Annotated in this window: 39 protein-coding genes and 3 pseudogenes (1 of these 42 running past the window's edge); 22 read left to right on the top strand and 20 right to left on the bottom strand. The window is 69.8% G+C overall.

Features of this window, described 5'->3' with window-relative positions; translation table 11 throughout:
* Nucleotides 1-560 carry the 5' portion of a TnsA-like heteromeric transposase endonuclease subunit gene (locus ACWEEU_RS27835; RefSeq protein WP_451735896.1) on the bottom strand. Its footprint begins 199 nt before the window's first position, so only the first 560 of its 759 coding nucleotides appear in the window; its start codon is at nucleotides 558-560; its stop codon lies beyond the left edge, outside the window.
* Between the two features lie 584 nt (nucleotides 561-1,144).
* Between ACWEEU_RS27835 and ACWEEU_RS27830 the strand changes: the two genes are divergently transcribed.
* Complete coding sequence (locus tag ACWEEU_RS27830) at nucleotides 1,145-3,364, top strand: DUF262 domain-containing protein (protein WP_451735893.1); 2,220 nt, start codon at nucleotides 1,145-1,147, stop codon at nucleotides 3,362-3,364.
* A 42-nt stretch (nucleotides 3,365-3,406) separates the two neighbouring features.
* Here the strand turns inward: ACWEEU_RS27830 and ACWEEU_RS27825 are convergent, their stop codons facing one another.
* Complete coding sequence (locus ACWEEU_RS27825) at nucleotides 3,407-3,700, bottom strand: hypothetical protein (protein ID WP_451735891.1); 294 nt, start codon at nucleotides 3,698-3,700, stop codon at nucleotides 3,407-3,409.
* A 432-nt stretch (nucleotides 3,701-4,132) separates the two neighbouring features.
* Here ACWEEU_RS27825 and ACWEEU_RS27820 point away from each other — a divergent pair, with 432 nt between their 5' ends.
* On the top strand, nucleotides 4,133-8,314 hold the full coding sequence (locus tag ACWEEU_RS27820) for an NACHT domain-containing protein (RefSeq protein ID WP_451735888.1): 4,182 nt from the start codon (nucleotides 4,133-4,135) through the stop codon (nucleotides 8,312-8,314).
* A gap of 98 nt (nucleotides 8,315-8,412) precedes the next feature.
* On the top strand, nucleotides 8,413-9,642 hold the full coding sequence (locus tag ACWEEU_RS27815) for a hypothetical protein (protein ID WP_451735886.1): 1,230 nt from the start codon (nucleotides 8,413-8,415) through the stop codon (nucleotides 9,640-9,642).
* 337 nt (nucleotides 9,643-9,979) lie between these two features.
* On the opposite strand, the gene ACWEEU_RS27810 is transcribed toward ACWEEU_RS27815, so the two are convergent.
* From ACWEEU_RS27810 to ACWEEU_RS27800, 3 genes are read right to left on the bottom strand one after another with little or no spacing between them, the layout of a single operon-like run.
* Nucleotides 9,980-11,842 carry a hypothetical protein gene (locus ACWEEU_RS27810; protein ID WP_451735883.1) on the bottom strand — a complete coding sequence of 621 codons (1,863 nt, stop codon included), beginning with the start codon at nucleotides 11,840-11,842 and terminating at the stop codon, nucleotides 9,980-9,982.
* Complete coding sequence (locus ACWEEU_RS27805; protein WP_451735880.1) at nucleotides 11,835-12,311, bottom strand: ABC-three component system middle component 2; 477 nt, start codon at nucleotides 12,309-12,311, stop codon at nucleotides 11,835-11,837. Before ACWEEU_RS27805 ends, ACWEEU_RS27810 begins: the two co-directional genes overlap by 8 nt.
* Nucleotides 12,308-13,339, bottom strand: a complete 1,032-nt coding sequence (locus ACWEEU_RS27800) for an ABC-three component system protein (protein WP_451735877.1) — start codon at nucleotides 13,337-13,339, stop codon at nucleotides 12,308-12,310. The genes ACWEEU_RS27805 and ACWEEU_RS27800 overlap by 4 nt, the downstream gene beginning before the upstream one ends.
* Nucleotides 13,340-13,836: 497 nt before the next feature.
* Here ACWEEU_RS27800 and ACWEEU_RS27795 point away from each other — a divergent pair, with 497 nt between their 5' ends.
* Nucleotides 13,837-16,242 carry a Helicase associated domain protein gene (locus tag ACWEEU_RS27795; protein WP_451735874.1) on the top strand — a complete coding sequence of 802 codons (2,406 nt, stop codon included), beginning with the start codon at nucleotides 13,837-13,839 and terminating at the stop codon, nucleotides 16,240-16,242.
* A gap of 33 nt (nucleotides 16,243-16,275) precedes the next feature.
* On the opposite strand, the pseudogene ACWEEU_RS27790 reads toward ACWEEU_RS27795, so the two are convergent.
* From ACWEEU_RS27790 to ACWEEU_RS27780, 3 genes and pseudogenes are all read right to left on the bottom strand, one after another.
* Nucleotides 16,276-17,108: pseudogene (locus ACWEEU_RS27790) on the bottom strand (IS5 family transposase).
* Complete coding sequence (locus tag ACWEEU_RS27785) at nucleotides 17,105-17,686, bottom strand: hypothetical protein (protein ID WP_451735871.1); 582 nt, start codon at nucleotides 17,684-17,686, stop codon at nucleotides 17,105-17,107. Before ACWEEU_RS27785 ends, ACWEEU_RS27790 begins: the two are co-directional and overlap by 4 nt.
* A 333-nt stretch (nucleotides 17,687-18,019) precedes the next feature.
* Entirely contained in the window at nucleotides 18,020-19,024 is a 1,005-nt protein-coding gene (locus ACWEEU_RS27780) for a hypothetical protein (RefSeq protein WP_451735868.1), read from the bottom strand.
* A 173-nt stretch (nucleotides 19,025-19,197) separates the two neighbouring features.
* On the opposite strand from ACWEEU_RS27780, the gene ACWEEU_RS27775 reads away from it, so the two are divergent.
* From ACWEEU_RS27775 to ACWEEU_RS27760, 4 genes and pseudogenes are all read left to right on the top strand, one after another.
* The gene (locus ACWEEU_RS27775) at nucleotides 19,198-19,461 is read left to right on the top strand and encodes a helix-turn-helix transcriptional regulator (RefSeq protein WP_451735865.1); all 264 of its coding nucleotides are present in this window, start codon (nucleotides 19,198-19,200) and stop codon (nucleotides 19,459-19,461) included.
* A 173-nt stretch (nucleotides 19,462-19,634) separates the two neighbouring features.
* The gene (locus ACWEEU_RS27770) at nucleotides 19,635-20,045 is read left to right on the top strand and encodes a DUF6083 domain-containing protein (RefSeq protein WP_451735863.1); all 411 of its coding nucleotides are present in this window, start codon (nucleotides 19,635-19,637) and stop codon (nucleotides 20,043-20,045) included.
* 113 nt (nucleotides 20,046-20,158) lie between these two features.
* Nucleotides 20,159-21,653: pseudogene (locus ACWEEU_RS27765) on the top strand (UvrD-helicase domain-containing protein).
* A gap of 365 nt (nucleotides 21,654-22,018) precedes the next feature.
* Entirely contained in the window at nucleotides 22,019-23,671 is a 1,653-nt protein-coding gene (locus ACWEEU_RS27760; protein ID WP_451735860.1) for a hypothetical protein, read from the top strand.
* Nucleotides 23,672-24,023: 352 nt separating this feature from the next.
* Here ACWEEU_RS27760 and ACWEEU_RS27755 read toward each other — a convergent pair whose 3' ends face one another.
* The gene (locus ACWEEU_RS27755) at nucleotides 24,024-24,614 is read right to left on the bottom strand and encodes a hypothetical protein (protein WP_451735857.1); all 591 of its coding nucleotides are present in this window, start codon (nucleotides 24,612-24,614) and stop codon (nucleotides 24,024-24,026) included.
* Between the two features lie 187 nt (nucleotides 24,615-24,801).
* Between ACWEEU_RS27755 and ACWEEU_RS27750 the strand changes: the two genes are divergently transcribed.
* On the top strand, nucleotides 24,802-25,281 hold the full coding sequence (locus tag ACWEEU_RS27750) for a hypothetical protein (RefSeq protein WP_451735854.1): 480 nt from the start codon (nucleotides 24,802-24,804) through the stop codon (nucleotides 25,279-25,281).
* Here the strand turns inward: ACWEEU_RS27750 and ACWEEU_RS27745 are convergent.
* Together ACWEEU_RS27745 and ACWEEU_RS27740 are read right to left on the bottom strand one after the other, a co-directional pair.
* Complete coding sequence (locus ACWEEU_RS27745; protein WP_451735851.1) at nucleotides 25,253-26,092, bottom strand: 8-oxoguanine DNA glycosylase OGG fold protein; 840 nt, start codon at nucleotides 26,090-26,092, stop codon at nucleotides 25,253-25,255. The genes ACWEEU_RS27750 and ACWEEU_RS27745 overlap by 29 nt on opposite strands.
* Nucleotides 26,089-27,057 carry a PIN domain-containing protein gene (locus ACWEEU_RS27740; protein WP_451735848.1) on the bottom strand — a complete coding sequence of 323 codons (969 nt, stop codon included), beginning with the start codon at nucleotides 27,055-27,057 and terminating at the stop codon, nucleotides 26,089-26,091. The genes ACWEEU_RS27745 and ACWEEU_RS27740 overlap by 4 nt, the downstream gene beginning before the upstream one ends.
* A gap of 821 nt (nucleotides 27,058-27,878) precedes the next feature.
* On the opposite strand from ACWEEU_RS27740, the gene ACWEEU_RS27735 reads away from it, so the two are divergent.
* A complete protein-coding gene (locus tag ACWEEU_RS27735; RefSeq protein WP_451735845.1) occupies nucleotides 27,879-28,238 on the top strand; it encodes a hypothetical protein in 360 nt (119 codons plus the stop codon).
* A gap of 170 nt (nucleotides 28,239-28,408) precedes the next feature.
* On the opposite strand, the gene ACWEEU_RS27730 is transcribed toward ACWEEU_RS27735, so the two are convergent.
* The gene (locus ACWEEU_RS27730; RefSeq protein WP_451735842.1) at nucleotides 28,409-28,564 is read right to left on the bottom strand and encodes a DUF6207 family protein; all 156 of its coding nucleotides are present in this window, start codon (nucleotides 28,562-28,564) and stop codon (nucleotides 28,409-28,411) included.
* A 360-nt stretch (nucleotides 28,565-28,924) separates the two neighbouring features.
* Nucleotides 28,925-29,497, bottom strand: coding sequence for a hypothetical protein (locus ACWEEU_RS27725; protein ID WP_451735840.1), 573 nt, complete (start codon nucleotides 29,495-29,497; stop codon nucleotides 28,925-28,927).
* A 335-nt stretch (nucleotides 29,498-29,832) separates the two neighbouring features.
* On the opposite strand from ACWEEU_RS27725, the gene ACWEEU_RS27720 reads away from it, so the two are divergent.
* The 5 genes from ACWEEU_RS27720 (at nucleotide 29,833) to ACWEEU_RS27700 (ending at nucleotide 37,149) form a co-directional block, all read left to right on the top strand.
* A complete protein-coding gene (locus ACWEEU_RS27720) occupies nucleotides 29,833-30,456 on the top strand; it encodes a hypothetical protein (protein ID WP_451735837.1) in 624 nt (207 codons plus the stop codon).
* Nucleotides 30,453-32,483 (top strand): hypothetical protein, encoded by a 2,031-nt coding sequence (locus ACWEEU_RS27715; RefSeq protein ID WP_451735835.1) that lies wholly within the window; start codon nucleotides 30,453-30,455, stop codon nucleotides 32,481-32,483. The genes ACWEEU_RS27720 and ACWEEU_RS27715 overlap by 4 nt, the downstream gene beginning before the upstream one ends.
* 92 nt (nucleotides 32,484-32,575) lie before the next feature.
* Nucleotides 32,576-34,600 carry a hypothetical protein gene (locus ACWEEU_RS27710; RefSeq protein WP_451735832.1) on the top strand — a complete coding sequence of 675 codons (2,025 nt, stop codon included), beginning with the start codon at nucleotides 32,576-32,578 and terminating at the stop codon, nucleotides 34,598-34,600.
* A gap of 54 nt (nucleotides 34,601-34,654) precedes the next feature.
* Nucleotides 34,655-36,160, top strand: a complete 1,506-nt coding sequence (locus ACWEEU_RS27705) for a competence protein CoiA (RefSeq protein WP_451735830.1) — start codon at nucleotides 34,655-34,657, stop codon at nucleotides 36,158-36,160.
* Nucleotides 36,161-36,399: 239 nt separating this feature from the next.
* Nucleotides 36,400-37,149 carry a 3'-5' exonuclease gene (locus ACWEEU_RS27700; RefSeq protein ID WP_451735828.1) on the top strand — a complete coding sequence of 250 codons (750 nt, stop codon included), beginning with the start codon at nucleotides 36,400-36,402 and terminating at the stop codon, nucleotides 37,147-37,149.
* Nucleotides 37,150-37,410: 261 nt separating this feature from the next.
* On the opposite strand, the gene ACWEEU_RS27695 is transcribed toward ACWEEU_RS27700, so the two are convergent.
* From ACWEEU_RS27695 to ACWEEU_RS27680, 4 genes are all read right to left on the bottom strand, one after another.
* The gene (locus ACWEEU_RS27695; protein WP_451735825.1) at nucleotides 37,411-38,673 is read right to left on the bottom strand and encodes a DUF2399 domain-containing protein; all 1,263 of its coding nucleotides are present in this window, start codon (nucleotides 38,671-38,673) and stop codon (nucleotides 37,411-37,413) included.
* A 98-nt stretch (nucleotides 38,674-38,771) separates the two neighbouring features.
* Nucleotides 38,772-42,953, bottom strand: coding sequence for an SbcC/MukB-like Walker B domain-containing protein (locus ACWEEU_RS27690; RefSeq protein WP_451735822.1), 4,182 nt, complete (start codon nucleotides 42,951-42,953; stop codon nucleotides 38,772-38,774).
* Nucleotides 42,950-44,188, bottom strand: coding sequence for a DUF2398 family protein (locus ACWEEU_RS27685; protein ID WP_451735819.1), 1,239 nt, complete (start codon nucleotides 44,186-44,188; stop codon nucleotides 42,950-42,952). The genes ACWEEU_RS27690 and ACWEEU_RS27685 overlap by 4 nt, the downstream gene beginning before the upstream one ends.
* Nucleotides 44,185-45,747 carry a DUF2397 family protein gene (locus ACWEEU_RS27680; protein WP_451735816.1) on the bottom strand — a complete coding sequence of 521 codons (1,563 nt, stop codon included), beginning with the start codon at nucleotides 45,745-45,747 and terminating at the stop codon, nucleotides 44,185-44,187. Before ACWEEU_RS27680 ends, ACWEEU_RS27685 begins: the two co-directional genes overlap by 4 nt.
* Nucleotides 45,748-45,986: 239 nt before the next feature.
* Here ACWEEU_RS27680 and ACWEEU_RS27675 point away from each other — a divergent pair, with 239 nt between their 5' ends.
* On the top strand, nucleotides 45,987-47,384 hold the full coding sequence (locus ACWEEU_RS27675; RefSeq protein ID WP_451735813.1) for a hypothetical protein: 1,398 nt from the start codon (nucleotides 45,987-45,989) through the stop codon (nucleotides 47,382-47,384).
* Nucleotides 47,385-47,456: 72 nt separating this feature from the next.
* Here the strand turns inward: ACWEEU_RS27675 and ACWEEU_RS27670 are convergent, their stop codons facing one another.
* A complete protein-coding gene (locus ACWEEU_RS27670) occupies nucleotides 47,457-48,050 on the bottom strand; it encodes a hypothetical protein (protein ID WP_451735810.1) in 594 nt (197 codons plus the stop codon).
* Nucleotides 48,051-48,097: 47 nt separating this feature from the next.
* Entirely contained in the window at nucleotides 48,098-49,303 is a 1,206-nt protein-coding gene (locus ACWEEU_RS27665; protein ID WP_451735807.1) for a hypothetical protein, read from the bottom strand.
* 138 nt (nucleotides 49,304-49,441) lie between these two features.
* Between ACWEEU_RS27665 and ACWEEU_RS27660 the strand changes: the two genes are divergently transcribed.
* Nucleotides 49,442-49,726, top strand: coding sequence for a hypothetical protein (locus ACWEEU_RS27660; RefSeq protein ID WP_451735804.1), 285 nt, complete (start codon nucleotides 49,442-49,444; stop codon nucleotides 49,724-49,726).
* Between the two features lie 354 nt (nucleotides 49,727-50,080).
* The gene (locus tag ACWEEU_RS27655; RefSeq protein ID WP_451735801.1) at nucleotides 50,081-50,572 is read left to right on the top strand and encodes a hypothetical protein; all 492 of its coding nucleotides are present in this window, start codon (nucleotides 50,081-50,083) and stop codon (nucleotides 50,570-50,572) included.
* 349 nt (nucleotides 50,573-50,921) lie between these two features.
* On the opposite strand, the gene ACWEEU_RS27650 is transcribed toward ACWEEU_RS27655, so the two are convergent.
* The gene (locus tag ACWEEU_RS27650; protein ID WP_451735799.1) at nucleotides 50,922-51,497 is read right to left on the bottom strand and encodes a TetR/AcrR family transcriptional regulator; all 576 of its coding nucleotides are present in this window, start codon (nucleotides 51,495-51,497) and stop codon (nucleotides 50,922-50,924) included.
* 92 nt (nucleotides 51,498-51,589) lie between these two features.
* Here ACWEEU_RS27650 and ACWEEU_RS27645 point away from each other — a divergent pair, with 92 nt between their 5' ends.
* The 4 genes and pseudogenes from ACWEEU_RS27645 to ACWEEU_RS27630 all read left to right on the top strand — a co-directional run.
* The gene (locus tag ACWEEU_RS27645) at nucleotides 51,590-52,420 is read left to right on the top strand and encodes an oxidoreductase (RefSeq protein ID WP_451735796.1); all 831 of its coding nucleotides are present in this window, start codon (nucleotides 51,590-51,592) and stop codon (nucleotides 52,418-52,420) included.
* A gap of 364 nt (nucleotides 52,421-52,784) precedes the next feature.
* Nucleotides 52,785-53,537 (top strand): hypothetical protein, encoded by a 753-nt coding sequence (locus ACWEEU_RS27640; protein ID WP_451735794.1) that lies wholly within the window; start codon nucleotides 52,785-52,787, stop codon nucleotides 53,535-53,537.
* 255 nt (nucleotides 53,538-53,792) lie between these two features.
* A complete protein-coding gene (locus ACWEEU_RS27635; protein ID WP_451735792.1) occupies nucleotides 53,793-57,314 on the top strand; it encodes a hypothetical protein in 3,522 nt (1,173 codons plus the stop codon).
* A gap of 254 nt (nucleotides 57,315-57,568) precedes the next feature.
* Nucleotides 57,569-57,671, top strand: a pseudogene (locus ACWEEU_RS27630) (TerD family protein); the annotation flags it as partial.

The raw sequence follows: 57,671 nt of genomic DNA, 5'->3' as shown, positions 1-57,671 counted from the left end.
TCGGCGAACGCAGCAGCCAGCGCGGGCTCCACCTCCGCGTCGCCGAAACGCGGATGCCGCCGCCGCGACACCCACCGCAGATTCACCAGCGCCGTCCTGTCCGGCAGCCGCGGCGACGCCAGCTGCCAGCGCGCTTGCCCGCACGCCTCCCGCCACACGGACATCTCCCGATCGAACCGCTCGCCCGGTCCCTTCGAGGGCCGGGCGACCACGACCACCGTCGCCCCCGAAGAGGTACGCACGAAGAAGTCCGGCACCAATCGCCGCTCGCGGCCCCGCTCCCGCCAGACCAGCTGCGCAGACCAGGCGCTGAAATCGACCACCCCGGGATGGAAGTCCAGCAGCATCGCCGTCGACAGCCGCTCCAGCGAGCGGCAGCCCACCAGCCGCCTGTTGGTCGCCGCCCACCACCAGGTGACGATGCTGCGCTGGGAGGGATGCCGCGACGGCTTCCACACCTCGCCCCGCCCCTCCAGTGCCACTCCGGCCAGCCTGTCCGCAGGCAGGGTCCGACGCACCTCCTCGGCGTCGAGATGAAGTACCTGCAACTTCCGTGCCATAGAGCCTTCCCTGGCATTACGTCGTACTGCCGCGGCGCGCCGCCGACACGGACTGCCAGACCACTAGCACAACGCTCGCCGCCCCCGGAGCGGCGAACGGCACGATCCGGACAGTCTTGTGGGCGCTCCCACGCCGTCATCCCGATGCGAGGCCGCAACGTGACGAGGGCGTGCGACGCTCAGCACGGCACCATCCCATCTGTATCCCGATTTGACACGGATCCGCTTCACCGGCGCCGGTACGCATGGTGACCTCGAGCATGATCCGTACGTGCTGAAGGCCCTGTTGTGGCTCCACAACCAGGAGTCGAGCAGCGCGGGCACTTCCAGGACATGGCGGTGTTCACCGAACATGACAACCTCTTACTGGCAAGAAGCCGAGAGGTCATGCCCACATGCCCCCCGCAGTCCGGCGACGGCTTGGAGGCACCCGCAGGGGAGCCTGCCTCGGCGCGCGGGCCGAGAGCGACCGCTTTCAGCCCGTGCCGTTATCAGCCTCAATCAACTGCACTCCCGCTATCTGTACGGCACGGCCCCGTGTTGAGATCATGAGGGGATATGCCCGGCAGGGAAGGGGCGGTTGCGTGGGGGCGGCGGACGAGATCAGGTCTCAGGGGTTCAGCCTGAACGAGCTGTTCCGGGACGTGACCTACGAGATCGACTACTACCAGCGTGACTACACCTGGGGCGAGGAAGAAGTCCGCACCCTGCTCAGGGACTTGTGCGACTCGTTCCGGAACTGGTCCGGGGACTCGGCCTACCGGCGCCGCCCGCACACAGCGCCGGAGTACTTCCTCGGCCCCTTCGTCTACCACGAGCCGTCGAGGAACCACCGCTTTCTCGTCGACGGCCAGCAGAGGTTCGTCACCCTGCACCTGCTCTTCCTGCAGCTCCGGCTCTGGGCCCAGGAATCGGGGGACCTGCAGACCGTCGATCAGCTGAACCGGGTCATCACCACCGACGGGAAGCACTTCTGCGTCGGCATCGCCGACCACGACCCCGTCCTGCGCGCCATCGCCGAAGGACGAAAGTACGAGACCGGGGCGGGGGACTCCCTCTCCCGCCGCAACCTGTGGGCGCGCAGCCAGCAGGTCGAGTCCCAACTCGTAGAGGAACTCGACGCCGAGGCACTGCACCACTTCACCGAGTGGCTGCTGAAGAGAGTGGTCCTGGTCGGCATCCGTGCGGGCGGCCCCGACCACGGCTACCGCATGTTCGAGACGATGAACGACCGCGGCGCCCGCCTCACCGCCGTCGACCTGCTCAAGAGCCACCTGCTCTCCAACGTCGGCGCAGGGGAAGAGCAGCTCAACACGCAGTGGCAGGAGATGCTGCGGGAACTGTCCACTGACCGGGACGACCTCCAGGCGGCGTCCCGCTTCATCAAGGCCTACCTCCTCGCCCGCTGTGCACGCGAGGGCCGTGACGAGGACCGCCGCCAGATCGCCACCAACCTCAACGTGTGGGTGCGCCACAACGCCACCCACCTCGGCCTGACCGCGGGACGCCCCGACCGCTTCCTCAAGTTCGTGCAAGACCTGCTGAAGTCGGCCCGCCTGTACCGGCCCGTCCTCGCCGCCACCCGCACCCTGAAGAAGGACGGTGACCGCCTGGAGACGGTCTTCTTCAACGAACGAAACGGCCTCGCAATCCAGTCCGTAGCCGTCCTCGCCGCCATCGACCCTGAGGACCAGGCCACCGACGCCAAGGACAAGGGCCGCCTCGTCGCCTCCTACATCGACCGCTGGTACGCCCTGCGGATCCTGCAGGACCTGCCCGTCCAGGCCGCCGACGCCGACGTCCTGGTCCACACCGAGCTCGTCCCCCTCCTGCGCGGATGCCGCACCGTCGCCGACGTCGCCTCCGCACTGGGAGACCTTGCCCGCCGCGATGGCAACCCCGTGCCTGAAGCAGTCACCCTGGGGCTGCGCGGCAACAACGCGCACCAGATCCGCTACCTGCTCGCCCGCGCCACCGCCTACGCCGACGAGGCATGCAAGAAGCCCTCCGACATCCTCGCCTACCTCGACCGCGAGCAGTTCCACATCGAGCACCTGTGGGCCAACCACCACCACCGGGTGGCCGACGACATCCCGGACCCAGTCGTCTTCCGCAGCCGCCGTAACCAGCTCGGCGGCCTCGGCCTGCTCAGGGGCCGCGAGAACTCCAGCATCAACGACCTCCCCTTCCACGACAAGACCCGCCTCTACGCCCGCGGCAACGTCCTGTTGGGCGTCCTTGCCCCCGAATACGACCACCGCAACCCCGAGCTGCGCGACTTCATCAAGACGCACCAGCTCGACAAGCACCTGCGGGCCTTCGGAGCGAGAGAGACGATGACCACGATCGTCGCGACCCGGCAGGAGCTCTATCTACGCCTCTTCGAACACATCTGGAAGCCCGAGCTGCTGGGCCTGGCTAGTGCCGCCGTCGCCGCACCCAACGCAGGCGGCCCCGTACCGCCGGCCGGACGTCCCCGGCGGGCCGCACCGCGGCGCAAGAACGCCTCGGGCCGGCGGACGGACGTGGCGAGGATGATCGACGCTCAGGTCCTGAAGGCTGGGACTCGGATCGTGCTCACCTACCGCTCCACCGACCACTGGGCCACCATCGACGCGAACGGCGGCATCGTCCTCGCAGCGACGGGGGGCACCCCCTACGGCAGAGTCGATGAGGCCGGAGCCGTCGCCCGCGGCACCAGGACCTGCCAAGGAATGAGTGAATGGCACATCGAGGACGAGAACGGGGCACGCGTCAGCCTGCGTACCGTCCGCGACCGCGCGGCGGCGGCTGGCTCCCTGTAGGCGACGGACGCGGCCGCGCTGCGCCATACCGCCGCCTACAGCTCAGCCTTCGCAGTCCGCAGAATGACCAGCAGCCCTTACCTGGAACTCCTGGGCGTGCGGCACCGGCGCCGCCCTGTGGCGGCGCCGCGCCGCGCCGCGGGCCCCCGGCCGTCGGCCTGCGCCCCGCGACGGGCGGCCGGTGCCCCGTGCGCTGTGCGGGGTCGCGGTGCCCGTCAGCGACCAGTTGCCGGTCTCCGCGTGGCGAATCTGCACCTCTCGCTGCCCGGCGGCGACGCTCGCCACCATCTCGGCCAGGACCTCCTGCTCGCGCTCCATGCGCTTCTCCTGGGCCAACCGCCCCCGCCTTCACTCCCGTACCGCGACCCCGACGGCCGCGGCGAGGAGGGTGAGCACCCCCTCGGGAACCAGCATCTCCTGCACCCTCCGCCCGTCACTCGTTCCTCAGTACCCGCTCACCAGGTACGTCGGATGAGCGACCCGGAACGGGTACCACCCGACCCAACCTTTTTCCGCTCCCCGGCAACCGTTGTTCGCTACACCGCTGCCCGCATGCGAAGGAGCTGATCTCCTCCACAGAAGACGAAGAGGGTCCCGAAGCTGTTGACTTCAGTGGGGCTCGAGGGCGCGGACAAGTCCGTTGCACATGCCCAGCTCGGTCACGTCCCCGCAACGGCGTTCAGCTGTTCGTCCCACCCCCGCACCATCAACGACCTGCCCGTGCCCAGGGGCACGTTGATGTCGGTGGGTCCCTCTAGGCTCTGGTTCGTGACGACAGCAGCATTGGCGGGGGTGGTCTTCCCCTGGACGCGGCGGACGGTGGCTCTGGGAAGCACTGCGTCCGAGCAGGGCAGGGGCCGTTCCTCCGTGCTGGATGACCAACTCGGCGCGCCGCTGGAGGAACTGCGGGACGTGCCGGTTCTGGCGCTGTTCGGGGAGCGAGGCGCGGGCAAGTCGGTGGCGCTGGCGCAGGAGTACGAGGCCCTTGAGGCGGGGCAGGCCACGAAATGGTGGGTGAACCTGGGGCGATGCCAGACGGAGGGGCAGGCCAGGACGGCCATGACCAACGCGTCCGCACCTGCCGAAACGGGCGAGTGGTGGGTCTTTTTCGACAGCGTTGACGAGGGGCTGAACGTCCTGCCCGCCATGGGTAGCCTGATCGCCGACTGGATCGACTCACTCACCGCCGAGCAGCGAGCCCGGGTAAGGCTGCGTTTCAACTGCCGCACGGGGCGCTGGCCCGAGGCCCTGCAGGAGACCCTGACGCAGTACTGGCCGCAGCCCCTCGAAGTACGGCACATGGTGCTGGCCCCGCTCGTCACACACGACGTCGCCGTTGCTGCCGGGCACTACGGCCTGGACCCGGACGACTTCTGCGCGCTGCTGCGCAAGCGTGGTCTAACGCATCTGTCGAAGACCCCCGTCACGCTCTTGCAGCTGCTCGAGCATCATCGTGCCAAGCAGGCTCTGCCAGCCACCGCTGCGGACGCCTACGAGCAAGCCTGTGTACTGCTGTGTTCCGAGACCCGCCGCCCGGTCGACATCCGGGAATTGCGTGCCCAGCCCACGGGGGAGCATCTGCTTCCCATTGCTGCCCGTGTTGCGGCAGCGATGCAGTTCGGCGCACAGAATGTACTGAGCGACGTGTCCGCAGGGTCCTACGGCGGCGAGGAGCTGACCCTGGCGGAATTGGAAGGCGGGCACGAACCCGGTCTCCTCGACGGCCAGGTTCCCTGCACGACCGACGAACTGCGCCGACTGACCGAGTCCCATCTTTTCGAGCCGGTAGGACGGCTGCGATGGACCTTCACGCATCGCAGTTACCAGGAATTTCTTGCCGCTCACTACCTGCGGTCCCATGAGGTCGATCCGCGCGCGCAGGCGGGCCTGCTGTGGGTCGGGGACGGCGCAGCACGGCACATCTACCCGGCTCACCGTGAGGTGGCTGCCTGGCGTAGCGGCAGCGACAGCACCCTCTTCGAGAACCTCCTACGCGATGACCCATTGGTGCTGCTCCTGGCGGACCTGCCCGCCCGGCCAGCCGAAGATCGGGAACGCGTCGTTGAGGCCCTCTTCAGCCTGGCGCAGGACGACGACACCGTCGACATCGACCACACCGGCCTGCATCGCCTTGACCACCCTGGCCTGCTCCATCAACTGCTGCCACACATCCGATCAGGCGTCAGCACGCTCGTCCTGCTCCTCGCCCTTGGAATAGCCCGGCGTTGCCCCAATCCCGCGCTCAGCGACGCCCTACTGCAAGTCGCCGAGACCCCTGATCTGCCCGAGGAGCTGCGCGCTCTGGCCGTGCAGGCAGTTGCCGACGTCCAGTCTGAAGAGGTCGAGACGGTGGACCGGATCAGACGCCTGGCAGCCCACGACAGCTCACCGGAAGTCGTGGCAGCCGCCCTGTACCGGCTGCGTACCGGCCATCTATCACTGCGAGAAGTGCTCGACCTCGCCCTCGATCCGGATCCCGACTACTACGGCCGAGCGTCGATGCTGCGCTCGGACATCCCCGCCCGTCTGACCGCCGAGCAGGCCAGCCAGGCCCTCGAGTGGGCCAGCGACACGCTGCAACAGTCTCCGCCACGACGAAGCACCATTCTCGCGATCAGTTTGATCAGCCGCGTGGTCACACTGGCCGGCACCTCCCCACTTCCCGGGATATCTTCTCCCGAGATCTTGATCGCCAAGGCACTCCTCGCGCTGGCTGGCCATCAGGACGCGCTGCACAGCATTGATGGCCAGGTCGAGTACAAGGCTTTGGGCGATGCCCTGTACGCCCAGCACAACTTGCGTCGTGCACTGACCCTCCACCTGCTCACCCGCAGCAGCGAAGGCGACTTCCTGCGCGTGTGGCGTGCTGTTCCACCCGGCAGCCTCGCCACGTACGACGACGCGTACTACTGGATGGAGCACTGGGACGAACTAGCTGACGTGCCCCTCACACTGACCAGGCTGCTCGTATCCATCCCCCCACCGGCCGACCTTCAGCGGCAGGCCCAGGTCCAAGCTGCAGCCAGCGCCCACCCCTCTCTCCGACAACTCATCGAAGGCTGGCACCAAGCCCACGAACCGCGGCACCCACAGGACACCCAACCCGCTCCCGAAGTGAGCCGCATCTACAGCGAGGCCAGGCTGCGCCAAACTCTCGCGGCGGTCCACACCGCCAGCCCCGAAACCGTTCGCCGAGCGTGGGGCGCCGTCATCGACGCGATGCGCTGCACCCGCGACGGGAGCAAGCCACCTCCCCTGCTGACAGAACCACTCCTCCTGTGGGCGCACCACACGCCCTCCCGCCCGACCTCCGGAGGCGACCTCGACAGGGAACTCAAATCTGCCGCACGGCACGTCCTGACGACGGTGCTCCCGCTGACGGCGCAACTGCTCGCTTACGGCAGGCGTGCCAACCCCCACCTGATGCCGGAACTCAGCACCTTTGCCGTACTCGAGACCCCCGACGAACTCCCTGAGGGCACCCCCGCTCACTGGGCCGGTTGGGCTCTCGCCCTAGCCACCACACACGCCTACAGCCCTTCCTCCCAAGCCGTCCAAGACGTCTTCCTGCGCCACTGCGTGGAACAGGCCGGGCCTGCACTGACTCGCCTGCTCGGCGAAGTACTGCACGCCCCTCACGTGGACGCCACCACCACATACGATCTGGCCGACTCCCTCGGCGTCCACGCACCACCGACCGTCATCGACGCTCTCGTTGACTGGGCCGACCATCCCGACCGCGGCCCGGAACTCTGGCAGAGCATCACCAGCGCCCTGGCCTTCGCCGACCAACCCCGCGGCACTGCCCGCCTGCGTGACGCTCTCGATTGCGACCCCTCCCGTCCCGGCACACCACCCGCCACCTTGACCCGGTGGCTCATGGCTGTGCAGATACTGCTGCACAGCCCGGCCCTGCCCCACCTGTGGCCTCTGGTGCCCAAACGCCTGAACAACGCCCGGCTGGCCCAGGCCTGCATCGAACAGTTGGGCGAACGCCCGATCTACTTCACCCAGCCCCACCAGCTGTCCGACCTGGACGAGGAAGCTCTCGCCGAGCTGTACCTCTGCTTCGCCTCCTACACGGCGACAGACGTTCTGGACCCGCCCCTACGCGCAGGCTGGACCGATGACGATCGATTTGGTGAGTTGTTGCGATCCATTCCGCAGCTCATTCAGGCCAAGAGCACTACGAAGGCCGCACACCAACTGTGCCGCATGGCGTCCGAGACGGGACTGTGGCGTCTGCGGCTCCACGCCCGAGAAACCGCAGTCGCAGCCGCACGATCCGTCCACGTCCCACTGACAGCTCCCCAGCTCAGAGCGCTCTCCGAGCAATCCAGAGAACGTCGCTGGGTGACCGACGAAAGCCACCTCCTGGCACTCGTCTTGGAGTCCCTCGACCGCTTCCAGAACGTGCTGCGACGACCCAATGGCCTCAGCGTTGCCCTGTGGAACCGCACGGAGGCATCCCCGGCCCAAGCCGAGTGGTGGCCATGCTGGGAGGAAGACTTCAGCGACATCGTGGCCGCGTTCCTACTGCAGGACATCGGTGGCGCCCGCGTAGTCGTCAACCGTGAAGTCCAGCTCAGCCGCCCAGGGCTGGCCGGTGGCCGCACCGACATCCAAGTCGAGGTCCCCGCTCCGTCGGGAGACGGCCACGACCCCATCAGAGTTGTGATCGAGTGCAAAGGCTGCTGGAACAGCGCACTGTCTACGGCGCTGGAGCAACAGCTCGTTGACCGCTACCTCCACACCCCCCGGACCGCAGGCATCCTCCTGACTGGCTACTTCGACTGCGAACGGTGGTCTCCGGACAGACGCCGGGCGTGCCCATCGACCAGCCACACCCTCGAGTCCGTGGACCTCCACCAGCAAGATCAAGCCCGCCTGCAGCGGGCACGCAAAGGCGTACCCGTAGCAGCCTTCACCCTCGACTGCACTCTGCCCTGACCCCGACAGCAGCGGCGAGGTGGGGGCGCTTACATCCGAATACGCGAGCCGGGCAAAATCCTTGGGTCAATGTCAGTGCCCCTCCCTACGATCACTGTGTGTCTTACCAATCAGCTCGTGATCTGCCGTCGTTCCGCCAAGCGGAACAGACTCTCGCGTTGTTGCGCATGGTTCCGTCACAGAGGGCGACGGTCAAAGCTGTGAAACAACAGATGCAAACACTTGAGGCACTCGTCGAGGCCTTCTACGACTTGCTCAGCGACAAGCACTGGATCTTCCACGACCATCTGTCGCTAACGGCGGTCGAGACCATCCTCGCCGAGGCAGCCCAGGACGCTGATCGAGCCGAGACCATGCTCATTAACCATTATCGCGACAGCCAGAATCTGAGCGCCATGCTGCTTCCGCTCAGGAAGCTGCCTGCGATGCGCCGCAGACTCCCACTGGTCGGTAAGGCGAAGGAAGACTACGCCGCCGGCCGCTACTACGCCTGCGTCCACGTCCTGCTAAGCGTTATGGACGGCTTCGTTAACGAGTTCGAGAGCGTACGCCGGGGCCTACACGCCCGGCAGTCGGAGGAACTACAGGCATGGGACAGCGTTGTAGGTCACCACCGCGGCCTAGCCCATGCCCACAAAACTTTCCTCAAAGGCCGCTCCGCCACCCAGGACGAACCCGTCTATGAGCTGTACCGCAACGGCATCGTGCACGGCAGCATCCTGAACTACGACAACATCATCGTGGCCACTAAGGCATGGAATCGGCTGTTCGCCGTTACAGACTGGGCCTTCAGCCGGGAGAAGGAGCGTCAACACGAAACCGTGCCGCCCTTCTCCTGGACCGCGCTGGCGGGTCAGGTCAAGGACTTCGTTGGCTTTGCTGTGGAGCAGGGAAAGATCAACCGCATCAACGATCAGTGGACACCGTGCGAGTACTTGCCCGGCAGTGATGCCTTCGATAACCACCCTGCCCGGCGAGGCTCGGAGAGCATGCTCACGTGCTGGATGCAACGAAACTATGGGTCCATGAGTGATCTCATCACCCAAGACGCGCACGCCAAGTACGGTAATGCCATACGCAGCGAGATCCGCCGGGCCTACGAGGACTACCCTCTGGCCGCCTTCGACATTCTCGCTGTAGCCCACGACATGCCCGCCGCCTGCACAGTCACGGCCCGCCTCCACCGCGCCAGCGGACCGTCTGCCACTATCTCCCTCCGATGGATCCGAGAAGATGCCAAGGCCTATCCCAAGCCGGAGCCATGGCCAGGAGAGTGGCGACTGTGCACATGGGAGCCCTGGCACCTCTTCGCACACGCGAGCAACTAAGGCCCCATACGGCGCCGTGTTTGAGCTCCTCGTGGCTCTACCTACGGCCAGAGCCCGAGATCCAGGTAACCGCCCCAAGCACCATGAGGTCTAGCCTGCCCCCGGCAGCTTCCACCCGCGCCGCCGTGCCCCGTGCTCCCGCACCGGTGGGTGCGCCCACTCCAGGCGGACCCCGCGCGTGACCGCGAGGACGCGCACCGGGCCAACGAGCCGCGCTGCCTACGAGGCCGGGCTGGCTGGAGGCCAACTTTCTCGCGCACAACGCCTCGGACCAGAAGGAGGGACGCCCGGCCGCGCGGCAGGGCTGCCCCGCGCGGTCGGGGTGGGGGAGCCCTGCTCAGCCCTCGCCCCGACTGCTGCCCGGTGTCTCCGCCCCGACCGGGAAGAAGCCGAAGCGGTGGTCTTGTGGGTCGCGGGTGAACAGGTACACCTGTGCGTCCCGCGCGATGTCGGCGGGCGGGTCGCTGTTCTCCACGACGATCGCCTGCCCGGCGAAGCGGTGGAACAGGTCGCGGTAGAAGTAGTCGATGACGCTGTCGGGCAGGTTCTCGTCGTCGGTGCGCCGCGTACCGCCGGGCTGGCGGTAAGTGACCAGGGGGGAGTCGAGGATGACGAAGCCGGGATGGGGGTGTTCCTTGTCCAGGCAGTAGTCGGCCAGCGAGACGGCGAACGCGGCATGCAGCACCGCGCGCATTCCCTTGCCGTGGCCAGCGCGGGCACGGTCGCCCACGAACAGCTCCGCGCTGTACTGGTCGTAGGACACGCCGTGCAGACGGATCTGCCAGGCCTCGACAGTGCGCTCGATGGCGCGGTCGAACGCCGCGACGGTACCTGCCGGGATGCTGCCTGTGGGGCGGCCGCCGGGGACGGCCCCTTCAGCGACCAGCCCGGCACGGACCTCTTCGAGCTCCTGGATCCGCTGGTGCAGCCCGAGCTCCTTCTCGACCCGGGAGCGGGCCGACATCGCTTCCGCGGCCTGGCCCTCCACGGGGCGCAGCTCCTCCTCGATGCGTGCGATCTCGCGGTCGACCCGGCCGCTCTGCGCCGCGATGTCCTGACGCTGCCCGGCGAGCTCCTCGCGCTGTATCCGCAGACCGTCGATGGTCAGGTGAAGGTCGGACAGCAGGTGACGGGTCTTGGTGTTCTCGGCCGTGACCGCCGCGTGCAGGGCGGTCGTTTCCTGCAGGTCGTGCCCCGCAGTCTGGTGCGCGGGGTCTGCGCCGCAGAACACGCACTGGCCCGTGCGGAAGTACCCCAGCAGTCCGCCCGCTTCACTGACCATCGCCAGGCGGGCGAGGTCGGACTCGTACTGGCTCCGCAGCAGCCCGAAGCGCCCGAGCAGGTCGTCGATCTCTGCCAGGCGCTGATCGTACTGGCCGAGTGTGACGGCGAGTCCCGCTCTGCGGGCCACGGCCTCGGCGTGCCGTGAGGAGATCTCCCGCAGCGACGACGCGATGGTGTCCTGGTATCCGAGAAGGCGCCGCAGCTGCTCCGCCAGCTCGGCCTCGTTGCCGCCCTGCGGGTCGAGCTGACGCTGCAGGTCGAGGACCAGCTGGTCCAGCAGTCCGATCTTGCCCTTCTGCAGCCGTCGCTGGGCCGCGTTGGGCCGTGCGTCGGCCGCGGGTTCGCCGCGTCCGGTCAGGAGCAGCTTCAGCACCGACTTGTGGGCTGTCTGCCCGCTAGTGCCGGTGGAGCGCAGGACCGGCGACACCTTGGACACCATCCGCGTCTCGCTGACCAGGCACAGGTGGAGCAGGTCGCGGAACCCCAGCGGCTTGGTGCCGCCGGTGTCGTTTGTCGCGATCAGCGCGCCCTCGAGCCCGAGCCTGTCCAGGAGGTAGCGGGAGACGTTGTTCGAGCCCCTGGTGCTGACGCTCAGCTCGAAGTCCGCGGCCCGGTAGACAAGGTCCCGCACGTCGGTATTGAAGACGCCGACCCGGCTGGACTGGGAGCCCCGGACGAGGGTGACGACGCTGCTGTCGGGGAGCTCCAGGCCGAGCAGGATCTGCGAGTACCCCTCGGCCTCGGGGATCAGGCTGAGCTTGCGCGCCCCCAGCATGTAGTCGATGGCCTCGGTGACGAATGACTTGCCGGTGTCCGAGGCGCCGTAGATCACGGTCAGCTTCGGGTCGAAGACGACCTGCGCCCTCTCCCGTTCGGCGCCGGCGAAAGTCAGGTGCAGAAGCCGGATGCTAGGCATGGTCACTTCCCGGGGCAGGCAGTTGTGAGTCGAAGTCGCGGGCCCACCGGTCGGTGATGGCCCGTGTCGCAGCGCGGACATCCAGCTCGGGTGTCGACTGGGCGGCGATCACCCACGTCGCCCTGTCCCTCAACGCACCGACATAGGGCGCCTCGAGGATGTCGACGAACCCGGGGCCCTCCTCGCTCGCCCGGTACATCAGGCCGTCCGCGGTGGGCTCCACGTCGGCCAGTCCGGCCCGCATCAGCACGAGCAGGCCTTGCTCCACCAGGTGCTGCCTCATCGCAAGCTCACCCGGCCCGGCCGGCAGCGAGGGATGGAGGCTGGGTGGGCCGTTGAGTTCGCCGCTGTGCAGCATGACGTGGTCCAGGTACACCAGCCGGGCCACGTCCATCGGCTCGGGGAACGCCGCCGTGAGCAGGACCAGGGTGCGCATGCCGACCTCGAGAGGGCTGTTCAGGGGGTTCACAGCTCCTCCTGGACCCACGTGAGGCGGTCGTCGTTGGCGAGCTGGTGGCAGATGCCCTTGCGGTCGTCCGGGTCCACCACCTGCAGCAGCACGTTGGTTCCCAGCTCCATGATCCTCGCGGCCGCGAGCACGGCCTTGAGCCGCTCGTAGCCGGTTTCGAAGTCGTCCTCCTCGACTTCCGCGACCCCGCTGTACACGGCGTTCTGCAAGGACTCGAACGTGCCCGGGGGGACGCTGTCCCGCGCGAAGATGCGCAGCTGCTCGGCGCGGTAGAAGGCCTCTCGCTGCCTTTGCAGGTTCCGTCCCGCCTTCGGGTGCGCGTGTGCCGCATCCGGTGAAGAGGGAGGGCAGCCCCACTTCTCGTAGTAGACGTCGAGGAGCTGCTGGATGTAGCGGGCTTCCTCGGGCGCGTGCTCGGCGGGGGCCGGGAGGCGGGCCGGCCTGTCGGGCAGAGGGGCGCCGAACCGTCTGACGTGGTGGTGGGTGGTGGCGTGCTGCTTAAGAATCGTGTCGAGGTTGCCGGCCTCGAATCTTGAGAAGTCCGACCGGCGGGCGAGGTCCAGGGCCCGCTCCAAAGAGCCCTCGCGGTACTCCTGGGCGAGCTTCTCCGCGTTCTTCCTCGCCCAGTCGAAGAATCCTGAGCAGAGGGCTGACGGCTTCGCCAGGAGCTGGACGAAGGAGGCGCCGACCTTCGGCGCGACGAAGACGTACCGCTCGGGCAGCACCTGGTACTGCCGTTCCGCGACCGCGGAGTGGATCTTGAGGATCTCCGGGTAAGCGGTGGCCGCTCCGATCGCCTTGTCGTAGTGCTTGCACTGGAAGCAGTGCCAGGGGCCGTCGGTCTTCCTCTGGGTCAGGAAGGCGGCGATGTCCGCGCCACGGTCGTTGGATCCCCCCATGCGTACCACGTCCACGTACTCGGCCTCCTTGAGCGCGATCACCCACTCGTAGATGAACTCCTCCCAGTCGTCGGCCGAGTGGTGCACCAGGATCTGCTTGGGCGTCAGCGCGGGCGGCATGGCCATCATGGGGGAGACCACTGTCACTGGGGTCTGCGACGGCTTCGGCAGCTCGGAAAATAGAGGCTCAGCGTGGAACGCGGACGACCACCCCGATGTGCTCATTGATCCCCCGGTCGCGCATCAAGTGGAGCCCCAAACCGAGACGTTCCTATCACCATCTCCACACCAGGGACAGAGGGGGCTCAGTCAGACACCGCCACGACAGCGCCGCCTCCGGCCTCCGCACACCAGCTGCTGCGCCGGGAGCTGCAACGGGTACCGGCGCCAAGGGTCGTCGACCCCGGCACTGACCGCTGTGTGCCTGGTGCCTTCGCTGATAGCCCCCGTGCCACCTACCGTTCTCTGCGCAGAGCTGCCGTGCGGGGGAGCGGCGGCCCCCGTTCCTCCCGGTGCTGAACCGGCTTCCGGCCGCGCACCGTTGACCGAGTCGCGCACTGGGCCTGCCTGCCCAGCCCTTCAAGAGCACGTCTGCGGATTGGGGCCTGTGCGGCATGATGTCCCGCATGGTTCCCCCGGTCGACTCCTCCCTCTCCCGCCGCCCTGACCTGCGCCCGGACCAGGTGCGGGGGCTGGGGGCGGTCGTACGGCACCTGCGCCGGCCGGGCTCGCGTGCGCTGTACGTCGCGGCGACAGGGACGGGCAAGACGCTGGTGTCGGTCAGGGCCGCGGACGAGCTCGGCGCGCGTCTGGTGCTGGTCGTCGTGCCCACCCTGGACCTGGCCGCGCAGACCGCGCTTGCCTGGCGCCGCGACGGCCACCTGGAGCACATGGTGGTCGTGTCGTCGATGGACGCCGCAGGACATGACGCCCTGGCCGCCCGCCGGGTGGGCTCGACCAGCAGCCCCGAGGCGCTGGCCGCGCTCATGTCGGTAGTGGGGGAGGGGGACGACCAGATCCCCGCGCTCACGGTGATCTGCACCTACGACTCCCTCGACAAGATAGAAGGCACCCAGTACACCCGCCATGCAGTGCCCTCGTTCGACCTCGCGGTCATGGACGAGGCGCACCGCGTCGCCGGCCGTGCGGACAAGAAATGGGCCGCCGTCAATGACGCGGTACGGATCCGCGCCGACCGTCGCCTCTACATGACGGCCACCCCACGCAGCTTCGCCGCCCCCGACCTGGCGGACTCCGCCAGCACCGCTCGCCGCAGGCCCCGCCCCGCGCACGTGCCAGAGGCGGACGCGGCGGCCAACAGCATGGACAACGAGGCCGTCTACGGGAAGAAGGTCTTCGAGTACCCCCTGGCGCAGGCGATCGCCGATGGCGTGGCCGCGGACTACCGGATCGTGGTCCCCACCGTCACCAACACCGAGCTGCGCGCCCGCCTCAACCTCCCCGCACCCGGTGCAGCCGCAGGCGCGGGTTCGGAACCGGGGGACGCGCTGCGCACCACCGCGCTCCACCTCGCCGTCCTGAACGCCATGGCCAAGCACTCCATGCGCCGGGTCCTGGTCTTCTTCCACCTCGTCGAGGACTCCATCCGCTTCGCCCGCGAGCTGCCCCACACCCTGCGCCGCCTCCGCAAGGCCGACCCCGACTGCTTCCCCGGCCTGGACCCGGAGGTCTTCTTCGTCCACGGCGAGCACACCGCCGACGAACGCGCGGACACCCTCGCCCGCTTCGCCGCCTCACCGCGCGCGATCCTCGCCAACGCCAAGGTGATCGCCGAGGGCGTCGACATCCCCAGCGTCGACGCCGTCGTCTTCGCCGACCCCACCAGCAGCATCACCCGCTGCGTCCAGGGCCTCGGCCGCGCCCTGCGCCTGGACGTCTCCGGTAAGACCGCCAGCCTCATCGTCCCCGTCTACATTCCGCCCGGCGACGACCCCGAGAACATCCTCGGCACCCCTTACGAGCCGGTCTGGGCCATCACCACCGCCCTGGCCAGCCACGACCACCGCATCCTCGAACGCCTCCCCGACAAGACCAACCGCCTCACCGCCGAGACCAGCCGCCTCATCCAGCACCGCTGGCATTTCGACTACACGATCCACCCCGAGCGCATCGCCCGGGCCATGGACCTCATCGCGCTCGACCCCCGCCGTGCGCTGACCCGCGCCCGCCGTGAAGGCCTCGCCTCCGCCCAGGCGTTCCACGACGCCTACGGACACCTCGACGTCCCCGCCGCCCACACCGACCCGGCCGGCTTCGAGCTCGGCCGCTTCATCACCACGATGCGCGAGGCCGCCTCCGCCGGCCGCCTCGAGCCGGACTGGGCCGCCAAACTCGACGCGCTCGGCATGGTCTGGGACAAGCACGCCGCCGCATGGCGCGCCCGTCTCACCCAGGCCGCCGACTACCACCGGGCGCACGGCCACCTCGCCGCACCCGCCACCACCCCCCTGGGCGGCTGGCTCGCAGAACAACGCTCCCTCGCCGGGCATGACCGCCTCGACGCCGACCGCGCGGCCGATCTCACCGCCATCGACCCCGACTGGCGGCTGCCTCACGGCCCGGATTGGCACCGCAAGTACCACCTGCTGCGCCGGCACCTCGAGTCCGGCCGGCCCCTTACCCCCGACACCACCGCGGGCGGCACGGGGATCGGCAGCTGGGCCACCCGCCAGCTCACCAACTGGAAAAACCTCAGGGCAGGCCAGCACCGCCTCATGGCCGCCGTCGGCCTAACCCCGGACACCGGCGGCCTGACCCCCCGTTCCTCGAATCGAAGGACCTTTCCGGAGACCGTCCAGATCCTTGAGCTCTTCCTCCACCGCGAACGGCGCGCCCCCACCGCCCGCGAGGCGATCACCGTCGATGGCGACACCGTCAAGATCGGCCCCTGGTTCGCCAAGGCCCGCACCAAGCAACGGGCCGGCCTGCTCGACGCAGAACATGAACGCCTCGTCGCCGCCCTCTTCGACGGCGACTGGACTGCCGACAACCCCGCCCCCGCCTTCACTTGACCGGACGCAGCACTGTGCTGCCGACTTACCGAACTAACTGATCGTTTCAGAATGAGGTTCGGAGTCGTCGCAGGCGATGATGCTGCAGGCGAGTTGGAGCAGGCCCAGGTGGAGGTCGGCGCGTATCTCGTAGCGGATCCGCAGTCGCTTGAACTGGGTGGAGCCAGGCGAAGGTCCGCTCGACCACCCAGCGGGTCTTGCCGAGGCCGGAGCCGTGTGCGACGCGGCGACGGGCGAACTTCGGGGTGATACCGCGGCGGCGGAGGGTGCGCCGGTAGTTGTCGTAGTCGTAGCCGCGGCCGGCTAAGAGTCTGCGGGGGCGTCGGCGGGGCCTGCCGCGCAGGCCGCGGACGGGCGGGATCGCGTCCGGGAGCGGCAGGAGCTGGGTGACGTCGTGGCGGTTGCCGCCGCTCAGCGTGATGGCGAGCGGGGTGCCGTGCCGGTCGACGATCAAGTGATGCTTGCTACCCGGCCTGCCTCGATCGACCGTCGAAGGGCCAACGTGAGCCCCCCTTTCAACGCCCTGACGTGGGAACCGTCAATCGCGGCGTCGTCCATCTCCAGCAGGCCGGCCTCTCGCAGCTCGGCCAGCAGTACCTCATGCAAGCGGGGCCAGACGCCGACCTCAGTCCAGTCCCGGAGCCGACGCCAGGCGGTCATCCCTGAACAACCGACGACCTGGCTGGGCACATCGCGACAGGCCACTCCTTTGCGCAGCACGTAGACGATGCCGGCCAGTGCGATGCGGTCCGGTACCGGTAGTCGTCCTGGGTGAGATGGCGTCGGGCAGGCCGGGCCGGCAGAAGCGGAGCTAGTCCGAGGAGTCGGTGTCGATCCGACCGACGGCAGCGGTCGGCCGGGTTCAGCGCCAGCCGCCATGGCGAGGCTCCAGGTGCTCGCCGAACAGGGGATCGAACGCCTGTCCGTCCTCGTCGGTCACGACGTAGTCCGGTTCGGTCTTCGAGGCGGCTGCTTGCAACCGGATGACGAGGTCAGTGACAGGCAGGATGCGCAGCGACAGGGCTGCGGCCACCTGGGCAGCTTCGTTGTCGATGTCCGGGTTGTACTTGTCACGAGTCCGCTCAAGATGTTGAGCGGAGATCTGCATGACCTCCACATCGCCACCGCCCGAGAACGAGAGGCAGTCGTGCCACTCCAGCCCCATGATGATCTCCAACGCGTCCGCCAGGTCATCGGCGAGCAGCCCGCCTTCCCCTTCGGAACTCGCGAACACCACCGGCCGGCGACCGTTCTGCTCGGCACACAGGAAATACGCCCCACCGGCGGACTCCCCGGCGATCACCTCCAGGGGCGCACCCGAGGCAAGCCTCAAACCCTCGCCATAGTGCTTCCGATGGATGTCGAAGCCGAACGATGACCGCAGCAGTAGATCGATCTCTGGGGTGTTCTGGATCAGGTCGAGCAGACGATCACTTGAGGTCATGACCTGGACGATAACGAGTGACGCTGACGTGTCAGCGCCGGGGCGAACAGCCTGCCCGTATCCGGCAGCGGCGCGCCCCGTGGATGGGGGACTCCACATCCCCTACGGATGTCAGACCACACCTGCACCCGAGCCATCACAAGTCATTCTGAAACGATCAGTAAAGCCAGTACCGGCGGCTGAGCAGGCAGCGCCAGAGCCGGACTCTGCAGCGGGCCAAGCCGCAAAAACGCGCCGACCAGGTTCGCCACGCCGTTGTTGGGCATTGCGACAGAGCCCGCAGTCCCGGTCGATGAGGCTGCGCAGCTGGCCCCCTGCAGCCGGTTCTCCGGGCTACGGCGTGCAGCGGCTCGGTGTCCAGGTCACTTCGCCGGTGTCTAGGTCGGGACGCCAGGAGGCGAGTGTGCGCGCGGCGACCAGCCGGTCCAGCAACTCGGCTGTCTGCTGGGGGGAGTGGCCGCACAGTCGGCTGAGCACGTCCATCTCCACGGTGTGCGCGGGGCCGGGGGACAGGTGTGCTGCGAGGGCGAGCGCGACCAGCCGCATCGCAGGGGACGTGTCGCGGCGAAGGCTCAGCGGGTAGGGGCTGAGCGCCCAGTGGCCGGCGCGGCGGCGCGCGACGCGGCTGGGGGCCTGGTCCTGAACCGCGGGGTCGAGTACCTGCACTTCAACGGGCGCCGACCGCAGGTCCGGCGGTCGCAGCCAGTTCTCCTGGACGAGTTCGTCCCACACTTCCGGACGGCCGCGTAGGCGCATGGAGCGCAGCAATCCTGCGGGCATCCGCACCAGCCCACGCGCGTCGGCGCGCAGCGCGCACTGCAGGGCGAGCAGCCTGGCAGCGGGAGAGGCGGCACGCGGGAGCACGGCGGCCAGGTAGGTGAGCATCTCCCGCACGCGCCGGCATTCGTCCGCGCCCGGCTGCCGCGGTTCACGCGCCGTCGCGGGCGCGGGAGCGACTAGCGGTGGAGGAGCGAGCAGCGTGTCCGGGACGACAGCCGTGTCGCCGGTGGCGGCCGAGCAGGCCCCGCAGGCGTCGGCCAGCCGCCAGAGGCGGCCGCCGCGGTCACGGGTGAGGGTGAGCCGGACCGGGCCGGCGCACCCTCGGTGGCGCGGATGCCACAGACAGCCCTGGGCGCGGCACTGGCAGGTGCGCAAGTACGAGGGCAGCGCGTCGCCTCGGGCGTGGCAAGCCAAATGCTTCAGGGCCGCCGACCTCGCGGAAGCTGCCGGGAGCGGCGTATGGGCATGGCAGCGGACGCAGACGAGGGCGCATCCGCCCGGCTGCGGACGCAGCTCCACCATCCAGATGCGCCGTACTGCGGCGTCAGCGAGCCTCATCGGCCGGACATCCTCCCGTCTTTCGTGCCCGAGGGCGGGGACCTGCTCAGCGGGCGTCCCGGGCAGCGGGCACCGTAGTGCAGATCCCTGCCCTGCCGCAGGTCGCGCCCGCAGGACAAATAGTGCAGGTATCTGCACGGACAGGGCAGATACCTGCACCTTCCGATGGTGGGGTGACGATCATCCCGCCCGACCCCGACTTCACTGCCCTGCGAGTCGTACTCGCACGGCTGCGGGGCGAGCGCGGATGGACCTTCGACGAACTGGCCGAACGCACCGGCCTCTCCCGGCGCACCCTCATCGACCTCGAACACGGCCGCACCGCCGGGAGCCTCACCACCTGGCACAGGCTGGCTCACACCTTCGACGTCCCCCTCGAGCGCCTCCTCGCCACCCTGTGTGAAGGGCACCCCGCCCCAGGCGCCGCATCGGCTTGAACCCGGCCGCGCCGAAGCCGACCACGCGTCAGAGGGAATCACCCGCACAGGCGAGGAGACCTCGAACGTCCAGACTGCCTCCCGCGCACACGTTCCCGACGCCTGGCCCGATCGCGTGACCTCGACGGAGCCCTCCGCCCGGCACCGGCGCGGCACCTGGCACGGTCACCGTCATGCACCCCCACGTCCCCCGCGCCGACCGCCACCGCGACGGCGGCCATCGGCCTCTCCACTGCCCCCCGCAGACCACTCCCGGCAGCGTGCTGTGGGTAGCACAGCCCCGTCCCTGCCGTTGTCGCGGCAACCGGTGGCCACGCGACGACGGCCGTCCGGTCGCCCCGCACCCTGTTGAAGTGGCCGCCGCAGACACGCCGCCGGCCCCTCGGCTGCACGTCAGGCGCGGCACCGCCCGCCCCCACGGCGGCGGCAGCGCACGGTGCCGCACCCCTCACGCACTCCTGCGCCCCCGGCGGCCCTCCACCACCGCGCCGACGGGCTGCCGCTGCCCCGGGTACCCGGCGCCTTCTCCATGCGCTCGACCTGCACAGCGCCGAGGCATGTCCAAGCCCTCCCGCCCCGCCTGAAGCCTGCCCACCCCGGTCCGTCCCCCCGGGGGGCGCTCCCTAGGCGGAGGCACGCCAAGGACCGCCCACCCGCCCTCCCCGCCGCCCCCGACATCCCGAGGACCTCTACCGCCATGAAGCCCACCGACGAACAGGCCGCCGCAGCCGACGCCTTCCGAGCCAGCGAACACCTCGCCCTCCAAGCCGGAGCCGGCACCGGCAAGACCACCACGCTGGCCCTGCTCGCCCGGAACACCAAGCGCCGCGGCCGCTACCTCGCCTACAACCGCGCCGTCGCCCAGGACGCCGCCGCGCGCTTCCCCCGCACCGTCCAGTGCAAGACCACCCACTCCCTGGCCTACGCCGCCATCGGCCACCGCTACAGCCACCGCCTGAACGCGCCCCGCCGACCGGCCTGGCAGACCGGAAAGGCCCTCGGCCTCGCCAAAGGCATCCGCATCGGCGAGCGAGAAATCTCCCAACGGGCCCTGTCCAACGCCCTGCTGCGCACTGTCAGCCGCTTCTGCCACGCCCCCGACGACACCATCGCCTTCCAGCACGTGCCGCGGCTGCGCGGCCTGGAAGACAAGGAGTCGCACCGAGAACTCGCCGCCCACATCGTCCCCGTCGCCCACAAGGCATGGAACGACCTGCAGGACACGCACGACGGATGCGTCCGCTTCGAACACGACCACTACCTGAAGATCTGGGCCCTCACCCGCCCCAGCCTCGACGCCGACTACCTGCTCCTGGACGAGGCAGGACACCGACCCAGTCGTCGAGCAGATCTTCCTCGCCCAGCGCCGTCACGCCCAGCTCGTCATGGTCGGCGACTCCGCCCAGGCCATCTACCACTGGCGCGGCGCCAAAGACGTCATGGCCGGCTTCGAGGGCACCCAGTCCACCCTGTCGCAGTCCTTCCGCTTCGGACCCCGCCTCGCCGACGAGGCCAACCGCTGGCTGCACCTGGCCGACGCCCCGATCCGGCTCACCGGCACGCCCGAGGTACCGACCGAGATCGGGGCTGTCGACCACCCCGACGCCGTGCTGTGCCGCACGAACGTCGGAGCCATGGCCCAGGTCATCGCGCTGATGGCTGCAGGACGTCGAGTCGCCCTCGTAGGAGGCGGAGACAGCCTGCGCGCCCTGGCCGAGGCAGCCCGCGACCTGAAAGAAGGCCGCCGCACCCACCACCCCGAACTGGTCCTCTTCCCCTGCTGGGGCGACCTGCAGGACTACGCCTCGCACGACCCGGCCGGACGAGACCTTCAACCGCTGGTCAACCTCGTCGACGCCCACGGCGCCGACACCATCCTCGCCGCCGTGGCCCGCCTGTCCCCGGAACAGCACGCCCATGTGACGGTGTCCACCGCGCACAGGGCAAAGGGACGCGAGTGGCCCCGCGTGCTGATTGCCGGCGACTTCGCCCAGCCGCAGGACGCACAGGCCGGCCTGGCCGGCTCACCCGCGCCGACCAGGCCGGTCGACGACGCTGAAGCCCGCCTCGCCTACGTAGCCATCACCCGTGCCCGCCACCACCTGGACCTCGGGGGGCTGTCCGAGGTACGTGACGGCTCCGACAGCGCCACAGAGCCCGCCAGGCCAGCGTCCCGCGCCCGCTACGTGTAGCCGACCGGGGCTTCGCCATCCCTCCGGAGGGCGTCCCCCGCGAAGCCGGAGGCCGCCACCAGTTCCGACTCACTGCCGGACGGGCCTGCACGACCAGGCCGACGAGCCCGTCCAGGACATCCGGATGCGGGTCGCGTGGAGTGACTCCACCGCATATGTCGTAGCCCCTTATATCGAGGAAGCGCTTGCCGAAGTACGGCCGGCTTTCGCGCCGCGCTGCACCGAGGGTGAGCCGTACGGGCGCGTGACGTCCGGAAGCGGCAACACCTGGAGGGGCGCCAGTTCCGGCTCGGCCGGTAGACGGCAATGGGTGCGGCGTAATTGGGGCAGGGATGGTTGTCGGTCCCTGCCTCTACCGTTGCGGCATGGTGGAAGTGCCCTGGGAAGAGCTGGCGAAGAAGCCGAAGGTCTGCGAGTGCCTGGTGACGCTGCTGCTCCTTCGGCTCTATCCGCGTGCGCAGGCGGTTGACGGGACAGGCGGCGACGGCGGACGCGACCTGTTCGAGTACAGCGAAGCCAACCAACTGATCAACTACGAGGTGAAGTCCTTCACCGGCCGTATGACCAAGAGCCGCCGAGACCAGGTGCAGCGATCCTTGGTGTCGACGGCAAGGTCCCAGCCCGATCACTGGGACCTTGTGGTGCCCATCGACCCGAATCCCGCCGAGCAACGCTGGTTCGATGGACTGCGGGCCGAGTTCCCCTTCGTGCGCCAGTGGCGTGGCCGCAGTTGGCTAGACACCCACTTCGCCGCGCAGGACGATCTTGTGCGGTACGCCTTGCACAACAGCGACAGCTACATCCTGGACAGGATCGCTGAAGCCCGTGCCGAGCGAGACTGCCTACTGCGTGGAATCCCTGACCTGGTAGAGCGGTACGAGGCGTTGTACCGCCGAAGTCAAGAGCTGTCGCCCCACTATGGAGTTCGCGTCTCCAGCGGCCCCGCCGGGGCGACCGTAGTCGAGCTGACGCCTAAGCAGTCACCGGATGATGCCGGGACCGCGATCGAGTTCACCGGACAGGTGAGATTCCGGATTGACGATCCCGAGGATCAGGCACGTCAGCAGCAGTTCGAGGAAGCGATGCGGTTCGGCGGCGAGGTCACTCTGTCCGCGGCCAACCTGGGATCCATGACGGTCAGCGCTCCTGCTGAGCTGGGCATCGACGGCACCGTCAAGCTTGCCGCCATACGCATCGCTTCACTCCAGGAGGACATTAAGCCACCGGTCCAGGGACAGTTGCTCGTCGCGCATGCTGGTTCGGGAATGCCGCTGATGTCTCTACCCGTACGTTTTGACAAGCGCATCCACGGGTCCGACGGGGGCACGCTGTTCGGTCAGGACCTTCTCGGCTGCATCCGGTTGCGGGTGCGATACGACATGCTCCAGCAGTTGGGGAGGATGCAGCTAACCGTCGACCCGCCGGAGAACTTCCTGCCGCAGGCGGTAGTCCCCGCGCTGCGCTTGCTCGCAGCGGCAACTCCAGGGCGGACGCTTGACCTTGTGATGGCCGGCGCACAAGAGGAACGGATGAGCAGTGTCATCGCCAAGGAGCCCGTGCCAGTCGGCTGGGACGAAGGCGAGGCCCTGGCATGGGCGGACGCCTTTTCGGATCTCGCCGCGCTTCAGGAGCGGGCGGCCCAGTTCTTCCCGGTTCCCGAGGACTTCACCCTGCGCGATGCCCGGGACGTCAAAGAGGTCTTGGCACTGATGCGTGGTGAGGAAGTCCTCATGCGTGCCACCACCGTCTCCGTGACGGCTATCCACCGCGACGTTCTCGACCGGGCTGCAGGCATGGACCACTTCCTGCTGGCAGCCGCGTACGAGTCCATGATCTTCACCATCGGCAAGAACTCGATTCCCCTCGGCCCCTGCATCGAGGTCGTAACTGTAGACAAGGTCCTGAACCTTGCTGAAGCCAGGAGGCAGATGGAACACGAGGGCCAGGCCGAGATCCGCATGCGTCTTGACCGCAACCACCCGCCACGCCGCTACCTCGGCACCGACTTTCCCATCTGACGGCCGCCGGGTAAGGCTTCACAGCCACTGGCTGTCCAGCGTGGCGGAGGCGCTGGTCCGGTGGCGTTCAGTGCAGTGGCTGATCGAGGATCTCCGGGCGCACGCTTGCGACATTTGAATACAGCGCGGACCGCGGGCGGCGACGGATTTCGCCGAGCACGTTTCCGTGCTCTGCGCCACGCTCATTGCCCTCGCCGTCCGGTCGGTTCTGCCCGCCGCCGGCAGGACAAGTGACGCCAAGGCTGATGTGCCGGGTCGACGGAGACGAGTGCCTGCTGCCCGGGTGTTCGCTGGGCTGTAGGACGAACACCCCGACTACAGGGGCGCATGGCGGCCGTCGTGACCATGCGGCTCAGACGCGGGAGCGCAGGTAACCAGGCAGGTGCTTGTCGCAGCAGGCCCACTTCGCGCCGGACTTGTCGGTGACGGCGTACTTGGGCGTCTCGGTGCAGGGCTTGGCCTCGCTGCCTCCCCAGGTGCAGCGGTTCTTGCTGGCGTGACCGGAGATGACGTCGGGGTCGTGGCGCTGGACATCGACGGCGGGCGGGCGCTTGCCTGTGAGTTCCGCTACAGCCATGACTTCCTCGGCACCGAAGGCGCGGCTGACGCCGGAGGGGCTGAGGCCGGCGGCCGCGCCGAGGGATTCCAGCGTGTGCGGGCGGGGCTGGTGGAAGATCCGGCCGTAGGCCAGGAGCAGTCGGATCTTCTCGTCGGCGTCCCGCTTGATCTCGACGAGGTCTTCGAGAGCGACCAGGAGCGCGTCGTGTTGCGGGCCGTGCTCCTGTGCCGCCTTGCCCGTCTTCCTAAACCAGGCGTTCCACGCGAGGTGCCTGGCGTTCAACGTGTCGATGTCCTCTTGTTGCGGGTCAGCCGGCCGCGGCCAGCGGATGGCAGAGATGTCCTCGTAGCGAGCTTGGAACATCTCCGGCGTCTCATCAGTCATGCCGCGAAGCGTGCACGAAACTTTGACTGACTACAAGCGAACTTGAGTGAAGGCAAGTTCTCGTGATTGCATGGGCGTTCGCCGAAGTGCACCCTCGCCCTCGGCCTCAGCGGCCCTGTGGCGTGGCGCTCGCATCCCCCCGGCGCGCCTGGACCGGGAGCGTCAAAACGGTTACCTCGCACACCCGTTGCGTTCTACCGTTCCTGGGCATGAGTCCCAGGCCTTCCAGGGCGCCTATCGTCTGCCGCTGTTCCACGCGATTGAGCAGGCCCGTGGTGAGCACGCCTACCGGCAGCTGCCTGTACCCGCACCGACCAGCGGCCTGGCCGCGGACGACGCCCCGCTGGACCTGTACTGCGCCGCGCACCTGATCCAGAACTCCTACACCGCGGGCCTGGCTCACGCCGACGCGCTGCGCCGTCTGACGGCTGCCGACGAGATCGATCCGACGAACCCCTGGACGCTGCTGCGCGGCGCGCTGGAGAATTTCGCCACCGGCCTGTGGCTCCTCGACGGCACCGGGCGCAGCGGGCGCCGACGTCGCGCTGTTCTCCGATCTCGGTGCCCCCTGCGCGCAGGCGAGAGGTGCCCGTTTCCACCGCGCCCCGTACCGGCACACGCCCCGGCACAGCGTGCCGTCAGCTGGATGTCTCCCAGCTGGTGGTGAACAACGCGCATTCGAGCAGGTCAGGGGCCGCCCCGGATGGCCAGCCCTCATCTGCGGCCAGCTGGTCGGCGGCGGCGTGCATGAAGGAGAGGTAGACCCCATAGCGGTGCGGGGACCAGTTCCCGTCTGACCAGACCCAGGCGGCGACCGAACCATCCGCATCGTGGCCGCTCTCGCGACCGACCGCGGCGGCCATCCACCTCAGGCGTCTGGACAGCACACGGTCGAGGATGAGCGGCCGCGGACCCTGAGCGGGCTGCACGACGGTGCCGGTGAAGTAGAGGAACTTGGTGAAGAAGGACGGCCCCAGCCCGGGAACCTGCCCCTGGAGCGTGGCGTACGCCTGTGGTGCACCGTGCTCGCGCAGTGCGGTGACTGCGGTGGCCAGCGTGGAGTCCAGGCCGTCGGAGGCCAGGATCTTATGCAGGGTGGCCGGCCCGCTGCCGCCGGGAGTGCCGCGCTTTCCCTTGCCCCATACATAGGTCGCGACCAGTGCCTCCCTGAACGCCTCCCGCCGCAGCGCGTCGGCGACGGCCGAGGCCACCTCTGCCCGGCTGACCGCAGCGTCACCGCCTGCGGAGGTGGGCGCCAGCGCCTTTGGCCACGGAGTGATCTGCGCCCACCGGCCGGGTGTGTAGCGGATCGTGTGCGCGCCGGGTGTTCCGTCCGCGTAAGCCGACGCATTCGCCTTCCACCAGTGGCCCAGCGCTCGCACGACGGCGTTGGGCAGCAGGCGTGCGGCCATCTCGCGGTCCACCGCGTCCGCACGCTCCTGGCGACCCTGCCCGTCCTGCCCGTCCTGTTCGGTCACGAGCCGTTCCCTGCCTGACGTGCCGCCAGCCGTGGGGGGGATACGGCGGATTCCTTGGGTTCGGGTTGCTGCGGTACGCCCCCGCCCGGCACGAGCTCGGCGGCTGCCTGTTCCAGTTCCTGTCGGCGAAGTTCGCCGCCTTCGATCAGGTACGTGTCGGTCAGGGGCCGTGCAGGCAGCCCCCAGGCGCGGGCGCGGGTCCGTACGCCGATGTCGCGGCTGACGACGACCACCTCCGCGGGAGCGACGGCCTGGTGCAGACGCAGTGCCGCAGCCACCAACTCGTCGTCCGGCACAGGCAGGCGGGCGTGCCCAGGCTCATCGGCCGCGATGAACAGAGGGGTTCCGTCGTCCGCGATCGCCTTCTCGGGCCCTGCTTCCAGTACCGACTCCAGCAACCGGAACACGCCGCGCGCCCGCCGGGAGATCTTCTTGTCCCCCGTCTGGTAGCTCTTGGTGTCGATCTCGTCGACCACGACGTGCGGCACCATGACCGCGGTGCCCTTCCCGAACACCTTCTGCCAGGGGACCTTGTCGAACCGCGTGAAGTGCAGCGTGGTGTTCGTGTCCAGCACCGCGTACCGCACGGCACCGGCGCGCCCGTACCGCTCCTGCATGGCACGCACCCGGTTGGCCACGGATCTGAAGTAGTCCTGGAGCTCGGCGAGTTCCACATACATCATCAGCCGGGCCTCGTCCAACGGCGCGGTGAGGATCGCCCGGTAGCGGCCCGCACGGAGATGCCCCGCGATCTCCCGGTCGCTGAACCGCCGGTTGAGCTCCTCGGCGGCCGTCCAGGTCCACTCGTCGTACCGTTTTCGCACGGCCCGCATCTCGGCCTCGGCTTCCGCGCCCGTTTTCATCATGTGAGGGATCCGGATGGAGATGTCGTTGAGGCTCCCGGCCACGAGATCGTTATCCAGGAAATTGATTGCGTCGATGCAGGTCGTTCCGGCTCTCAGCATGCCCTTGTTCTCTCCCCCCGGACGGGCTCGGTGCGCTCCGTCCGGCCCATCCTGCCAGCGTTGCTTCCGTCCGATGCGAGTTTCGCTCCCTGGGGGCGGAGGCGCTCGCTGACACGGTAGGCCGGCCGCCGACGCGGCCGCGGGCCCCGGGCTGCGGCCAGGTTCCTCGTTAGTGCCCTGCACGATCAGCTCCGAAGAGGGCTCCCTTGGTCTTGCCCTGGGCGCCCGACTCGGTGAGTTTTACGTTCCGTTCGGCTGTGACACTGACGGTGGTGGAGGCTGGCGTCGCCGGTCCTGTAGGGAGGAAGCTGGGCTAAGGCCGAAAGCGCCAGAGAGGTATGGCGTGGTGATCAGCTTCAGCCGGTTGAGATCACCCCGTCTGCGTCCGTATGAGGCGGCGGATGAGGCGGCGGTGCTTGAGTTGCTTGCGGCAGACCGGCTGCCTGGGCAGCCGATCTGAACCGCTTCGATGCTCGCTGAGGCGCTGGCCGGCCGCTCAGAAGCTGATCCGGCGGCGTGGGCGGCGCTGGATGCGCTTGTCACTACCGTGCTGTGCGCGCCCGGTGGCGGCATTGGCGGCATCGTCTGCTGTGCCGGGCGCCCCTGCGACGACGCGTCGTTGATCTTGTGGCTGCACTGCCGTGACAGCTCCGAGGCGGCCGCGACTTTGATCGCTCGGGCTCTGGAATGGAGCGGCGCCCGCCTCGTGTATGCCTTCCCGCTGGCCTCCGCCCTCACTGTCTGTGGGCTTCACCGGTCTGGGGCGGTGCCGGTATCTGCGCGCTGAGCTTCCCGTCGCAGGCTTGCCCCACCTCGGGCACGTGGAGCTGAAGGACAGTGTCGCGCCGCCCGGCAAGCGTCTTGAGGTCCGCCGCGGTGGGCGGGTGCTGGGCCAGGCCATCGTGGAGCGTCCTGTCGGCAGGGTCGGCGTGATCCGCAGCCTCACGGTCGCCCCGGACACCTGCGGGCTGGACTTGCGCCTGGGGCTGCTGGGCAACGCTCTGGACGTGCTCGTCGGGTTCGGTGCTCGCGAGACGATCGTCTACCTGGATGAGTCTCATGATGATCCGGAATGGGATCCCGCCGCTGCCCTGCGCACCTATCTGTTCCCTGACTTCATCGAGGTCGACCGGCTGCTCACTTTCACCAGGCCGCCGACGCCGTCTGGGATGCGAGGTTAGTAGCTGTATCTTCCTGGCCTTCCTTCCGCTGGTGCGACAAGGGCCTCTCCCCTCTCTTCGCAGAGCGGCCTTGGCTTGTGGCGGCCTGGTGGCGGCTCAGCTTGAGATCATGTGGCGCAGCCAGCAAAAGAGCAGGCCGGCGACGCCGGCGCCGCAGTCGCCGAGGTCGTTCACCGCCTTCCCACTCGGCCGCGGCCGGTGGCCGCGAGGTCGAATGCCTCCCGCAGCGCGACGGCCTCCGGCCGCACCATCCCATGGTCGGTGGCCGCGACCTCCACCACGGCCAGGCCCGGCACCGCCACGTGTGCGTCATTGATCTGCCTCATGCCGTGCACGACGCCCCGGAAATTCGGTCGAAGACGAACCGCGAGGAGCTCATCGATGTGCTCGCTGGCAGACGGCGTCGCCGCAAGGAGACTGCCGCGTGACGGGAGGCGGCACGCGCGAGTCGTGCTGGGCCGCGGGAAATCTGTCCCGGGAATGCCCGCCGGGCCGGTGTGGTTGTACAGGGCGTGATGGTGAAGGAGACAGTGTCCCCGGGCCTCATTTATTGCCTGCAGGGACGATCGTTCGGCTGAAGCCCTGCAGAGCCTTTCGCCGCGTAGGCGACCGCCCTTCACGATCACAACCCTTTTTCGGCAGTCCCGGCCAGCATGCTGGCCGGGACTGCCGCTTTTTCACTGACGCTACCTGCAGTCTCCCGATCCCGGCCGCGACATCACCCGCGAGGCTGCCCAGCACCTCGACGGCCTCACCAGCGCCGTACCCGAACAAGCGGCCGAACCGACCTGGACCGGCATCGGCGGACGGATCCCGCGACGGCGGCTGACGACACGCTCCAGCAACATGGGGCAGTGCGGCGCGCCCTTCTTGGAGAGGACCCGGCCGCCGGGTCTGGGCACGGTCACTTGGTGAGGCGCAGCGTCACCGATGCCTTTTTTCGTGCCGGGGAACTCGAAGTCGAAGTTGGTCCGCGTGCCCATGCCGCGTGCGTCGACCATGCGCCAGTGGTGGCCATCCGGCCAGATCTCGACGATCGCGTCCCGGCCGTCCACACGGGTGTCCTGGACCCAGCCGTACACCTTCAGGGTGCTGCCCGAGCAGGCCAGCACCCAGTGGGCGCGTGCGCCCGGGATCGTTGGGGACGCGGAGGAGGGGCAGCTCGCGGCGCTCGCCGGGCCGGCGGTGCCGAGGGTGAGACCTGCGGCAAGGAGAGCAGCGGACAGGACGGACGTGGAGGTTTTCCTGAGCGCAGGCACAGAACTGTCTCCTCTCGCGGTGGGGGATGACGAGAGGAACTTACGGGCCTGAGCAGGGCGGAGTGCGAGGCTTTCCCGAACGAGTGACGGCAGATCCGGTTGGCCGACGGTCGGCTCCGGGGCTGTCTGGCCGCATCGATGTGTCTGCGGGATGTAGAGGTGCACGGCCCTCGATCTTGTTGTTGAACGTCTCCCCATGTCGATGTTGAGCCTGTATGGTCACTGCACGTATGCGTCTGGCAGCACAGTGATGTCGGCGCGTGTGGTAGGGCGATGTCTCGAGTAAGGGGGTGGTCGGGATCGTTGCTCCGACCACGGGACAGACAGCGGTGCGAATGCTGTTCATCCTGGACCGGCTGGGGGATGCGTGCCGGGCCGGGGACGATGTGCCGGAGTCGGCGGTGCGGGTGATTCAGTCCGAGCGGAAGCTGCAGAAGCTGGACTTCCTCATACGCAACCCGGACTACCTCGCCAATGTGATCATCACTGGATGCGAAGAGGGCCGTCTGTCCGGTCAGCGCCTCCTGGACGCGCGGGCGGTGTTGGAAGAGCGTGAGCCGGAGCTGCACACCTACCGGATGCTGCGGGGCCAGCACGGGGCGTTCGAGCAGTTGAACAACGCGCTGAGTGTGCTGCGGCACCTGGAGTTGATCGCCATCCGGCGGGCGGGCCGGGTGAGCGACGCCAAAGTACGGCGCCGCGACTACTACCTGCTGGAAGCCGGCGCAGCCCGAGCGCAGGAACTGCGCGCCACTGAACCGCTTCTGGCCTGGTACGACCAGCAGGCCGCATATGTAGCGATGGCGGCGGAAGGCATGTCCGGGGGACAGCTCAAAGCGCTGCAGTACGGGCACGAGGAGTATGCGGGCACTCCGCAGGGGCGGCTCATCGCAGGGATCACCGCCCGAGTCAGGCAGCGCCTGGAGGCGGCACTGGCACGGGAGGGGCTGGCGGCGTGAACCGGAGCATCCCACAGGTCGAAGACGACGCTGCAGGCCCGGTCGAAGCATGGCTGGAGGAGATCGCGGGGGCGTCCCAGCAGCCGGTCGAGGTGGTGCGCGAGGTCCTCGCCGAGCACGGGGTACGGGCGCACACCGCCCTCCCGCGCCCCCACCGGATCCTGGTGACGGCGGTGGAGTTCGAAGGCATCCGCCCGGCTCCCGACGGCCAGCAGGATGCGGCCGACATCCCCTTCCGCTTCCAGTGGGAGCCCGGGCCCGGCGTGTGGTGCTTGGCCTCCACGGGAAAGAACGAGGCCGGCAAGTCCAGCGTCCTGGAGATCATCCTGTGGTGCCTGCGCGGCCGAGCGGGCCTGCAGCGGGACGTGCGCAGCTGGCTGCGCCGCGTGCGCACCGAATTCCTTCTCGACGGCGAGCCGCTCGTGGTGGAGATGACGGTGGCCGGTGGCATCCCCACCGGCAGCGTGGTGTCGAAACAGACCGGCGCCGAACTGGCCTCGTTCGACGGCATGAAGGCGTTCGAGGAGTCGATGGACGCCTTCATGCTGGACCGCCTGGGGCTGGAGCCTCTGCGCACCCAGCAAAAGCCCCGCGGGGACGTGGAGGCGCTGCCGGTCACCGGTGAACTGTCCTGGCCCTCTTACGCCAGCGGCCTGTACATCAACCGCAAGGGCCTGGGGCACCTGCTGGGCAACGAGTCCAGGAACGCACTGCCCACCCGGCTGCTGGAGCTGTTCCTGGGTGCTCCGTGGGCGGCGACCATGGTCGCGGCATCGGTCGCCCAGAAGGTGGTCGCCGCCCAGCTGTCCGCGGCCCGGCAGCGGGCCGCCGCCGACGCCCAGGCACGCCGCGCGCAGCTGGGCGAGCTCACCCGGCAGCTGGAGACCGAACGCGCCCGCCTTGAGGCGCTGCCCGAACAAGGACAGGCCGCCGCCGACCTGAGCGCGGCCTACCGGACGCTGGCCGCCGCCACTGCGACGGCCGGCGAGGCGCAACGCGCGCTCGCGGCGGCCCGTCTGCGCCACGACACCCTCGAGGAACAGCGGCACAGCCTCGCCCAGGCCGTGCAGACCGCCCAGGAAGCAGCACTGGCCCAGGCGTTCTTCCACACCCTGATGCCCACCGTCTGCCCCCGCTGCGATACGAAGGTCTCCAAGGAGCAGTGGGCCCGGGAGCAAGAGGGGCACTGCTCGCTGTGCACCTCCCGCCTGCCCGAGCCCACTGGCCACCACGATGACTCTCACGGTGACGAAGAGACGGAGACGGCGGACGATCTGCGACGCGCTCTGGCCGACGTTCAGCAGGAGGCGGAGGAAGCCGCCGGCCTCCTGGCCACGGCCCAGACGCAGGCCTCTACCGCGGCCGACGCCGTCACCCGCGCCGAGGCCGCTCTCCAGGAAGCCCTGAAGGACCCCGGCACCAGCGAACGGCGCACCGTGGAACTGGCTGTGGCCCGCCTGGAGGGAGCGGTCGCCGAACGCACCGGCCGCTTCGCCGACCTGGACGCAGCCGTCGACATCACCCCGCTGGAAGTGGCCAACGCCATCCTCAAGGCCGCAGAGAAGGCCGCGCACGCCCGCCGGACCGCCGCCTTGAAGCACGTCCTCAAGGACGTCGAGAAGGACATCGTCACGATGGGCCGCGCCCTGGGGCTGGAGATGCTCCAACGCGTCGAACTGGGCACCGGGGCCACCCTGACCGTGTGGAAAGGCGGCCAGCAGCACTCCTACGGCTCCCTGACCGAAGGCGAACAACTGCGGCTGAAGATCGTCACCACGACCGCGCTGCTGCGGCACGGCATCCGCAGCGGTGTCGGCCGCCACCCCGGACTGCTGATCGTCGATTCCCCCGGAGCCGAGGAAGTCGACAGCAAAGACCTGCAGCTCATGGTGCAGGACCTGGTCAAGCTCACCGACATGGCGCCCGAGCTGCAAGTCGTCATCGCCACCGCCCGCGGCGAGGACGTGGCCTCCCTCATCCCCGAAGGCCAGCTGCGCCTCGCCCCGCCAGGAGCGCGCCTGTGGTGAGCGCACCAGACCCGCCACGCCAGGACACCCACCGGCCGCGCCTGACCTAGAGTCCAAGCCGCACACGTCCGCCGACGGAAGGAGGCAAGACGATGCCCGGCCTCTCAGGCGACCCTCTACGCCTCCTCGCCGACGCCCGCCGAACCGGCGCACCTCCGCCTGCACTGACCGACCTCGGCGGCCCCACGCTCCTGACCGACGCCCGCGACGACCTGCTCGACCACGACGACCTGCCCGCCCTGGTGACGCTCGTCTGCAGCGACACCCCCACCCTGGCAAGCCGCACCGGCCAGGACTTCCTGCTCGCCGCCGCAGTCTCCGACGACCCGCTGCTCCTCGAAGACGTCGTCACCGCCCTGCTCACCCACCCCGACGCCCTGCAGGTCCTCGGCGAGGACCTCGCCGACGCCTGGCTGGACACCAGCCGCACCCGCCTGGACCTCGTCGGCGGCATCGCCCTGGAAGCCAGCGCCCGCCTCGCCCTGGCCGGCATCGCCAGTCACTATGGGCTCCTGGACCGGCTACGCCGCATGCGCAGGGAACTGTCACGCATCGACGAAGACTTCGCCGCCCGCGCTGTCCGCGTAGCGGGCGCACTCGCCGAACACTTCTCCGCCCCGGAAATCCCCCCGCTGCTGGAAGACCTGCTCGACCACGACGACGTCGCCGACGACGCCGCCTTCGAGCTGGGCATGCTCACCCTGCGCCAAGCCCTCACCACCGACACCCTGGACCAGGCCCGCCCCCAACTCCTCAAAGCCCGCGCATACCTCAGCGATGCCCACTGCACGGAGGAACGCCCCGACGCCGCCGGCTTCGGCGCCGCCCTCGACGCCCTCCTCGCCTACAGCTCAGGCGCCACCATCTCCACCGGCACCCTCCGCCAGCTCCAAGACGCGATCTTGGACATCCGCCTGAACCTCCTCGGCCTGCCTCCCGGCTGGCGCACCCCCCGCCTGGACACCCTGGGCACCTGGCAGCAACTCCTCGACACCCTCACCCGCGCCCAAGCCGCCGACCGGCCAGGCGCCTGGCTGCACGCCGCCGCAGTCATCACCAGCCTGGTCGACGTCTACGCAGCCCACCGCAGTCTCGACCTGCTCACCCCCACCGACGGCTCCCTGCCGACCGATGCACCTGGCGCACCAGTTGCCGCAACCGGCCTGCACGCCGTCCTGGCCCCCCGAGTGGAACAGAGCCTGCTCGCCCGTGAAGGCGGCCTGGCTCTGCTCGACCAGTGGCTCGCCGAGCTGAGCACCACAGCCGAGACCGACCAGGACCCCACGACGCCGATCGTGCGGGAACAGGCCACCGCTTTGCGCGAAGCCCTGACAGCCGGAAGGCAAGACCCCGGCCCAAAAGCTGACAGCCCGGCGACCGCACTCGCCGGGCTCCCCCTCCACCCCGATGACGCCGAGCGCCTGTCCGGCTTCCTCGCCACGGCCCCTGAGCTCACCGAACGCCTGGCCAGCATGTGGCAGGCCCGCCAGGCCCAGGAACCCGTCGACGAGATCCCCGCCATCGCGGCCGCCTACCGCAAAACCCGCACCGAACTCCGCCAGCAGTGCCCCGACGGCTACACCGGCCAGTTCGCCGCTGACATCGACCGCATCCTGATCTACCTCCTCCGCTTCCTCGACCTCAGACTGAACGAGACCCAGAAATTCGGCGGCGACGCCCGCAAGTACCTCCGCCGCCTCAAAAAAGACGAAGACAAACCCCTCGAGAAGGAACTGGGCAGAGACCTGCGCGACTTCCTCCGCGGCCAAGGCCTGCGCGTCGAACTGGAAGTCGGCAACGTGGGAGCCGGACGCGTCGACATCGCCTGGCGCCCCCACGACGAACTGATCACGCTCGAACTCAAACGAGACTGGACCAACCCCACCTGGGACGCCTACACCAAAACCTTCCTGCCCCAGGCCATCGCCTACCAGGTCAACGGCCCACCGGTGAACTTCCTCGTCGTCCTCGACCTCACCGACAAGGCCGACGGCCTGGCCGCAGTACCCGCCTGCGTGCACGTCCGCACGGTCCCCGGTCCCGCGGGCGACCCCAGACCCCGCACGGTGATCATGCTGCGCATCCAGGGAAACAAACGCGACCCTCACGAGCTGTAGAAGGCACGGAGCAGGCGGTCTTCGGCGACCATCTCCGCAGACAGCCGCAGCACGGTGGTGCAGGAGATGCGGCCCTGGGATATCTGCAGTTCAGCCCGGTGTGTCAGCGGCGCGTGCTATCTGCTGTTGCGACGGATTCACCGCGCTGCGCGCCAGATTCCCGGGGGTCACGAGCCCGTGCCGTTCACCGCGCTGCACCCTGATGCCGGCCGACTGGATGCCACCCAGCCTGATCTCGGCTGCGCGATGGGCTGGGCCCAGGTCTACAAGGTGCGGCCCCGCGTTCCCCTGGCCTGCCCCGGGTGCGGGTGGGCCGTGCATGCCAAGCATTCCCCGCAAGGGGTGCGGTTCTTCTGCCACGACCCGGGCCGCGACGGCGCCTGCGAACTGGGCGGCGAATCGTGGGAACACCACATGCTCAAGCTCGAGCTGGCCTCGGCGGTCCGTAGCGCCGGATGGCACGCCGCCCTGGAGGTGGCGGGAGGTGACGGCGCATGGCGCGCGGACGTGATGGCGTCCTCCCCCGACGGCAGCAGGCGCATCGCCTGGGAAGCGCAGCTCTCACCGATCACCGACCGGGACATCCTGGCCCGCACCGCCCGCTACGCAGTCGAGGGCATCGGCGTGTGCTGGGTGTCCCCGGGCCCCCAGGCACCCCCGTGGATCGACGTGGTCCCGGCCGTACAGGTCAGCGCCCCCGACCAGCACGGGCAGTGTTGGAGGGTGGTCGACGGCCTGGGTGGATTCGACGCCGCCGCCGGGACATGGGAGTTCAAACCGCAGGACCTGGGGCGGTTCGTGAGATGGGTGCTGTCCGGCAGCGTCACCCCCGTCGCCAGTCTCCCGCACTACACGTCCGTACAACGCGGCTCCGGCCTCGGCCACTACGTGCAGCGTCGCCTGTGGTGGACCTCCGCCCAGTCCGAGCACGCGCAAAGCGAGCACGACCGCAGACGCCAGGAGCAGGCCGAACGGGCCGGCAGAGCCCGCCGGGCGGCCGCGGACCGCCGCGCCGCCCAGCAGCAAGAGTTCCAGCGCAGGCAGCAACTCCAGCGGCGGCGCAAGAGTCAGCCCGTGCCGGATCCCGAAGACGAAGAGACTCGCCGCGCCCAGGCACAGGAGCAGCGGCGCTTGGAGCAGGCAGGGCGGCGGCAGCGCGAGCAGGAGGCCGCGATGCGGAGGGAGCTGGCCGGTCGGGCGGTGGAGGTGGCACGGGCGTGGTGGCAGGACGTGCAACCACGCCAGCGTGCCGAGCTCTTCGCTGCGGTCGCCAAGCGGGCCTGGCGCGACGAAGAGGTACGGGTGGAGATTCCCGAGAGGCCGCAGGTGTCCGAGAGCTTCGCCTACGGCATCCCGCTCTTCACGACGGGGCGGCTGCGCGCCCTGTACGGGATCGTGCGTCCCTGCCCCGAACTGGTCTGTCTGTCACCGCAACTGGAGTTCCAGCACCTCGTGGTGCGTGATGAGCAAGAAGCCCGTCAGCTGGTCGGCGTGATGTCGCCGCGAACCCGGATCACGAACCTCGACCTCCCCAGCGACGCCACGGGCAGGCCGGAATAGACAACCTGCGATACCCGGTCCGGCGCAGCCGGGCGGCCGGGGAGGTGCGCGTCTGAGGGTGAGGCTTTCGGCGTGTCGCGCGGTGTGTGGAGGGGAGGGGAATGACGTCTTTCCATGATCGATGAATGGAATTGATGGGAGGAGGGTGCCTGGAGGCTGTCCGTTGCCGCACCCACGAGGGGCGGTGCGGTCAAGCGTGCGCTGCGCTGGCGGGCCAATGGGGGGATTCGTTCGGCCGGATGGTCGACGGGTTGCCGGTGCGGTTGGTGCGGCCCAGCGACACCGAGCGGCCGACCTGGGGCGTCTATCAGCACGAGCGGTATCTCGGCACGGTGCATGCCCGCCCCGACGGCGACGGTCTGTGGCACGTGCAGTCCGCGGCCGAGCAGTGCCGCAGTTTGGACGATGCGGTCAGGATGCTGCGCCGGCCGTCTTGCTGGTCCCGTCAGCGGCAGCGGGTGGCTTGTTGGGCGCGCGCCGTGCTGGCTGATCCGGCGCTGCTGGTGATCGATGTCCAGACCGCCGGCCTGGGCGCGCGGGCCTGGGCGGTACAGGTCGCGGTACTGGACGGCCGGGGCCGGACGCTGGTGGACGAGCTCGTCGACCCGGGTGAGCCGATCACGGTGGCGGCCAGCGGGCTGCACGGCATCACCGGCTCCCACGTTGCCCGCGCTCCTCGTTTCCCCGACCTCCTGCCAGAGCTGACCGGGGTGGTGGCGGGGCGGCGCTGCGTCGCCTACAACGCCCGCTTCGACTGCGGTGTCCTGGCCCGGGAACTGCTGCGCCACCATGCCGACGTCTCGGCGGTGCGGGCCTGGCTGGCCGGAAGTCGCTGGGAGGATGCCATGGCGCCTGCCGCGGTGGCCGCGGGGCTGTGGGCAGTCGATCGTTCGCAGTACCGCTGTCAGCGCTTGGGTGGCCGCTATGACGCGGCAGACAAATGTCGGGCCCTGCTGCGCTGCCTGCATAGCCTGGCCTCGGCGGTGTAGCGGAACGTGCTGCCCGGTCGAGCAAGCCGGGTGCGGCAGCGCCCGGGGACTGGCGGGGTGGATCTCCATGTTGCCGTTCACCAGGACCCGGTGACCCGATAGGTCCGCTGCGCGGTGGTGGCATCGCGCTGATCCAGGTCGCTGGTGAACACCCCAGACGCCGAGGGCGAGTTCCGTGCGCAGCGGCGCAGTCGGCCAGCGGCCCAGCCACGCCGCCACGGTCACGGACCCATTGATCAGCAGGCCGGTCGGCTGCTGCCGTCACCGGCACGCCCCTGCCGTCGTGTGGCCGTAGACCGGTGCACTGGCGGACGGGTAACCCTGGCGGAGATCGGTGAGGAGCGGGCCGAGGAGACCTTCTTCGTAGGCGGGCCGGCCGCAGGCGCGCATGGTGGCGGCGAGCGGGGGGTCCCAGGGGGTGTCGCCGAGGCGGTCGAAGTCGAGAGCACCTGGCTCGAAGGGTGAGGGGTGCAGGCTGGCGGTGTAGTCGTCGGCTGTCATGCGCCATGCCTCGGCTGCGGGGACCGCGTCCAGGACGGCCCGTACGAGGGCGAGACCGGCTGCGTCGAAGTCGGCGCGCACGGCGATGCGCCAGCCACTGTCCGCGAGCCGGGCGAGCGCGTGCAGTTCCGTGCGCGAAGGGGTCCCCACGGTGCACAGCAGCCGTACGGGGCTTTCGACTTGGTCCAGGGCCGCGGCGGCCACGGCGGGGTTTTCGGTGAGGAAGACCCAGGGGTGGTCGTGTTGCCGGGGTGCCGGCCACTGGGCGTCGCGCAGCACGCGTGGGGTCAGGCCGATGGGCTGGTTGGCGGGGATGTGCCAGCCTGCGGGGTGGACGCCCAGGGTGAGCAGTCCGCCGGTGAGGGTGTCCAGATCGACACCGAGCCGGTCCCAGGCCTCTCGGGCCGCTCCTGCGGTGTCCGCGCGGCTCCAGGTGGCGGCTTCGGCGAGGACCAGGCACGCGAGGTCGGTCCCGGCATCGAGAGCGTGGGGGTCGCCGGTGGCCGTGTGGGCGAGGCGGCGCCGGTCGGCCCGGCCTGCGGCGGGCAGGTGGTGCAGCACGGCGAAGCAAGCCCTCAGCAGGTGGTGGGGATCAGGGTGCTGCTGGAGTCGGGCGAGGGTGCCGCGGCGGCGCAGGGTGTCCCATCCGGCGTCGTCCGGCCGCACCGGTGCCGTGGCGGGAAGGGCGCGGGCCAGGCGGCTGCGCAGGTGCTGCAGTGTGGTGAGGCGGGCGGTGTGCCGGGCCTTGTCGGCTACGTGTGTGGCCAGGGGTCGGCCCAGCGCGTGTGCGGTGACCGCTCCGGGGGTCAGGTCGGGGGTGCGTCGGCTGAGAGCTTGGGTGAGCTGGTCCAGGTCGATGCGCCGGGTGACACCGGGTGGGAGGGCACGCGCGGCCAGCAGGCCGATCACGGCGGCGCGCTGCGCGGGCGAGTGCGGCGTGGTGATCGTCATCGCGCCGCTGTTCATGACGGCGTCACCGCGCTGGTCGGCCCGCTGGGCGACCTGTTCCCACAGCCACCGCACGTTGGGCGAGAGTAAAGGGGTCAGATCGGTTTTCCGGCAGGCTCCGTTGAGGCAGAGCTGTTCGGGACAGGTGGTCGGGCCGCCGCTGGGGAGAGTCATCATGAGCCTGCCGAAGACGGTGCGGCCGTGTCAGGGGCTGCTGTGGCGTGGTGGCCGGTGGCGTACTGGAGCTGGGGGCCGTAGACGCGGACGGGGAAGGCGATGACGGTGTCATCGGGACCCTCCTCGAGTTCGAAGATGTCGATACCGTCCCAGGCTCCGGGGGAGCCGTCCCAGTTGTGGCTGGTGCTCATCAAGTCCAGATCGAGGCTGGCGAGGTAGGCGGCGATGCCGTCTCTGCCCTGGTCGTCGACGTCTCCGGGTACTTCGTCCAAGGCGCACAGGCGTGCCGCGTGCGGCGGCAGGTCGCGGTATTCGGCAGCGAGGGCGGCGAGGAGGGGGGCGAGGACGATCAGGCGGCTTTCGCCTTTGGAGACGGTCACGCCGCGGGCGCCCCAGCGTTCACGTCGTGTCGCACCGGGCCGGGTGATCATGTACTTCACAGTGACCCAGGTGCGGATGTCGATGGCTTCGGACAGCCGGTCGGCCCGCTGGGTGGTGGGGCCGGCATGGTCTTGTTCGCCGAGCCGCAGGACCGCCAGGAGTTCCTGTCCGATGCGGCGCTGCTGTTCCGGTGTGCGTTCGGCCTCACCGACCTCGCATGTCAGGTGGTGGATGGTGGCGATGGAGGGGGTCAGGTCGCGGCGCAAGGCGATCTCGATCTGCACGCCGACACCGGAGGAGGCGGCGGTCAGTTTCATCTGGTCGTTGATCGTGCCGACCCAGTCCTGCAGTTCGACCCAGGCGGTACTGATGGCCGCGGGGATCCGGCCGAGGACGAAGTTCTCCAGAGCATGCTCATCTGCTGCGCTGTAGGCAGCGAGCGCCTCTGCCTGGCGTTCTTCGGCCACTTGGGCGGCTTCGTGCGGGGACATGCGTCTGCCGGCCAGGGACATCTGGTGGGTGGGCATCTTCTCGGGTGCAGGACCGTGTCCCATGCTCCAGTCCTCGCCTGCCGCCGCGACCAGGTGGTGGCGCAGTGCGTCGGCGCACGCATCGAGACCCGCCGACGGCCGTGGGACTGTGGTCAGCCGGTCACGCAGTTGCTTCAGCCAGGGTCCGGCGTCCTCGCAGCCCGGTGCGGTGTCCGCTTGCGCCCAGGCCAGGGCTTGGACGAGGCCGTCGAGGGCGAGGCACCGGCGTACTTCGTTCAGGCAGGCCTCGGCCCGGGGCCGGCTTTCCTGCAGCCGCCGCGCCGCATCCTTCCTCGTCTGTCCGGCCGCGGCCGCGTCCGCGTTCGCCTCGCTCAGATCTGTACGGGCCTGTGTCAGGCGTTCTTGCACGTCGCGGTGTGCCTGCCGGGCCGTGACCGCCTCGTGCACGAGGGCACGTTCGTCCATGCCGCTGCGCTGCTGGCATGCCTGCAGCGCAGCCAGGGCATGGCTGAGCCGCCCGAAACTGGCAACAGCGCCCTGTCTGCTGAGGTCCGCCTCCTGACGTGCGACGGTGGCACGCTGCGCCGCCCGCGCAACGCCGTCGAGCAGGGCGCTGACACCGCGCATCTCATCGACGGCGTGGCCCAAGAGGTCGGCCCGCCGGGCAGATGTCTCCGCTTCGCCGCGGACCAGATCCAGGCGGTCGGGGAGCCCGTACGCCGCGGCTTGCGCACGCCACTGTGCCAGGACGCGGCGGAACTGCCCTTCCTTCTCCTGCGCCAGCCTGTCCTCTTCGGTGGCACGGGCACGGGCGTCCTGCTCGAACACCGCGCACTCGGCGCGGACGGCCTCCGCCTGCGACGCTGCTCCCGACAGCTGATGCGGGAACCGCTCGGCCACCTCCGCCACCAAAGCCTCGTACTGCGTGAACCGGGCCGAGGCCCGCGCGTGCCGTGTCGCCGCCTGCTCGCAGCGGTCGCACTCGCGCCGGGCTGCGGCCGCCGCCCGCTGGGCTGCGGTGCGCCGCGCTTCGATACCGACGTGCGAAGCCATGGGCGCACCGCCGTGCACCGCCCAGGGCGGCCGTGCGGTGAGAGGGCCGCAGCGGTAGGTGCCGTCGGCGCCGATCAGCAGATCCGGAGTATTGCCGACCGGCTCCTGGGTGGCGGTGGGCGCATACCCGATGTGTCTCAAGACGGCCTGAGTCACTTCGGTGAGCCGGCCGGGCACGGCGGTGAGGACGGACGCGAGACTGTCCTGAGCGGGCAGCTCCGGGCCCAAGGCCCGCACCCGCCAGCCGCTGTCACCTGCCAGGCCCTGCGGTGACAGCGTGGCGGAGAGCAGACCGGCGGCGGCCATGGCCGCTTCCACCGTGTCCCTGGCCACTCCGGTCGGCAAGGCGCCCGGGCGCCAGTCGACGGCCATGGCGAAGCAGTCGCTGTCGTCGGACGTCTCCACCCACGCCGGGCCGGGCACCGCTGGCAGCTTCCCGCTGCTCCACATCCGGGCCCGTTCGGCTGCCTGCGCGGCCGCCCGGCGGAACGCATCAGCCTGCTCCTGGTGATGCTGGGCGCGTTGCCTGACCCGACTTGAGAAGTCGGCTGCCAGCGCGGTCACGCGGCCCGCCAGGACGGCGGCATCGCGCACGGCACCGGTGAACTCCTGTGTCAGCGGCCACGCGCGGGCGTCGGCCGCGACCGCGGCCAGATCGAAGCCGGGCGTGCGCACAGCGGCCTGCGTGGCGACCGCCCACCGCTGCACGGCACCGGACAGATCGGTCACTGTGGCCTGTACGGCATCGTGTGCCTCGCGGTGTCGTGCCAGGGCCATGCCGGCTGCCTCGGCGGCCGCATCCGCCCGGGCCCGCGCCTGGTTGCCTTCCTGCTGTGCTTCGTCGACCCCGTGGTGGGCCAGCACAAGCACGTGGGCGTTCTGGCTGCGCTGCTGCTGCCTGCGTCCTGCTTCCTCAAGCACCGATACGGCCTGGTCGACTGCACCTTCACTGACCTCGGCGGTGATCTCGGTGAGCGTACCGAAATCACGCCCCCCGATCGTCACGGGAGTCTGCTCGGTCGCCTCCACGTGGACCGGGGAGGCGACCGGGCCCGGTACGCCCGCTTCCGCGCAGGTGCGGGTCACGGACTCCATCACCTCGCGTACCCCTGCCACCGCCACGTCCAGATGCTCGGCGGCGCCCGCCGCTGCCTCGCGGCGGGCGAGGAGCAGTTCCTCGGCCTGCTGATGCCCCGTGGTGCACAAGTCGGCTCTCTCGCGGGCCTGGGCCAGGTCGCTGGAGGAAGCGTCCTGCTCCAGGGTCCGTGCGCGGCTGTCTGTCTCTCGTTCCAGCACGTCGAGTTCGGCCACCAGAGCGATCAGTTCCTGGTGTCTTTGTGCCGATGTCGCGGCGTGTGCTTCGGCCTCCTCGGCTTCGGCCTGAGCCTGGTGCCAGGCCGCGCTGTGTTCCAGGGCGTCGTCGATGGTGCTCAGCACGGTCCGTGCACAGGAGTGGAGCCAGGCCGCGGAAAGGTCGTGAAGGAGGACGGCGGTCTTCTCGGCCTGCGTGTACCTGGCGCGTGTGGCCTCGGCGGCGGCCAGTGCCTGCCGCGTCACGTGCAGGACCTCGGGGCTGACGCGCGGCAGGACACCGTGCAGTTCCTGCTCGGCTTGGCCGGGGGTCAGCTCGCCGAGCAGACCGGGGTTGCGGAGCTTCTTGATGCGGTGGGCGATCTGCTGCAGCTTGGCCGGGGGGCAGCCGAAGACGCGCTCGGCCAGATCGGTGACGTATGCGTCGAGGCGGTCGAACACCGTGCCGCCGTGGCCGGTGACGTACTGGGTGAACGCCTCGAGGCTGAGCACGCTGAGGTCGTCGCGGTCCGAGCCGGGCACCGCGGGCATCATGAATCCGGTCCGCACCACCGCAGGGTTGGTGCCTTGCGCGTAGTCCAGGCGCAGCCCGTAGTGCGCGGTCTGGGTGCCGGCCTCGGGCCCGGCTTGTGGAGGGCTGAAGCTCAGCCACACGTAGCCGACCCTGCGCCGTCCCGTGCTGCCGGTCTTCATCAGGGACTCCAGGGTGGTGCCCCGGTTCTTGCCCGAACTCAGGTTCTGCACCGCGGTGGGGTCGAGGAGGTGAGGACAGAGCTTCTCCAGCAGGGTGGTCTTGCCGGTGCCGTTCGGCCCCGTCACCAGGATCCGGCCGGAAGGGCAGTCGATGACCTCGCGGGGGAAGAGCCAGACGTTCTCTACTCCCGCACCGGTCAGGTGCCAGCGAGCAGCCCATCGTGCGGGGACAGTCAACTGGTCCATCATTTCTCCGTTCCAGCGGTGGGTGCGGGGTCGGCGAGGTCGTTGTCCTGCGGGACGACGGTCCAGCGGGCCGCTGCAGGCGACAGCCACCACCAGTCCTCGTAGCCGGGGGCGACGCGCAGCAGATCGGCCCGTTCGAGCAGATCCCGGATCTGAGCCGCCAATTGCTCGGGCCGCCGCCGGTACTCTCCCCGCCACCTTGTGTGCCGTAGCCCCAGTTCAGCCAGCTGGCGTACGACAGTGGAGGCGGCGGCGCCGCACCAGCCTTCACCGGGAGCTGCCGGCCCGCCCCGCTCGCCCTTGCCGGTCAGGTAGTCGATGACCAGCAAGGCGGCGTGCCGGAGCGTGCCGGTGCCTCGCTGCTGGTAGTGAGGGAAGCGGAACGAGCCCAGCACCCGGTCGTCGCTGATCTCTTCGGGCACCACCAGGCTCGCCCCTTCGAGCCGGTGCTCCAGGTGCAGTCCGAACAGCTCGGCCACGCGGGACCCTTCGCGGGCGAGGTGGGTGCTGAACCACTGCCGTTCCGCGTCGTCCAGGTCGCAGACGTGGACGACCGCCCGGTCGGCGAGCATGCCGCACACCCGCAGCCCTGTATCACTGTCGCGGTGCAGCGAGTGCAGCCAGCCCTGCGGGTCCTGGACGGGGTCACACACCCACTGCCCCTCGTCGTCCAGGGGAACGCTGCGGGGCAGCAGGTGCAGCAGCCGGGCATGGTGGATCCGCAGCAGCACCGGCGGATCCAGTTCACCGTCCATCAGGTCATCGACCCGGCCGTCGAGTTCGCTCAGAATCCCGCGCTCGCACAGCATTCGCAGGCCGGTGACCAACGCCCGCAGCTCGGGCTGCGACTGCGTCACCCCGATGTCCACCTCCGCGGCGGCCGAGCGAGCCGCGCCCACCACCTGACCCAGCCGGACCCTGGGGGGAAGGCTTTCCAGCACCGCGACCGTCAGCCACAGCCACATCCCCTCCGGGGCCGCCCCGTCAGGCATCAGACCGACCGGTTCCACGGGCGTGTGCACCCGCACCAGATCCGGCTCGATCGTCACGGCGCAGCCCACCACCGCCAGGGCCGACCGCACCGCCGCGGCATGACGGTGCACCGCTTCGATGAGCTCGTCGTCCCGCCCGCCGACCAGCCAGGGCTGTGCCCTCAGCCGGCGCACCAGCGACGCGACGGCCTCATGCTCGTCCTCACACGACCGCCAGCCGACCAGCCCGCCCAGCACCCCGCTCACCGGGCGGCCTCGACCAGCACGGCCAGCTCGGCCGGTGCGGCCTGCCGCCCCGCCGGAACCCGCCGAGCGGCGACCGCCCGGTTCGGCGGATGGAACAGGATCAGCCGGCCGGGCACCAGCACCGACCACCGCACACCGTCGACCCGCCCCACCACCCCCTCCACGGTCGTCAGCGTGCACCCCACGCCCTCAGCCTCGCCGACCCGCCCCCCGGCAGCCTCCGGCGCCCGCGCGGCAGCCATCACCGCCCTAAGCGCCAGTCGGCAGGCGCGCTCCGACAAGCGGCCTGCTCCCCCCAAAACCTCCGCCACCGCCACGGCATGCTCCGCCCGCCGCTCCGCCCGCCGCTGCGCCGCCGCACTCTCATCGCGCGGTTTGCGCCCCGACACTCGGCCCCTAGGGGAGCTCTGCCCGCTGGCACGCAGCATCGCCAGCGCGGCCACCCGAGGCCCCTCGTGCCACGACAGGACCTCACCCGTGTCGCCCTCCGCGATGGTGTGCAGCTTCGTCCACGGCCGGTCCGCCAGCGCCTGGCGCAGTACCGCCCGCCCATAGCGAGGATCCTGGCAGGCAACCGCCAGTGACAGCGCCCGCGCCCGCAGCGTCGCCGGACCGGCCACACTCTGGTGCCGCAGCAGATTGGCATGCAGCATCGGAATCGCCCGTACCAGCTGCAGCCCGAACCGTGCCGCCTTGCCGCTCCCGGGCGAGAACCACCCCAGCAGCTGCTCCCAGTCCGCCGCCCGCAGTCCCCGCGCCGGTGCCAGTACCCCGCGCGTCACCAGTGCCCCCGCGGGAGACTGCCGGCACCGCGCTGCCGCGAGTTCGGCGAAACGCGGCCGCAGCCGGACAAGCTCCGCATGGATGCGGACCACGGCCGCATCCAGCTGGACCACCACGTGCGTGGCGTACTCCAGGATCAGTTGCTTCAGCTCACCGGTCGCCCGCAGGTCCAGGTCGAACCGGTTGGCCAGCTGCGCCAGCATGTCCGCCTGGCCCACCATCGCTCCATCGAGGTGATCGTGCTCGACGAACACCTGCCCCGCCAGGTCCGACAGACCGGCGTCGGAGGACTCGTCGTCGTTCAGGGCGGCCAGGGCCCGGTGGATCCTGGACAGCCCATCGATGGGGATCTCCCGCGGCACGAGGCCGTCACTGGCCATCTGCGCCCACAGCCGCTGCACCAGGCGTCCGCGCGGTGTCGCGCTGTACCGCCAGCGCGCCCCGTTCAGCTCGTGCCACCGCTCCACGTCCGAGTCCGGCCGTCCGGAGACGGCGAGGAAGGTGTCACTGAGCGCGCGCAATCGCGCGGTCACCACGCTCAGCGGCAGATCCATCCCCGCAGCCGTGAGCGCAGCGCGCACCTCAGCCGGGGTCAGATGGTCCACCGACTGCTCGAGCACATCCATGATCGCCTGGTATTGCCCGCGCAGTGGACTGAGCAGGTAGCCCACCACCCGCGCCGGGTCTCCCGCGGCCATGCCCGTGTCAGCCCAGCCCTCGACGACCCAGTCCGTATCGCCGTCGCTCGCGAAGACCTGCGGAATCGCGGTACTCACAAACACCTCCCAACCAAGACCCTAATGTCCGAAAAGAGGCTAAATGTGAGCACTGACAATCAGGTCAGAAACCGGCGACACCCGACATCCGACAGGTGCGGCGGCCGGACCTCCCACGCGACATCGGCACGCCTCCGGTGGGCGCGCCTGAGTAATGGCAGAACAAGCGGCCTCGGTCGGTGAGGCCGTCTGGCGATTGGGGCCTTGCGGCTGGTGAAGGTCCGCTACGTTCGTGCCGCATGGAAGACACTTCCCAGCTCCGTCAGGCCGTCCTTACCTGGCTCGAGCAGGCACGCGAACTCTCCCCCGTGCCCCATGCCATCACCGATGTGGCGCTCTCGGCGGTGCCCGGGTGGGAGGCCCTGAGTAATGCGGTGGTCCGGGCGGCACCGATATCGGAGAACCGCGACCTCTACGGCAAGGTCGACGGTGACTGGGTGCCTCGATGGTCCACGCTTCTGGGTGGATCGGGACTGGGGAACGCGACCCGTCTGATCGCCCAGGAGGCGACGGTGCCGGTCGACGAGGTCGCGGACAGCTTCGTCGCCTTCTGCACCGCGCCCGCGCCGGCAGTGGAGGACTGGCTCCTGCTGACCGGAGAAATGCCCGAGGGCACGCGGATTCCGCTGGGCCGCTACACCCTGCAAAGCTTCACCGCCGACGAGCTCAAGCAGCTGAGCCCCATGCCCGCCCTCCACGACCTCCAGACGGGCGGGCTCGACTTCCGTCTTCTGGCCGGTGCACCGTTCATCCACGCCCCTGATGCCGGGCGCACGTCCGACCGTAGCGGCGCACCCTGGTTCGACTTCTCCGGCCCCCGACCGGAAGCCCGGCACTGGAGGGCACTCCTGCCGCTGATGTTGTGGAGTGACGACCTAATGCATGTCGACTCCGTATTCGACGTCGCGCGGGGCCGCGATTTCGGCCTGCAGAAAAGCCGTGTGCCCACCACCATTCAGATCTACGAGAATCACAACGGGAGGCTTGAAGAGGTCGAAGTCCGCGAGTGGCGAGGCCTCAACGTCACTCGTGCAGAGCTGCCGAGGCTGCAGACCTTTTGCATCGCCCTGACGGCAAAAATCGACGCTGTCATGGACGGTGCCACCAGTGGCCGGAGCCTGCCCAAGAAGCGTGCCCGGCGTCTGGCACGAGCAGCCCGCCACCTGCTGCAGGCCTACCAGCGCACCTACCACGACGACGGCGTGTGGGATCAAGAAGCCGACGAGCTCCACCTGGACTACGTCATCGCGCTGGAAGCCCTGATGGTCAGCCCCGACGACAAGCACGAAGGCATCAGCGAACGGATCCGGACCCGGACAGCCTCGCTATTCCCCCCTCCCTTGCGCAGGGACGTCGAGGACAGGGTGCAGAAGGCGTACAGCGCACGCTCGAAATACGTACACGGAGACCTCCTCGCCCCCCAGGAGGAGACAAAGAAGCTGACCGAACTGCGTGAGCTCAGGCTGCTCACCCGGCAGGTCGTCCTACGCTGGCTCATCCTCACCCCCAGCGACACTCAAGACCTCGCACCTCTCCTGGACGCCGCAGCCCACTGCACCAGCTGCGCACGCACCATTGACGACCCCCTACATGCCTTCTTCCAGCAATCACCGCCACAGGACGACATCCGGGCCTGAGACAGCACGGCCCCGCTGTCACGGCCGGCATCACCGCCCATTCAGTCGCTCTGTTCACCTGGGCCGCTGTCTTCACCGCCGCCTTCCTGCGGTGCAGGGTTCGTCAGCTCGTGCAGGGTGCGGATCCCACGTCTCGGTGAAGCCGGCGGGCCCGGTCTCGTCGCCGGGGATGCTGAAGATGTCCGGGATTTCCATGAGTTGTTCTAGGAGCGTCTCGTAGAGGTTGTCGTAGAACGGTTGGAGGCAGACGGTCAGGCCCAGGGCGAACTGGCCGGGGGAGGGGTCCACGACGATGACGAGGTCCAGGAGCGGGAAGACGCCGAGGTTGTCGATCCGCTGCCGTAGCGCGGCCTGTGCCGGGGTGTCCGGCAGCAGCAGTCCGTGCAGCAGGTACATGCAGTAGAAGCCGCGCAGGCCGATCAGTACCGTCCGGGACCGCACCAGTTCCTCGTCACTGGCTCGCTTGACCGAGTCCACCGCGTCCGCGTACCGCTCGAACAGCGTCCAGTCCACGGGGGGCTCCTCGCCGCGCTCGGCCGCACTCAGCATCTGCTGCCAGTCCTCGACCGTCAGGCCGTACAGGTTGAGCCCGGTGAACGCCTCGGCCAGTGCTTCACCCCGACCTCTGGGCGAGCCGGAGACGAGACTGCAGAACGTGGAGCGCATCCACCTCTCCCCGAAGCCGACGGCCCCGTCTCGTCGCCGGGGATGCTTCAATGCGGCCGTGAAGATGGGTCCGGTGCCGGCGGCCCGTTGGTGGCCTGGGTGGTGGCGGTGCGGCGGGCGCGTGCCTGGTCGGCGAGCTCGTGGAGGTGGTCGATCCATGCCTGCATGAACGCCTTCGGTCCCTCCTTCTGGGCACCGGGCAGCCGCAGCAGCCCCTGCCCGGTGCCGGTCTGTTCGGGGAGCACCGACTCCAACCAGCCAGCGAGCGCGGCGATCTCGGGGGCAAGGCACATGGTCAGGGCGTGCACGATGCCCGACGGGTTGATCATCATCGGCACCATCTGAGCGGCGATCAGGGAGAGGCCGGACTCCTCCAGCACCGCCCGCAGGCGGGCGAGGGCGGGGTTGTCGGGCATCCCGAGCCCGTGCATCACATAGAGGCCACCGATCCCCGCCAGCACCATCGCGGCGTGGCGCGCGGCGGCCATCTCCTCGGGACCGGCCGCCTGGAGCCGGCCGAGCGGGTCGACGGCCCCGGCTCGGATCCACCCGTCGAACTCGCCCGCCTCCTCGGCGTGCCGCGCATCTGCGGCGACGCCGGTCCAGCCGAGGCCGGGCATGAGGGTGGCGAGCGCGTCGACGAGCCGCTCGCCGCCGACTTCGCCCGCGCCCATGGCCGTGGCCGCGACCATGCTCACCGCCCCGCGCCGCCGTCGGCGGTCCTCACCCTGGTCGAGCTCGGCGTCCGGATCCTCCAGGACCCGCCGCATCACCTCGGGGTGCACAGGTCCGGTGGGCCCGCGCCCCACCACCCGCCCTGCCTCGGTGTAGAAGGCGTCCTGCTCCTCCTCACTCCCGCGGGCCGCCGTACGGGCCGACTCGACCAGGCGCTGGGCCGTCGAGCGCCGCATCGCCCACACCAGGGCCTCCCGCACGGCCGGCCACGGTGGCTCCGGCACCGTCAACTGCCCGGGCAGGACGGGGAGTCCGGCCTCGGCGTACCAGGCGATCACCGTCCAGCGCACATCCCGCCCCGAGCGCGCGTGCCGCCCGAGCACCGCGGCCACCGCGACGGTCTCCTCGGCGAGCACCGACACCGAACCGCGCCCGCGCCCCAGCCACACCCGCGCATGCCGGGGCAGCAGCCCCAGCCCCCGCCACCGCTCCAGCTGTGCCGCCGACACCGCGACGTCGAGCGCCGCCAGACGCCCGATCAGCTCCACATCCGCCGCACTCGGCTCTCCTCTTGCCACACACCCAAATTTAGAACCCCGCGAGGTACCCGGAAACCGTGCTCCGTGTACCCGCTGAACTGGGGAATACCACCGGTTCCCGAAAGGGCCCGGGAAACCGCCGTACGCCCGTACGCCTCTGGAAGGAACTGCTCGCCCATGTCCGCGCGCCCTCGACGGCCCCACCTCGCCCACTCCTGTCGTGCCCGCAATCTGCCCGCCCGTACGGCCCCCGCAGCCGCAAGCGTGCTCTTCCTCGCTTCCACCGCCAGCGGCCGCACCGCACTCGCATACGCCGGCACCGGCCTCCTGCTGCTCCTGGCCCTCACCGCTGTCCTCGCCCTCGGTGCCGCCTACGCCCCCACCCCCGCCTACCGCACTGCCGCGCGCCGCACCCTCCACCTCCTGCTGCGCCTCGCCCCCTGGTATCCCGACCGCCCATAGAAACCGCGACGTACGGTGTCGCCCGAGCGGGAAATCCTCGCCGCCGGAGGGCTCCGAGCTGCTTGCCCCGCTGCGCGACGCCCGCGTCGGCGCAGCCGAGCACACAGCGCCGCGCTTCTGGCCGCTCCGGCCCTTCTCGGCGATCCCTCCAATTTCTGGGCCGAGTTGGCCACCGGCGCTGGGGGAGCGGAGCGACCGTGCTGCTGGCCGCGACCGTCTTCCGCAACCCCGCGCACCGACGGCCCCCTGCCCGTAAACGGTGGGATGGACCTGGGTGCGTGGTGGCAGGCTTCCCTCACGTTCACGCCGATCACCGGTGCCTGAAGTCCGTGCACCCTCAGATAAGGAGCACTCTTGGGATTCATCGCCAAGCTGTTAGGCAAGCCGCCCTACAGCAACTGGCCCGCGAGCTACGACAGTTTCCGCGGTGACATGGCCAAGGCCGCAGGCCTGGGGGTGGCACGCATCCGCTGCCACCGCAACACCTGGGCCTACCTGCTGGAGAACGTCCCCAAGGACAGCGAGACGGTCATCGCCGGGCACGAACGAGAACAGGGCAGTGCGTTCCGTCCCCCGGCGCAGGACGAGGTCACCGCCGGGGAAGACGCGATGGTCACGGTGCCGCTGTCCGGCACCACCCTCGCCGCCGTGCTCAGCTGGTGCCGCAACATCCAGCCGAACACTCTGCGCAGCCCCTGGACCGAACTGGACCGCTCGATCGGACGCCGTGTCGGCGCCGCCATCTCCCAGGCTCTGGACAACGTCATCCCCTCCAACGGCGCGGACGGGCCCACGGCCGTCATCTACCTCGACGACCGCATCACCGCCAAGGACACCACCCCATAGCCCCTCCTGCACCCGCTCTGCCCCGGAGCAACACAGGCCTCGGGCAGAGCGGCCCGGCGGAGAGGGCCAGGCCAGCAGCGGCAGCAGGCTTGACGCACTGCTCAGGCTGGTGCGCCTCTCGGCCGTGCTGGGCGCTCTCACCGCCACGCTCGCCCTCGCCGCGGCCTTCGCACCACCCTCGACCTCCTGCTGCGCCTGGTGCCCTGGCAATTGCTTGCGGCCTGTTGGCTTTGTTCACGAGTTGCGACAGCGGATGTATGCGTCTTCGAACAGCGCCCTGGCTCGGCCGTTGTTCGACGTTCACGAGAAGCGACAGCACCGTCTGACCCGGGGTCCGAGGCTTCCGGCGTCAGTTCCTTGCTTGCCGGCCCCGGGTGGTCAGCCCCGGCGTGACAAGGGTGAGCCAGCGGGCGCGGGCTGCGGGCGGCTGGTCGGTGGGCGCGGTGGAGAACAGCAGGTAGATGTCGCTGACGGTGACGTCGGGGTGGATGTCGCCGTCGGCCTGGCCGGCTCGGATGAGGGCGGCGACAGCGGCACCGGCGCGGTCCTCATCAGCGCGGTCACCCGGTTCCGCGCCCAGGGTCTGGGCAGCGGCCTTGACGGCGCGGTCGGTCACCGACGCCTCGACGACGCGGCCGAGGAACGCGGTCAGCTCGTCCACAGCAGGGGCGCCGGCCTCCACACGGCCGAGCGCGGTCTCGGCGTCGTCGGCGACGTGGGCGACGTAGGCGGCGACGACCGCCGCGACCAGGTCCGTCTTGGTGGGGAAGTGCCGGTACAGGGTGCCCACGGCCACGCCCGCCGCGGCGGCGATCTCGTCCATGCCGACCTCGGGGCCGTGCGCGGTGATCTGCTCGCCGGCGGCGGCCAGGATCTTCTTCCGGTTGCGGACCGCGTCGGCGCGCGGCGCCCTGGCTGGGGTCACGGGAGGTGCCTGCCCTTCCACTTGCATCAATATGAACCTAGGTTCACTATAGATGGTGAACCACAGTTCATTTTATTCGTGAGGACTCCGCCATGCCCGCCAAGACCGCCCTCGTCACCGGTGCCTCCTCCGGCATCGGCGAAGCAACCGCCCTCAAGCTCCACGAGCTCGGCTACACCGTCTACGGGGCCGCCCGCCGCACCGACCGGCTGCAGAAGCTCGCCGACCGCGGCATCCGGCCGCTGGCGATGGACGTCACCGAGGACGACTCCATGCGCGCCGGCATCGAGAAGATCACCGCCGAGACCGGCCGCATCGACGTGCTGGTCAACAACGCCGGCTACGGCTCCTACGGCGCTCTCGAAGACGTCCCCCTGGACGAGGCCCGCTACCAGTTCGAGGTCAACGTCTTCGGCGCGATCCGCCTGGCCCAGCTCGTTCTGCCCCGCATGCGCGCCCAGCGATCCGGCACCGTCCTCAACGTCACCTCGATGGGCGGCAAGATCTACACCCCGCTCGGCGGCTGGTACCACGGCACCAAGTTCGCCCTGGAAGCCCTCAGCGACTGCCTGCGGCTGGAGGCCAAGCCCTTCGGCGTCGACGTCGTCGTGATCGAACCCGGCGGCATCGCCACCGAATGGGGCGCCATCGCCGCCGACAAGCTGGAGAAGTCCTCCGCCGACGGCGCCTACGCCGCGCAGGCCGCCGCCGTGGCATCCTCCCTGCGCTCCGAGGCCAACACCAACCGCAACTCCCCGCCCGGCGTCATCGCCGACGCCATCGCCAAAGCCGTCACCGCCCGCCGCCCCAAGACCCGCTACGCCACAGGCTTCGGCGCCCGCCCCCTCATCGCCCTGCGCCGTATCCTGCCCGACCGCACCTTCGACACCGTCATCTCCCGCGCCGTCGGCATGCCCCGCTGAACCGTCCGGGAGGCACTCACAACGGGCAGGGTGCTGTCGAATCTCGTGAACTGTTCGATTCACCGGGACCGCCCAGGTGCCTCCCGAAGTCGCCTACCAGTGCCGTCGTAACTCGTGAACAAAGCCAGCCTGTTGAGGATCGCGATGAGCTGGCTGAGATGCTGCCGAACCCGGCCCGTCCCACAGGAGCGGCCCGCTAGACTGCCGGACGGCTAGGCGCGTACAGCCCCCCGCCGTCAGCTCCCACGCAGCTGGCGATCCCGGGTGAAGGTCTCACAGGCCCGCGTTCCCCGTAGATCGCCAAATGCATCGACAACCGGGGCGGGCACGGCGTGGGCATGGCCCGCCGGAATCCGAGTCGACGATGCCGAAGAAGCAGACCCGCACCGCGCAGCTCGCCCGCCGAATCCAGGCCGTGACCGGCCTGCCGTATGCCGAGTGTCTCAAGATGTGCCAGCCCTCCGAGGGCAGCTGGGGCCGCCTCGCCCGCGCACTGCGGGCGGCCGGCCTGATCGAGACGGCCGACCAGCTCCTGGCCGTCGATGCGGCAACCACAGAGGCGAGCACCTGGTATTCCGCGGGAGGGGAGATCGAACAGCTCTACTACTCCACCGACAACAAGAGGGTCCAGCGAACGTACAGCGCGTGCTCCAACGCCGCTGAGGCGGCCCTGAACCGGGCTGGGTTCGACACCCACTCCTACGCCCCGGATGCCGAGGCCTACCATGCGGCCTTCCTCGCCCTGTCGAAGGCCGGGACACTGCCCGACGGCCGAACCGTTGCCCGTGCCGCCCTCGACGTCTTCGCCGACGACCCCACGTTGTGCTCTGACGTCATCCGCTCCCACGGGCGGTCTCCGTTCACCTACGCCACTGCGGCCGGCCTCACCGGCCCTGCGACGCCGACCGCCGTGGCCGCCAGGAAGGCCGCCCGTGCGATGATCCGCGCGGCCGCCGTACCGCGTAGCGGGGACGAGGCGTGGCATGAGGCGGCAGGGATCATGGTCGAGGTGATCTGGCATGCGGGCGAGGCCGCCGGCGTGCCGCCACTGGAGGGGCGCCGAAACTGCCAGGACCACCTCCGGAACCTCATGGGCGGTGAGATCCCTCGGCGGTGACAGGACGGCGGAGCGGCCGGACTGACCCGCCCAGCAGGACGACCGCCCCGCCGGTCAGTCGGCCCGGCCATCTGCGCGGGTCATGCCGCCTCGTTCCACAAATTCGCCACCGCGTACCTCGGTGCAGACCCGTCCCGCTCCCAGCCGCCCCTCAGGTGCTCCGCCTTCCGGCGGTGCCTTCGTCACGCTCGCGGCACTGTGCAGGCACCCGCGTTCACAGGGGATCGGTAGCGCGCTGCCGCTACGGTGGCCCGTATGGACGACGCGACGCCGCCGACTGCCGCCCCGCCCGGTGCGGAAGCTGAACTGGAGGCGGTAGACGAGGCGTTGGCCGCGTCGCTGCTGGAGCAGGGCGAGGCGGGTGCTCGGGCGCTGGGGCTGCTGCGGGATGCGCACCGGATGCTGGGGGACGAGCGCTACGAGCGGCAGGCGGAGATCGCCGAAACGTGCGTACGGGGCGCGGTGGACGCGCTGCTGAAGCTCCCCGGGTCCCGGAAAGACGGGCGCGAGCCGGTCGGCCTGCAGAGCGCGGCCCGCGCCTTGCTGGACGCCGTGGATGCCTACCAGCCCCCGGGCGAGGAACCGGCAGCGGGGGAGGGCAGAAGGAAGAAGCGCCGCCACCGTGACCCGCAAGCGGCCCTGCGCGACATCCGTGAGGCAGCCCAGGCGCTGCACCCCGAACTCGAGCGGCCGGGCGGTTATCACCGGCGCCGGGTGATGGGCGTGGCCGAGCGGCTGATGGGCCAGCGCCTGGGAGCGGCCCAGGAGAGTGCCCTGGACGCCTGGGGCAAGCTCTACAGTGGCACGTCGGATGTCTTGCACGGCAGCCCTTCCAGCCAGGCCCGCGCCCGCTACCGGCGCGTCCTGCGCCTGGCGCGCGAGGTGTTCGTGCCCCTTCCCGGGCGTGCCGCGGAGGTTCTGGAGCTGACCGGCCTGCGACGTCCCACGGCCGAGGACGCCGAGAGGCTGAAGGCGTGGGCGGATCCGCGCGCGATGCGGTACTTCTTCCTCTCCCGCCCGGCCGCGGCCTGGCTGGACCTGCTGGATGAGGTCTGGCTGCTGCCCGACACCACCAGCCCGGAAGGTAGTTGGCCCGCTGCCCCCTACCTCGACCATCTCACCGAAGCCACCCCCGAGCGGGCACGGACGTGGCTGGCCGAGCACGCCGCACAAGTGGCGGCAGCTGGCCCGGAGGCCATAGGCGCGCTGCTGCGCCTGGCCGCTCGCCCCGGCATCGGCCTGCACCCAAAGGTGCGCACCGCGGTGTCCGCCCTGACCCGCGAGGGGCGCGAGCCTCAGGTGGCGGACAGCTGGCTGCTGCGGCTGGCCGCCGACTGGGCAGGCGACATCCCGCTGGCGGAGCGCGATGAGGACTGGATCCGCACGGTGGAGATGCTGCTGACCGCCTTCGTGCGCACCGAGCACGACCAGGAGATCCGGACAGCCACCGAGGACGGGGACCTGCCCGGCGACGAGACCCCAGAGCGCACCCCCCGGCTTCCCGCCGGCCGGCTGCCCGAATATGAGGCCGCCCAGCTGCTCCTGGCTCTGCGGCGCACCGCCTACCCCTCGTCCCGCCGCCTCGAGGAAGGCCCGGCGCATCCGTGCCTGCCGGTGATCCGGACCGTGCTCGCCGCCATGCTGCAGGCCAGTGTGCAGCGCATCCACCCGGCCGTCCGGCACAGCGCCGTCTTCCGCCGGGACCTGGACAAGGTCGCGCTGGACCACCCGGAGGCCTTCTTCGCCCCGCTGCTGGCGCGGGCGATCCTCGACGTGGCAGCGGCCGACGCCCGTGCCGGGGTGCCGCTGGGGGAGCGCACCGCGGCACTGGTGCGGCAGCTGGGGAAGGCAGACCCCCAGTTGCGCGACCGGCTGCTGGCCGCCCACCTCCAGCAGCTGCCGCCCGACACCACCCCAGGCACCCAGGAGGCCGACACCTGGTGGGAGAAGGCCACCGGGCTGCTTCCTGCGCTGCTGGCCCACCGCCCGACGCCGGAGGGCGCCCGGCTCGTCGACTACCTGCTCACCAACTGTCCGCCCGAGGCGGCCACGCACCTGCATGCGCAACTAGCCGACGCCTGCGGCCCTGTGCCCGGCCCGAAGGAACTCGCCGACTACGACCCTTCCTCGTCCGGGCTGCCACCGCGGGCCTGGGTGCGGGTGTGGGACTGGTCGCCCGTGCTGCCCGCACCCGTCCTCACCCCCTGGGAGCCGGTGCTGTCCCTGCTGCTCCGAGCCAAGCCGTCCGGCCCGGCCGACCCGCGCACCGCCGAACCGCTCGTCCAGATCACGACCAGTCCGCCGCCAACGGTCGACGAGACCCAGGCGGCGGCCATCGCCACCGAACACGGCCCCGCCGCGGCCGCCGACGCTCTAGCCGCCGCACCCGACGCAGGCGACTGGCGCTACCTGAAGGTACTGCGCGTCCTGATCGAAACTGATCCGGCTGCCTGGACCACGGCACCGGCCGAGATCACCGCACGCCTCGCCCAGCCCCGCCTGCGCGCCTTCTACCTGTCCCTCGCCGCCGAGCAGATCCGCCGACGCGACGCATTCCCCGGCAACGCCCTGGCCGAGGCCACGACGGCGGCCCTCACAGCGCACCGCGACACCGGCCCGGGCACGAACGAGCCTCCCGCGACCGACCCCGACGACGACCAGCCGTCCGCGGCACACCTGACCGAACAGGCCATGCTCGACCTGGTGTTCACCGCGCTGCGCACCGACACCGACCTCGGTGACGGCCTCCCCGCCGTCCTGGACCGCCTGTACGACCTGACCGCACCCCTGACCACCCCACCCGCCAGCACGCCCGACGACACCCCGCCCGGCACGCTCCCAGCCGATTTCGTCGGCACCGACCCCGCCGGCCGCGCACTGCACTGCCTCCTCGAACACGCACAACACCAGCACGGCGTGCCCGGCGACGACCTGCCCACCAGACTCCTCAACCAGCTGACGACCATCACCGAAGCCACCGGCACCCAACCCCGGACCGCCGCCGCCCTCGGCCCCTACCTGCCGCTGCTACACCAGCGGGCCCGAGACTGGCTCCTGGACCATCGCAGCTTCCTACTGCACCTGCCGGCCGACGGCACCCCCTCCGCCGCCTCCGCCTGGCTACGCTGGGGCCCCGCCCACCCTCCGCTGCTCGCCGACCTCGACCGCGCCGAACTCCTGAACCGACTGCGCACCAGCACCCCACCAGAGGCCGCCTCCCACGTGGCACTGGCCCTCCTGGACGACCCGCACTTCCTCAGCGACCCGACCGCGCTCCTCACCGAGCTCGCCGCTGCGGACGGCGGAGCGGCCGCGGTGTCCCGGCTGCTGGAACTCCTCGCCCACCGCGCTGCCCACGCCGCCGCTGCCCCGGCCACCGCCGCCGCAGTGGAACTATGGCGGGCCGCCTTGGCAGCAGACCTTCCCGAAGGCGCCCTGGCGGGAGCGGGCACATTCGTCCTGACCAGCATCGACGACACGATCTGGCTCGACCTCACCCTTGCCTCCGCCCACCACACGCCCGCCCTGCGCGACACGGACCACATCGCCGAGCGATCCACCCACCACCCGGACAAACCCGCAGCCGCACAACTCACCGCCCTGCTCGTCGCCCACCCCAGCACCAACCCGTGGCGGGACGCCACCGTCCGCCAGCACACCCGCACCCTCCTGGCCGCGATCGGCCAGCGACCCCCCGACCCACAACTCGCCCAGCCCACACAGCAACTACGCAACGCCCTGATCACCGCAGGGGACATCGACGCCCAGATGCTGTAACCGCCCCCGGCCGACGGAGCAGACACATGCCGGCGGCGTCACGGCCACCTCACGGCCTCGACGTCAGGTGAGGGCGTTGCGGAGGTAGGCGGGCAGTGTCTGGCAGACGACCGAGTCCGCTTCCCAGCAGAGGCCAGTGAGTTGGTCGGCAATGATGACGACGTGGTGGCCGTGGTCGGTGCGGACGACGACGCGGAACGTTTCGCCCCGGCTGTCCTGGCCGCCTGCCTCGCCGGCTGTCCCGGCCGCTCTTCTTCGTCTTCGGCCACAACAAGCAGACCCCGGACAGCTCCATCGTCCACACCGGTGACAACCGCACGGGCGAGGGCGCGGGCGACGACGAGGCGATCAACGTCA

This window comes from Streptomyces sp. NPDC005004 (genome assembly GCF_053600675.1).
Note: the sequence above shows the minus strand (reverse complement) of the source record. Positions and strands in the feature narration are given on the sequence as shown.

Coding starts and splice junctions, on each gene's coding strand:
- ACWEEU_RS27810 (WP_451735883.1), bottom strand. CDS start 11,842: ATGCCTAGCATCCGGCTTCTGCACCTGACTTTCGCCGGCGCCGAACGG.
- ACWEEU_RS27800 (WP_451735877.1), bottom strand. CDS start 13,339: ATGATGGCCATGCCGCCCGCGCTGACGCCCAAGCAGATCCTGGTGCAC.
- ACWEEU_RS27795 (WP_451735874.1), top strand. CDS start 13,837: ATGGTTCCCCCGGTCGACTCCTCCCTCTCCCGCCGCCCTGACCTGCGC.
- ACWEEU_RS27785 (WP_451735871.1), bottom strand. CDS start 17,686: ATGACCTCAAGTGATCGTCTGCTCGACCTGATCCAGAACACCCCAGAG.
- ACWEEU_RS27780 (WP_451735868.1), bottom strand. CDS start 19,024: ATGAGGCTCGCTGACGCCGCAGTACGGCGCATCTGGATGGTGGAGCTG.
- ACWEEU_RS27770 (WP_451735863.1), top strand. CDS start 19,635: ATGCACCCCCACGTCCCCCGCGCCGACCGCCACCGCGACGGCGGCCAT.
- ACWEEU_RS27760 (WP_451735860.1), top strand. CDS start 22,019: ATGGTGGAAGTGCCCTGGGAAGAGCTGGCGAAGAAGCCGAAGGTCTGC.
- ACWEEU_RS27755 (WP_451735857.1), bottom strand. CDS start 24,614: ATGACTGATGAGACGCCGGAGATGTTCCAAGCTCGCTACGAGGACATC.
- ACWEEU_RS27740 (WP_451735848.1), bottom strand. CDS start 27,057: ATGCTGAGAGCCGGAACGACCTGCATCGACGCAATCAATTTCCTGGAT.
- ACWEEU_RS27730 (WP_451735842.1), bottom strand. CDS start 28,564: ATGAGGCAGATCAATGACGCACACGTGGCGGTGCCGGGCCTGGCCGTG.
- ACWEEU_RS27720 (WP_451735837.1), top strand. CDS start 29,833: ATGCTGTTCATCCTGGACCGGCTGGGGGATGCGTGCCGGGCCGGGGAC.
- ACWEEU_RS27710 (WP_451735832.1), top strand. CDS start 32,576: ATGCCCGGCCTCTCAGGCGACCCTCTACGCCTCCTCGCCGACGCCCGC.
- ACWEEU_RS27700 (WP_451735828.1), top strand. CDS start 36,400: ATGGTCGACGGGTTGCCGGTGCGGTTGGTGCGGCCCAGCGACACCGAG.
- ACWEEU_RS27690 (WP_451735822.1), bottom strand. CDS start 42,953: ATGATGGACCAGTTGACTGTCCCCGCACGATGGGCTGCTCGCTGGCAC.
- ACWEEU_RS27675 (WP_451735813.1), top strand. CDS start 45,987: ATGGAAGACACTTCCCAGCTCCGTCAGGCCGTCCTTACCTGGCTCGAG.
- ACWEEU_RS27670 (WP_451735810.1), bottom strand. CDS start 48,050: ATGCGCTCCACGTTCTGCAGTCTCGTCTCCGGCTCGCCCAGAGGTCGG.
- ACWEEU_RS27660 (WP_451735804.1), top strand. CDS start 49,442: ATGTCCGCGCGCCCTCGACGGCCCCACCTCGCCCACTCCTGTCGTGCC.
- ACWEEU_RS27645 (WP_451735796.1), top strand. CDS start 51,590: ATGCCCGCCAAGACCGCCCTCGTCACCGGTGCCTCCTCCGGCATCGGC.
- ACWEEU_RS27640 (WP_451735794.1), top strand. CDS start 52,785: ATGCCGAAGAAGCAGACCCGCACCGCGCAGCTCGCCCGCCGAATCCAG.
- ACWEEU_RS27635 (WP_451735792.1), top strand. CDS start 53,793: ATGGACGACGCGACGCCGCCGACTGCCGCCCCGCCCGGTGCGGAAGCT.